Origin of the sequence: Bacillus sp. FSL E2-8868 (genome assembly GCF_038005505.1) — a bacterium.
Classification (GTDB): Bacteria; Bacillota; Bacilli; order Bacillales; family Bacillaceae_G; genus Bacillus_A; species Bacillus_A mycoides.
This window is the reverse complement of sequence record NZ_JBBOTI010000001.1, coordinates 692,058-748,501: the sequence shown is the minus strand read 5'-3', so window position 1 is coordinate 748,501 and position 56,444 is coordinate 692,058. Positions and strand designations below refer to the sequence as shown.

General features: G+C 36.2%; 67 protein-coding genes, 2 pseudogenes, 1 riboswitch and 1 other annotated feature (2 of these 71 cut by a window edge). Of the genes and pseudogenes, 23 read left to right on the top strand and 46 right to left on the bottom strand.

What is annotated here, in order from left to right:
• Positions 1-107: the 5' end (the start) of a segregation/condensation protein A gene (locus tag NSS74_RS04125; protein WP_002143025.1), read on the bottom strand. Its footprint begins 637 nt before the window's first position; the window shows 107 of its 744 coding nt (coding positions 1-107); it begins with the start codon at positions 105-107; its stop codon lies off the left edge, out of view.
• Positions 108-276: 169 nt separating this feature from the next.
• Here NSS74_RS04125 and NSS74_RS04120 point away from each other — a divergent pair, with 169 nt between their 5' ends.
• Both NSS74_RS04120 and NSS74_RS04115 read left to right on the top strand, forming a co-directional pair.
• Positions 277-372, top strand: a complete 96-nt coding sequence (locus NSS74_RS04120) for a YjcZ family sporulation protein (protein WP_000510194.1) — start codon at positions 277-279, stop codon at positions 370-372.
• 99 nt (positions 373-471) lie between these two features.
• Positions 472-990, top strand: a complete 519-nt coding sequence (locus tag NSS74_RS04115) for a DUF309 domain-containing protein (RefSeq protein ID WP_002143026.1) — start codon at positions 472-474, stop codon at positions 988-990.
• A gap of 20 nt (positions 991-1,010) precedes the next feature.
• Here the strand turns inward: NSS74_RS04115 and ribT are convergent, their stop codons facing one another.
• Together ribT and NSS74_RS04105 are read right to left on the bottom strand one after the other, a co-directional pair.
• Positions 1,011-1,379: a GNAT family N-acetyltransferase RibT gene (gene ribT / locus NSS74_RS04110; RefSeq protein WP_000908403.1), complete on the bottom strand. Its 369-nt coding sequence runs from the start codon at positions 1,377-1,379 to the stop codon at positions 1,011-1,013.
• A gap of 485 nt (positions 1,380-1,864) precedes the next feature.
• Entirely contained in the window at positions 1,865-2,302 is a 438-nt protein-coding gene (locus NSS74_RS04105; protein ID WP_000853785.1) for a peptidylprolyl isomerase, read from the bottom strand.
• A 187-nt stretch (positions 2,303-2,489) separates the two neighbouring features.
• Between NSS74_RS04105 and NSS74_RS04100 the strand changes: the two genes are divergently transcribed.
• Entirely contained in the window at positions 2,490-3,356 is an 867-nt protein-coding gene (locus NSS74_RS04100; RefSeq protein WP_002143030.1) for a DUF1002 domain-containing protein, read from the top strand.
• A gap of 31 nt (positions 3,357-3,387) precedes the next feature.
• Here the strand turns inward: NSS74_RS04100 and NSS74_RS04095 are convergent, their stop codons facing one another.
• The 14 genes from NSS74_RS04095 to dacF all read right to left on the bottom strand — a co-directional run bounded on the left by NSS74_RS04095 (position 3,388) and on the right by dacF (position 14,003).
• Positions 3,388-4,191 (bottom strand): Cof-type HAD-IIB family hydrolase, encoded by an 804-nt coding sequence (locus NSS74_RS04095; RefSeq protein ID WP_002067045.1) that lies wholly within the window; start codon positions 4,189-4,191, stop codon positions 3,388-3,390.
• A gap of 95 nt (positions 4,192-4,286) precedes the next feature.
• Entirely contained in the window at positions 4,287-5,759 is a 1,473-nt protein-coding gene (gene spoVAF / locus NSS74_RS04090; protein WP_002143032.1) for a spore germination protein SpoVAF, read from the bottom strand.
• The gene (locus NSS74_RS04085) at positions 5,746-6,315 is read right to left on the bottom strand and encodes a stage V sporulation protein AE (protein WP_002088445.1); all 570 of its coding nucleotides are present in this window, start codon (positions 6,313-6,315) and stop codon (positions 5,746-5,748) included. Before NSS74_RS04085 ends, spoVAF begins: the two co-directional genes overlap by 14 nt.
• A gap of 5 nt (positions 6,316-6,320) precedes the next feature.
• Complete coding sequence (spoVAE, locus tag NSS74_RS04080) at positions 6,321-6,671, bottom strand: stage V sporulation protein AE (RefSeq protein ID WP_002143033.1); 351 nt, start codon at positions 6,669-6,671, stop codon at positions 6,321-6,323.
• A gap of 3 nt (positions 6,672-6,674) precedes the next feature.
• Entirely contained in the window at positions 6,675-7,691 is a 1,017-nt protein-coding gene (gene spoVAD, locus NSS74_RS04075) for a stage V sporulation protein AD (RefSeq protein ID WP_002143034.1), read from the bottom strand.
• Positions 7,692-7,704: 13 nt separating this feature from the next.
• A complete protein-coding gene (spoVAC, locus tag NSS74_RS04070) occupies positions 7,705-8,163 on the bottom strand; it encodes a stage V sporulation protein AC (RefSeq protein ID WP_002128953.1) in 459 nt (152 codons plus the stop codon).
• Positions 8,164-8,175: 12 nt separating this feature from the next.
• Positions 8,176-8,592 (bottom strand): stage V sporulation protein SpoVAB, encoded by a 417-nt coding sequence (gene spoVAB, locus NSS74_RS04065; protein WP_000568664.1) that lies wholly within the window; start codon positions 8,590-8,592, stop codon positions 8,176-8,178.
• Positions 8,585-9,205 carry a stage V sporulation protein AA gene (locus NSS74_RS04060; protein ID WP_033716398.1) on the bottom strand — a complete coding sequence of 207 codons (621 nt, stop codon included), beginning with the start codon at positions 9,203-9,205 and terminating at the stop codon, positions 8,585-8,587. The genes spoVAB and NSS74_RS04060 overlap by 8 nt, the downstream gene beginning before the upstream one ends.
• Before the next feature lie 116 nt (positions 9,206-9,321).
• A complete protein-coding gene (locus NSS74_RS04055; protein ID WP_000016829.1) occupies positions 9,322-9,420 on the bottom strand; it encodes a methionine/alanine import family NSS transporter small subunit in 99 nt (32 codons plus the stop codon).
• On the bottom strand, positions 9,420-10,946 hold the full coding sequence (locus tag NSS74_RS04050) for a sodium-dependent transporter (RefSeq protein WP_002143036.1): 1,527 nt from the start codon (positions 10,944-10,946) through the stop codon (positions 9,420-9,422). Before NSS74_RS04050 ends, NSS74_RS04055 begins: the two co-directional genes overlap by 1 nt.
• 138 nt (positions 10,947-11,084) lie before the next feature.
• Positions 11,085-11,843 (bottom strand): RNA polymerase sporulation sigma factor SigF, encoded by a 759-nt coding sequence (gene sigF, locus NSS74_RS04045; RefSeq protein ID WP_002014922.1) that lies wholly within the window; start codon positions 11,841-11,843, stop codon positions 11,085-11,087.
• A gap of 12 nt (positions 11,844-11,855) precedes the next feature.
• Positions 11,856-12,296 (bottom strand): anti-sigma F factor, encoded by a 441-nt coding sequence (gene spoIIAB, locus NSS74_RS04040; RefSeq protein ID WP_001243400.1) that lies wholly within the window; start codon positions 12,294-12,296, stop codon positions 11,856-11,858.
• Positions 12,297-12,647, bottom strand: a complete 351-nt coding sequence (gene spoIIAA / locus NSS74_RS04035; protein WP_002088460.1) for an anti-sigma F factor antagonist — start codon at positions 12,645-12,647, stop codon at positions 12,297-12,299.
• 165 nt (positions 12,648-12,812) lie between these two features.
• Positions 12,813-14,003: a serine-type D-Ala-D-Ala carboxypeptidase DacF gene (gene dacF, locus NSS74_RS04030; protein ID WP_002088461.1), complete on the bottom strand. Its 1,191-nt coding sequence runs from the start codon at positions 14,001-14,003 to the stop codon at positions 12,813-12,815.
• A 166-nt stretch (positions 14,004-14,169) separates the two neighbouring features.
• Here dacF and NSS74_RS04025 point away from each other — a divergent pair, with 166 nt between their 5' ends.
• The 4 genes and pseudogenes from NSS74_RS04025 to NSS74_RS04010 all read left to right on the top strand — a co-directional run bounded on the left by NSS74_RS04025 (position 14,170) and on the right by NSS74_RS04010 (position 18,121).
• Positions 14,170-14,589, top strand: a complete 420-nt coding sequence (locus NSS74_RS04025; RefSeq protein WP_002033900.1) for a GntR family transcriptional regulator — start codon at positions 14,170-14,172, stop codon at positions 14,587-14,589.
• Complete coding sequence (locus NSS74_RS04020) at positions 14,555-15,436, top strand: ABC transporter ATP-binding protein (protein ID WP_002088465.1); 882 nt, start codon at positions 14,555-14,557, stop codon at positions 15,434-15,436. The genes NSS74_RS04025 and NSS74_RS04020 overlap by 35 nt, the downstream gene beginning before the upstream one ends.
• Positions 15,426-16,514 carry an ABC transporter permease subunit gene (locus NSS74_RS04015; protein WP_002088467.1) on the top strand — a complete coding sequence of 363 codons (1,089 nt, stop codon included), beginning with the start codon at positions 15,426-15,428 and terminating at the stop codon, positions 16,512-16,514. The genes NSS74_RS04020 and NSS74_RS04015 overlap by 11 nt, the downstream gene beginning before the upstream one ends.
• Before the next feature lie 268 nt (positions 16,515-16,782).
• Positions 16,783-18,121: pseudogene (locus tag NSS74_RS04010) on the top strand (IS3 family transposase).
• A gap of 85 nt (positions 18,122-18,206) precedes the next feature.
• On the opposite strand, the gene NSS74_RS04005 reads toward NSS74_RS04010, so the two are convergent.
• Together NSS74_RS04005 and NSS74_RS04000 are read right to left on the bottom strand one after the other, a co-directional pair.
• Positions 18,207-18,752, bottom strand: a complete 546-nt coding sequence (locus tag NSS74_RS04005; protein WP_000821091.1) for a hypothetical protein — start codon at positions 18,750-18,752, stop codon at positions 18,207-18,209.
• 101 nt (positions 18,753-18,853) lie between these two features.
• Positions 18,854-19,273: a MarR family winged helix-turn-helix transcriptional regulator gene (locus NSS74_RS04000; RefSeq protein ID WP_002088468.1), complete on the bottom strand. Its 420-nt coding sequence runs from the start codon at positions 19,271-19,273 to the stop codon at positions 18,854-18,856.
• Positions 19,274-19,433: 160 nt separating this feature from the next.
• On the opposite strand from NSS74_RS04000, the gene NSS74_RS03995 reads away from it, so the two are divergent.
• Together NSS74_RS03995 and NSS74_RS03990 are read left to right on the top strand one after the other, a co-directional pair.
• Positions 19,434-20,105, top strand: a complete 672-nt coding sequence (locus NSS74_RS03995; protein WP_002033894.1) for an SIMPL domain-containing protein — start codon at positions 19,434-19,436, stop codon at positions 20,103-20,105.
• 134 nt (positions 20,106-20,239) lie between these two features.
• Positions 20,240-21,529 (top strand): NCS2 family permease, encoded by a 1,290-nt coding sequence (locus tag NSS74_RS03990; RefSeq protein ID WP_002143039.1) that lies wholly within the window; start codon positions 20,240-20,242, stop codon positions 21,527-21,529.
• 33 nt (positions 21,530-21,562) lie between these two features.
• On the opposite strand, the gene corA is transcribed toward NSS74_RS03990, so the two are convergent.
• The 9 genes from corA to spoIIM form a co-directional block, all read right to left on the bottom strand.
• Positions 21,563-22,525: a magnesium/cobalt transporter CorA gene (gene corA, locus NSS74_RS03985; protein WP_002067031.1), complete on the bottom strand. Its 963-nt coding sequence runs from the start codon at positions 22,523-22,525 to the stop codon at positions 21,563-21,565.
• A 210-nt stretch (positions 22,526-22,735) separates the two neighbouring features.
• Complete coding sequence (locus tag NSS74_RS03980; RefSeq protein ID WP_002143040.1) at positions 22,736-24,040, bottom strand: pyrimidine-nucleoside phosphorylase; 1,305 nt, start codon at positions 24,038-24,040, stop codon at positions 22,736-22,738.
• A gap of 7 nt (positions 24,041-24,047) precedes the next feature.
• Positions 24,048-24,869 (bottom strand): purine-nucleoside phosphorylase, encoded by an 822-nt coding sequence (locus tag NSS74_RS03975; protein WP_001078443.1) that lies wholly within the window; start codon positions 24,867-24,869, stop codon positions 24,048-24,050.
• Between the two features lie 12 nt (positions 24,870-24,881).
• A complete protein-coding gene (gene deoB / locus NSS74_RS03970; RefSeq protein ID WP_002014935.1) occupies positions 24,882-26,066 on the bottom strand; it encodes a phosphopentomutase in 1,185 nt (394 codons plus the stop codon).
• Positions 26,067-26,430: 364 nt separating this feature from the next.
• Complete coding sequence (locus tag NSS74_RS03965) at positions 26,431-27,159, bottom strand: FixH family protein (RefSeq protein WP_002088470.1); 729 nt, start codon at positions 27,157-27,159, stop codon at positions 26,431-26,433.
• A gap of 144 nt (positions 27,160-27,303) precedes the next feature.
• Entirely contained in the window at positions 27,304-28,194 is an 891-nt protein-coding gene (xerD, locus tag NSS74_RS03960) for a site-specific tyrosine recombinase XerD (protein ID WP_002143042.1), read from the bottom strand.
• Between the two features lie 6 nt (positions 28,195-28,200).
• On the bottom strand, positions 28,201-28,431 hold the full coding sequence (locus NSS74_RS03955) for a YqzK family protein (RefSeq protein WP_002088473.1): 231 nt from the start codon (positions 28,429-28,431) through the stop codon (positions 28,201-28,203).
• A 103-nt stretch (positions 28,432-28,534) separates the two neighbouring features.
• Positions 28,535-28,990: a ferric iron uptake transcriptional regulator gene (gene fur / locus NSS74_RS03950; RefSeq protein ID WP_000392654.1), complete on the bottom strand. Its 456-nt coding sequence runs from the start codon at positions 28,988-28,990 to the stop codon at positions 28,535-28,537.
• A 106-nt stretch (positions 28,991-29,096) separates the two neighbouring features.
• A complete protein-coding gene (gene spoIIM, locus NSS74_RS03945; protein WP_002014939.1) occupies positions 29,097-29,744 on the bottom strand; it encodes a stage II sporulation protein M in 648 nt (215 codons plus the stop codon).
• 126 nt (positions 29,745-29,870) lie between these two features.
• Here spoIIM and NSS74_RS03940 point away from each other — a divergent pair, with 126 nt between their 5' ends.
• Complete coding sequence (locus NSS74_RS03940; RefSeq protein WP_002033881.1) at positions 29,871-30,422, top strand: GNAT family N-acetyltransferase; 552 nt, start codon at positions 29,871-29,873, stop codon at positions 30,420-30,422.
• 23 nt (positions 30,423-30,445) lie between these two features.
• Here the strand turns inward: NSS74_RS03940 and NSS74_RS03935 are convergent, their stop codons facing one another.
• The gene (locus tag NSS74_RS03935) at positions 30,446-30,985 is read right to left on the bottom strand and encodes an NUDIX domain-containing protein (RefSeq protein ID WP_002143044.1); all 540 of its coding nucleotides are present in this window, start codon (positions 30,983-30,985) and stop codon (positions 30,446-30,448) included.
• Between the two features lie 74 nt (positions 30,986-31,059).
• Here NSS74_RS03935 and mciZ point away from each other — a divergent pair, with 74 nt between their 5' ends.
• A complete protein-coding gene (gene mciZ, locus NSS74_RS03930; protein WP_000870295.1) occupies positions 31,060-31,188 on the top strand; it encodes a Z-ring formation inhibitor MciZ in 129 nt (42 codons plus the stop codon).
• Between the two features lie 53 nt (positions 31,189-31,241).
• Positions 31,242-32,156, top strand: coding sequence for an aldo/keto reductase (locus tag NSS74_RS03925; protein ID WP_002143046.1), 915 nt, complete (start codon positions 31,242-31,244; stop codon positions 32,154-32,156).
• Between the two features lie 58 nt (positions 32,157-32,214).
• Here the strand turns inward: NSS74_RS03925 and NSS74_RS03920 are convergent, their stop codons facing one another.
• From NSS74_RS03920 to NSS74_RS03910, 3 genes are all read right to left on the bottom strand, one after another.
• Complete coding sequence (locus tag NSS74_RS03920; protein ID WP_002143047.1) at positions 32,215-33,042, bottom strand: aldo/keto reductase; 828 nt, start codon at positions 33,040-33,042, stop codon at positions 32,215-32,217.
• A gap of 130 nt (positions 33,043-33,172) precedes the next feature.
• Positions 33,173-33,697, bottom strand: a complete 525-nt coding sequence (locus NSS74_RS03915; RefSeq protein ID WP_002143048.1) for a GrpB family protein — start codon at positions 33,695-33,697, stop codon at positions 33,173-33,175.
• 68 nt (positions 33,698-33,765) lie between these two features.
• Entirely contained in the window at positions 33,766-34,029 is a 264-nt protein-coding gene (locus NSS74_RS03910) for a YqkE family protein (protein ID WP_002014945.1), read from the bottom strand.
• Between the two features lie 201 nt (positions 34,030-34,230).
• Here NSS74_RS03910 and NSS74_RS03905 point away from each other — a divergent pair, with 201 nt between their 5' ends.
• Both NSS74_RS03905 and NSS74_RS03900 read left to right on the top strand, forming a co-directional pair.
• A complete protein-coding gene (locus tag NSS74_RS03905) occupies positions 34,231-35,820 on the top strand; it encodes a bifunctional metallophosphatase/5'-nucleotidase (RefSeq protein WP_002143049.1) in 1,590 nt (529 codons plus the stop codon).
• A 174-nt stretch (positions 35,821-35,994) separates the two neighbouring features.
• Positions 35,995-36,141, top strand: a complete 147-nt coding sequence (locus tag NSS74_RS03900) for a hypothetical protein (RefSeq protein ID WP_002143050.1) — start codon at positions 35,995-35,997, stop codon at positions 36,139-36,141.
• A 49-nt stretch (positions 36,142-36,190) separates the two neighbouring features.
• Here the strand turns inward: NSS74_RS03900 and NSS74_RS03895 are convergent, their stop codons facing one another.
• Entirely contained in the window at positions 36,191-36,667 is a 477-nt protein-coding gene (locus NSS74_RS03895) for a ribbon-helix-helix domain-containing protein (protein WP_002014948.1), read from the bottom strand.
• 131 nt (positions 36,668-36,798) lie between these two features.
• Here NSS74_RS03895 and NSS74_RS03890 point away from each other — a divergent pair, with 131 nt between their 5' ends.
• Positions 36,799-37,797 carry an alpha/beta fold hydrolase gene (locus tag NSS74_RS03890; protein ID WP_002143051.1) on the top strand — a complete coding sequence of 333 codons (999 nt, stop codon included), beginning with the start codon at positions 36,799-36,801 and terminating at the stop codon, positions 37,795-37,797.
• 106 nt (positions 37,798-37,903) lie between these two features.
• On the top strand, positions 37,904-39,223 hold the full coding sequence (locus tag NSS74_RS03885) for a Na+/H+ antiporter family protein (RefSeq protein WP_002014950.1): 1,320 nt from the start codon (positions 37,904-37,906) through the stop codon (positions 39,221-39,223).
• A 25-nt stretch (positions 39,224-39,248) separates the two neighbouring features.
• On the opposite strand, the gene NSS74_RS03880 is transcribed toward NSS74_RS03885, so the two are convergent.
• Both NSS74_RS03880 and NSS74_RS03875 read right to left on the bottom strand, forming a co-directional pair.
• On the bottom strand, positions 39,249-40,175 hold the full coding sequence (locus NSS74_RS03880) for a LacI family DNA-binding transcriptional regulator (protein WP_002143052.1): 927 nt from the start codon (positions 40,173-40,175) through the stop codon (positions 39,249-39,251).
• Positions 40,176-40,289: 114 nt separating this feature from the next.
• A complete protein-coding gene (locus NSS74_RS03875) occupies positions 40,290-40,766 on the bottom strand; it encodes a GNAT family N-acetyltransferase (protein ID WP_002143053.1) in 477 nt (158 codons plus the stop codon).
• Positions 40,767-40,848: 82 nt separating this feature from the next.
• Between NSS74_RS03875 and NSS74_RS03870 the strand changes: the two genes are divergently transcribed.
• Complete coding sequence (locus NSS74_RS03870; protein WP_002033868.1) at positions 40,849-41,772, top strand: alpha/beta hydrolase; 924 nt, start codon at positions 40,849-40,851, stop codon at positions 41,770-41,772.
• A 10-nt stretch (positions 41,773-41,782) separates the two neighbouring features.
• Here NSS74_RS03870 and NSS74_RS03865 read toward each other — a convergent pair whose 3' ends face one another.
• Positions 41,783-42,028: a DUF2552 family protein gene (locus tag NSS74_RS03865; protein WP_002033867.1), complete on the bottom strand. Its 246-nt coding sequence runs from the start codon at positions 42,026-42,028 to the stop codon at positions 41,783-41,785.
• A gap of 139 nt (positions 42,029-42,167) precedes the next feature.
• On the opposite strand from NSS74_RS03865, the gene NSS74_RS03860 reads away from it, so the two are divergent.
• The 5 genes from NSS74_RS03860 (at position 42,168) to ribH (ending at position 46,442) form a co-directional block, all read left to right on the top strand.
• Positions 42,168-42,374 (top strand): CDGSH iron-sulfur domain-containing protein, encoded by a 207-nt coding sequence (locus NSS74_RS03860; RefSeq protein WP_001151582.1) that lies wholly within the window; start codon positions 42,168-42,170, stop codon positions 42,372-42,374.
• A 190-nt stretch (positions 42,375-42,564) separates the two neighbouring features.
• Positions 42,565-42,708: riboswitch (FMN riboswitch) on the top strand.
• A gap of 309 nt (positions 42,709-43,017) precedes the next feature.
• Positions 43,018-44,130 (top strand): bifunctional diaminohydroxyphosphoribosylaminopyrimidine deaminase/5-amino-6-(5-phosphoribosylamino)uracil reductase RibD, encoded by a 1,113-nt coding sequence (gene ribD / locus NSS74_RS03855; RefSeq protein WP_002143054.1) that lies wholly within the window; start codon positions 43,018-43,020, stop codon positions 44,128-44,130.
• Positions 44,112-44,756, top strand: a complete 645-nt coding sequence (gene ribE / locus NSS74_RS03850) for a riboflavin synthase (protein ID WP_016100654.1) — start codon at positions 44,112-44,114, stop codon at positions 44,754-44,756. The genes ribD and ribE overlap by 19 nt, the downstream gene beginning before the upstream one ends.
• A 12-nt stretch (positions 44,757-44,768) precedes the next feature.
• The gene (ribBA, locus tag NSS74_RS03845) at positions 44,769-45,962 is read left to right on the top strand and encodes a bifunctional 3,4-dihydroxy-2-butanone 4-phosphate synthase/GTP cyclohydrolase II (RefSeq protein WP_002143056.1); all 1,194 of its coding nucleotides are present in this window, start codon (positions 44,769-44,771) and stop codon (positions 45,960-45,962) included.
• A gap of 18 nt (positions 45,963-45,980) precedes the next feature.
• Positions 45,981-46,442 (top strand): 6,7-dimethyl-8-ribityllumazine synthase, encoded by a 462-nt coding sequence (ribH, locus tag NSS74_RS03840; RefSeq protein WP_000230892.1) that lies wholly within the window; start codon positions 45,981-45,983, stop codon positions 46,440-46,442.
• A 23-nt stretch (positions 46,443-46,465) separates the two neighbouring features.
• Here ribH and NSS74_RS03835 read toward each other — a convergent pair whose 3' ends face one another.
• The 8 genes from NSS74_RS03835 to NSS74_RS03800 form a co-directional block, all read right to left on the bottom strand.
• Positions 46,466-46,786, bottom strand: a complete 321-nt coding sequence (locus NSS74_RS03835) for a hypothetical protein (RefSeq protein WP_002088493.1) — start codon at positions 46,784-46,786, stop codon at positions 46,466-46,468.
• 181 nt (positions 46,787-46,967) lie between these two features.
• Positions 46,968-47,966: a biotin synthase gene (bioB, locus tag NSS74_RS03830; RefSeq protein WP_002014986.1), complete on the bottom strand. Its 999-nt coding sequence runs from the start codon at positions 47,964-47,966 to the stop codon at positions 46,968-46,970.
• Between the two features lies 1 nt (position 47,967).
• A complete protein-coding gene (bioC, locus tag NSS74_RS03825) occupies positions 47,968-48,777 on the bottom strand; it encodes a malonyl-ACP O-methyltransferase BioC (RefSeq protein ID WP_002143058.1) in 810 nt (269 codons plus the stop codon).
• Positions 48,743-49,483: an alpha/beta fold hydrolase gene (locus tag NSS74_RS03820; protein ID WP_002143059.1), complete on the bottom strand. Its 741-nt coding sequence runs from the start codon at positions 49,481-49,483 to the stop codon at positions 48,743-48,745. The genes bioC and NSS74_RS03820 overlap by 35 nt, the downstream gene beginning before the upstream one ends.
• On the bottom strand, positions 49,480-50,667 hold the full coding sequence (gene bioF, locus NSS74_RS03815; protein WP_002143062.1) for an 8-amino-7-oxononanoate synthase: 1,188 nt from the start codon (positions 50,665-50,667) through the stop codon (positions 49,480-49,482). Before bioF ends, NSS74_RS03820 begins: the two co-directional genes overlap by 4 nt.
• The gene (gene bioD / locus NSS74_RS03810) at positions 50,633-51,361 is read right to left on the bottom strand and encodes a dethiobiotin synthase (RefSeq protein ID WP_002143064.1); all 729 of its coding nucleotides are present in this window, start codon (positions 51,359-51,361) and stop codon (positions 50,633-50,635) included. Before bioD ends, bioF begins: the two co-directional genes overlap by 35 nt.
• The gene (gene bioA, locus NSS74_RS03805) at positions 51,361-52,794 is read right to left on the bottom strand and encodes an adenosylmethionine--8-amino-7-oxononanoate transaminase (protein WP_002033857.1); all 1,434 of its coding nucleotides are present in this window, start codon (positions 52,792-52,794) and stop codon (positions 51,361-51,363) included. The genes bioD and bioA overlap by 1 nt, the downstream gene beginning before the upstream one ends.
• A gap of 77 nt (positions 52,795-52,871) precedes the next feature.
• On the bottom strand, positions 52,872-53,228 hold the full coding sequence (locus NSS74_RS03800) for a hypothetical protein (protein ID WP_002143066.1): 357 nt from the start codon (positions 53,226-53,228) through the stop codon (positions 52,872-52,874).
• 142 nt (positions 53,229-53,370) lie between these two features.
• Positions 53,371-53,590, top strand: a binding site (T-box leader).
• A gap of 277 nt (positions 53,591-53,867) precedes the next feature.
• Between NSS74_RS03800 and nhaC the strand changes: the two genes are divergently transcribed.
• Positions 53,868-55,241: a Na+/H+ antiporter NhaC gene (gene nhaC / locus NSS74_RS03795; protein WP_002143067.1), complete on the top strand. Its 1,374-nt coding sequence runs from the start codon at positions 53,868-53,870 to the stop codon at positions 55,239-55,241.
• 9 nt (positions 55,242-55,250) lie between these two features.
• On the opposite strand, the pseudogene NSS74_RS03790 reads toward nhaC, so the two are convergent.
• Together NSS74_RS03790 and cpdB are read right to left on the bottom strand one after the other, a co-directional pair.
• A pseudogene (locus tag NSS74_RS03790) lies at positions 55,251-56,277 on the bottom strand (IS3 family transposase); the annotation flags it as partial.
• Between the two features lie 125 nt (positions 56,278-56,402).
• Positions 56,403-56,444: the 3' portion of a bifunctional 2',3'-cyclic-nucleotide 2'-phosphodiesterase/3'-nucleotidase gene (cpdB, locus tag NSS74_RS03785; protein ID WP_340813214.1), read on the bottom strand. 2,328 nt of this gene lie beyond the right edge of the window; only the last 42 of its 2,370 coding nucleotides appear in the window; the start codon falls outside the window, past its right edge; the stop codon is at positions 56,403-56,405.

Here is a 56,444-nt window from a genome sequence, read left to right as displayed (position 1 = left end):
ATTTTCGCTACAGGAATATTATATATATCAATTTCGTAACGATTTATTAAGTGTAACAATAGATCTAAAGGCCCTTCAAAAGCCTCTACTTTAAAATTATACTGCACAAAGCATCCCACCACATTTTTTCTATAACACCATAAGTATAGAGCATACTCATGTTCTATCCAACCTTTTTAAGAAATTTAATTAAAAATAGACCTATGCCCATGTCATAATGCCCACCGCTTCATATGATAACAATGTAGTAAGAACAATGTAGGAGGTCAAAAAACTATGGGTCACGTTGATTGCGGTTTTAGCGGTGGATTCGCATTACTAGTTGTACTGTTCATTTTACTAATCATTGTAGGAGCAGCTTGCTTCTGCTAATATGAAGCAATAAAGCGACTAGGGATATTTCCCTAGTCGCTTATTGTTAATATTTCTATGATACACTGTACATATAACCGTTAGACAGGAGCGAAAAAAATGTATCCTACCGAGTACATACAATTTTTAATTCATTTTCACGGAGACTATGATTATTTTGAATGTCATGAAATATTAGAAGAATATTGGAAATTAAAGCCTAGAGGAGAACGTGACAATTACTTAGTCGGCCTCATTCAAATTGCTGTTTCCTCATACCATCATAGACGATCCAATTGGAATGGTGCAGAGAAGATGATAAAAAGCGCAATAACAATTTTAGAAAAGAGCAGCGCGCAATTACATCAATTCGGAATAGATCATAAACAACTTACATTCTTATTAAATGAAAGATTACAATCTATCCACAAAAAGGAAAATTTCGCCCCGTTATTTTTACCATTATTAGACGTATCGTTAGAAAAACAATGCATACAGTTATGTAAGAAACAAAACCTCTCTTGGAAAGATGCGAACGTCATTCCTGGTGAATACATCATAAATAAGCACACATTGCGTGATCGAACAGACGTCATTTCTGAACGACACGAACAACTACAAAAAAGAAAGCAGAGATAATAAACTACTTATCCCTGCTTTCATGAATGTATATTTTGTTCAAGCTCTTTACACTTTTTGCAAAAACTTGCTGTTTGCTCATTTCCGCAAATTGTAAACTCAAGAAATTTACTCTTAAGCTCTTGAACCATCTTCGTCCCAATCCCCATATGACGGTGAGACGGATTCACGCTCAAATGCTGAATTTCCAATACCTGATCTTCTTTTTTTATAATCCCCATTATCCCAACAAAATCTTCATTTTGTTTCCACAAATACAATTGCCAATCCTCTTTCGCCTCATACTCTTTCATTGTCAATTGTAATGTTTTCACATCTTTTTCAGTTGGCATAAATGAAAGAAGCCCCATTGCAATTTTTTCATAACTTTTTTTAAAACGAATTAACATAACCCTTATCCCTTCTTACAAAAGTTACAAACTATTTATCCCCTCAATCACTCTTTTCATATCACATTCATTCTACAATATTTTTACCAGAGTGAGAAGGGGCTGAAACAACTTGATAATCATACAAAGCGTTAAGAAGAAAGTCAAATATATGTTTCCACGCTATTTCTTTCTATTACACCGCTCAAAAAAGAGACAATACTATATAGGAACTAAAAGAAAAATCCCTTTCTCATCACATTTCACTTATTAACTACTTTTGAACAAAGTAGTTCTACTAAAAGCAATATGTTAAGAGAAATACATTTATTGAAGCATATAATTCGTACTCCATCCTATGTATTTTGTTAAAAGTGTGTTCTCATGAACAATATAATTTAACGTTAGTAGCCTTCCTATTTGTGTCATATACTTTAAAATATATACCAATCCCTGTTTATAGGAAATAAAAAAAGAGAGCAAAATCGCTCTCCTTTTCTCGTAACTTATTCTTCCCAAACTTTAACTTCTTTCATTACATCGCCTTGACGCATGTTTAATACTGTTTCAATACCGCTTGTTGCTTTACCGAATACAGTATGTACGCCATCTAAATGCGGTTGTGGCTCATGAACAACAAAGAATTGGCTACCACCTGTATTACGGCCAGCATGTGCCATAGAAAGTGATCCAACAAGATGTCTATGAGGATTTCCATCAGTTTCACATGGGATAGAGTAACCTGGGCCACCTGCACCTGTGCCTGTTGGGTCTCCACCTTGGCTTACGAAGCCAGGAATAACGCGGTGGAATGTCACACCATCATAAAATCCTTGCTCTGCTAATTTTTTAAAGTTTTCTACTGTTTTTGGTGCCTCTTCTGGGAAAAATTCTAAATCGATTTTTTCGCCATTTTCCATTAATATGTATCCTAAAGTTTTCATATGTATATGTCTCCTTTCAACTATCTCAGCACTATATTACCATATTCATGACGAGAAACAAAAAGAATCCGACAATCTGTATACTTCTTTTTTGAAATGTGGAAGAAGCTAGGTGACAAATAAGAAAAATATACTATAATAACTGTGTTGCCCGAAAATTTAAGAAAGAGAAAGGGAGCGATTTTTCGTGAAAACGAAATTACTAGCTCTGCTATTAGCTGTAGCCGTATTTATTATGCCAACAGCTTCATTTGCAGACATCATTGAGGGAGAATCAATTGTTACACTAGGAGAAAACTTATCTGAACAACAGAAACAAGATCTTTTGAAAGAAATGAAAGCACCAAAAGATGCACAAATTATTACTGTATCTAATGCGGAAGAACATAAATTTCTAGAGGGCATCGTTCCAAAAGCGCAAATTGGTACGAGAGCAATTTCCTCTTCTATGATTACATACACAAAACCAGGGTCAGGTCTCATTGTACGCTCAAAAAACATTAATTCGATAACAGATGCAATGTACACAAATGCACTTATTACAGCAGGTGTGAAAGATGCAGAGATTCAAATTACTGCACCATTTAAAGTTTCAGGAACTGCTGCTTTAACAGGTTTAATGAAGGCCTATGAAACAACATCAAACAAAGCCATTCCTGAAGAAGTAAAAAAAGTAGCCAATGAAGAAATGGTACAAACAGCACAACTTGGTGATAAAATCGGCGAAGAAAAAGCAGTTCAACTTGTTGCAAAAATTAAAGAAGAAATTGCAAAAGAACAGCCAAAAACCACTGAAGATTTACGTTCATTAATTAAAAAAATTGCTGATCAACTTGGCATTACATTAACAGATGAACAGTTGGATAACTTAGTATCGTTATTTGATAAAATGAAAAATCTTAATATCGATTGGAACCAAGTTGGTAGCCAATTAGAGAAAGCAAAAGACCATGTGTCTGCCTTCTTAGGATCTGATGAAGGGCAAAGTTTCCTAGATAAAGTAAAAGATTTCTTCTCTAGTATCATTGATTTCGTTAAATCTTTATTCAAGTAAAAAAGAAGCTCGCCAGTGACGAGCTTCTTTTTTATACAAGTAACGGTAATTTCATAATAGCTTCTTCAACCGAACGGACAACATGATTTGCTTTCTCCTTCACATACGGATGAGCATGATGGAGGGTGAAGGAGTGCGGGGTTACTTCAAACATAGAAATATCATTGAAAGAATCTCCAATACATGCAACTTCATTTGCTTCAATTTGTAAATGTTCCATTAATCGCTTCAGAGCGCTTCCTTTACTTACACCTCTTGGCATAATGTCAACATATCGCTTACCCGATATAAAGACTTCCGCTTCGCTATGAAATGTATCTCTCAACTCTTGATCTAATGCTACAATTTTTTCTTCTTCGCCAAAAACAAATAATTTCGCAGGATGTACAGTCTTCCCAAATTCCTCTTCTAACTCTTCGATTTCAGCAATATGCACTCCCATATACTCTTCAAAAGTATGGTGATGTTCATTCTTCCTTTTTGTATATCGCTGCTCATTTGCACAAACAATATCTGCTAGTCCCTTTTTATGTATATATCGATATATTTCCTGGGCAACCCCATCTTCAAAACTCGATTCATGAAATACTTTTCCATCCGGTAGTATCATTGTCGCTCCATTTAAACTAGTTGTGTAATACGGGAACGAAAACCTTTTTACCGCCTCATCAATTCGGTGAGTAAAACGGCCAGAGGCAAAACAAATATTTGTCCCGTTTTCAGCTAGCCAACAAAGCGCTCGTTCATCTTCTTTTTGCATATCATTCATATTGTAAACGAGTGTATCATCTAAATCACTTACAAACAGTTTAATCATGTCCTCTTCCCCTTCCATACACAATATCTACTCTAATTGTACAAAAAAAATGTTTGATTTTTGTTAAAAAAACAATAAATTTTCAATAAAAAATAAGCGGAGCATAATCCCGCTTATTTTTGTCTTCGCACATTTTGAGGTCTTACAATACTTGGACGAACCTTTAAACTAGACATAGTTGGACGAAGTAAAATTTTCGTTAACGCGCCCCAATCAAACGGTAAAAACGGCCATAAATACGGTGTTTGCAAGCTTTTTATAGATGTTAAAAATAGAATCAATATCGTCATTCCAATGACAAATCCCATTTCATGAAATATGCCTGTTAAAATAATGACAAACAATTTTCCAATCTTATTCCCAAGCCCTAACTCATAACTTGGCGTAGCGTATGCTCCAATCATAGAAACTGCTACGTACAAAATAACTTCTGGTACAAACAAACCTACATCAATTGCAATTTGACCAATTAATATGGCAGAAATTAATCCTGCTGCCGACGACAATGATGTCGGTGTATGAATGGCAGCCATTCTTAAAAATTCGAGTCCGACTTCAGCCATCAAAATTTGTAATAAAATCGGTAAATGCGTCATCTTATTTGGTCCAATGAAAGCAAGACTTTCCGGTAAAAGAGTCGGATCAAAAACAAAAACTAGCCAAAATGGCAGTAAGAATAGCGAAAATATAACACCTAAAAAACGTACCCAACGTAAAAATGTACCTACAGCTGGATTTTGTCTAAACTCTTCTGCATGCTGTAAATGGTGAAAATATGTTGTTGGAGTGATCATAGCACTTGGTGATGTATCAACGAGTACTAACACATGTCCTTCTAACAGATGATTTGCTGCTACATCTGGTCTCTCTGTGTATCGGATAAGTGGGAATGGATTATAACCTTGTTTCACTACAAATTCTTCTACCGTTTTATCCGCCATCGTAATCCCATCTACTTCAATATTATTTAATTCTTGTTTTATAATCTTCACTAAATCCGGATTTGCAACATCTTGTACATATGTAATACAAATATCCGTTTGCGATCTATCCCCTACTCGAATCATTTCATTTCGAAGACGTGGATCGCGTATTCTTCTACGAATTAACGCTGTATTTACAACGATATTTTCAACAAATCCATCCCTTGCACCACGCACTACCTTTTCTGTATCTGGTTCTGTCGGTGTCCGGCCCGGATAACTACGAACATCTATTGCGAACGCTTCAGTTTCACCTTCCACAAATATAACAATGAGTCCTGATAATACTTGGAGCATTACATCATCCATCGTTTTTACTTTACTTACTTGTTGATGAATTAAACGATTCTCTAAAAGCTTTACTGTATCTTCTTCTACATCCCTTATTTCATTTGTATCCACCGCTTCTTCTAAAATAGGGATAATATAATTCGTATCACAAAGTCCATTTACAAATAACACACCAATTTCTTTATTTAAAATTTTAAATTTACGAATACCAACATCGTATGTAACACCAAGTCCAACTGTTTGCTTTAAATAATTTTCATTATCACTTAAAAAAGATGAAATCGGGATATTCACTTTTTTAGGCTTCGTCATAAAAGCCACTCCTTTCCAAAATTAATTGAATCGCTTTTCTAGTAATAGGTGATCCTCTCTCCCATTCATCATTTCCGCACATCTTGCCAATATCACCGACCCCCACTATGACAGGAACATTCAGACCATCTAAACAATAAATCGTATCCCCACTAATCCTGCCAATTTCACCATCTGGGAGTCCAAATTTATCAACGCCATATTCTGTCAAATTCCCATTCCGATCTACACTTACATCTACACGCGCCCATTCCCAATGATGTGTATTAGATGCTACTGCTAAAATACCGAGTACATCAACTTGTTTATGTGTTGCGACATACTTTAACGCCTTTTCACCAGATCCTTCTCCTATAAATCCGCTGTCATCAAACATGACAAATACAGGGTCATATGGCGTTTGCATAATAAGCTCAACAACTTTCTTCCCTGTCAATTTGGTCGGATTACTTTGCGATGCTGAAATACACCTCCCCCCAAATTCCTTTGTTAACAGCTCAATTGTCCGCTTTGCATATTCATCTCCATCTGTGACCAAAACAACCCTTCGTCTCATTTGATTTATCCTTTCGGTTTACATATAAGTGCAACAAAAAATGAAAATAATATCGCTGCTGAAATCCCCGCAGACGTTAAGCTAAACATACCGATTCCAATTCCTAAATATCCATGTTTTTCTGCCGCATGCATTGCCCCGTGCAATAGTGAGTGTCCAAAACTTGTAATAGGGACTGTTGCCCCAGCACCTGCAAATTTTATAAGCTTATCGTACAATCCGAATCCGTCTAAAATAGCTCCGGCGACTACAAAAGTTGCCATTAAATGTGTCGGTGTTAACTTTGCGAAATCTAGCAACACTTGTCCAATTACACAAATAGCTCCTCCTACAAGAAATGCATATATAAAATCCACAATTCACTCTCCTTTAACTCTTTCAAACACAACACCATGCGCAATCGTTGGAATCGTTTCCTTCTGTTGTATCATCATGGGGCTTAATAGAGCTCCAGTTGCAACGACAAAAATTCTTTGTAAATTCCCTTTTTGCATTTCACGCAATAAATGGCCATATGTTACAACAGCTGAACAAGCACAACCACTGCCCCCTGCAAACACTTCTTCTTGATTTGAATTGTAAATCATTAATCCACAATCATTGTATACATTCCCCAAATCATACCCTTCCTCAAGTAAAAGTTGTTTCGCAATTGGTGTCCCCACAGCCGATAAATCACCAGTAACAATAAGATCATAATCAGCTGCACTTCTTCTCAAATCTTCAAAATGTTGTTGAATTGTATGAGCAGCAGCTGGTGCCATCGCTGATCCCATATCTAAAGGATTAGCAATTCCTAAATCTTGCACTTTACCAATTGTTGCTGCTGTTATTTTAATTGCACTCGCCTCATTGCTAATTAATATTGACCCTGCTCCGGTAACAGTTGAGTTTGCTGTCCCTGGCTTTTGTCCTCCGTATTCTGTTGGGGAACGAAATTGTCTTTCAGCCGTCGCATTATGACTACTTACTGTAGCTAAAATACGATTCGCAAATCCACCATCTATAAAAGCTGATCCAATCGCCAAAGTTTCCATTGACGTCGCACAAGCGCTGAACATCCCTAAAAAAGGAATACCATACTCACGAGCAACATAATTTGCTGTCACTGTTTGGTTTAATAAATCTCCCGCTAAAAAGAAATCAATTTGCGATTTTTTTATATTCCCTTTTTGCATCGCTTGTTGAATTGAGTCTGACATTAACCTTCGTTCAGCAAGTTCCCAGTTTTCCTCTCCGCAATGTAAGTCAGAATATGAAATATCAAAATCCTTTCCAAGAGGGCCTTCAGCTTCTTTCGGACCGACAGCAGTACCAGTTGCATTCACGAAGATATCATTTTGAAATACCCACGTTTGTTTTCCTGTCAATCTCATACCCACCCCTCCTTTAAGACATTAAAATTTGAAATGTATATCTTATTAACCCGATAATGTATGCACCGACGACTCCAAATACAATGACACTTCCTGCAAGCTTAAACATGTTAGTAGCGATTCCTAGAACAATCCCTTCACTCCTATGTTCTAGTGCGGCACTCGCCATAGAATTCGCAAATCCAGTAACTGGTACTGCTGATCCCGCTCCAGAAAACTGCCCGATTTTATCATATACACCACACCCTGTTAAAATCGCTGATAGTAAAACAAGAGTTGCAACTGTAGGGTTTCCTGCCTCTTTCTCACTAAAGTGAAAGTAATGTATATAAAATTTCATCAACACTTCTCCAACCGTACAAATGAGTCCACCAACAAGAAATGCCTTCACACAATTTATGAAATAGTTCGGTTTTGGATGGTACTCCTTCACTTTATTTATGTAATCGTCCTTCAATTTTCGCCCTGCCATATATATTGCCTCCTACTTTACGAAATAAATCCAGTGAAACAATGAGCCTATTACTTTTCCAAGTACAAGAGCAACGAGTAAAACAACAATTTTCCCCTCTACCCCGACTCGTTTCGCTAAAATAGGTAAAACATTTAATACTTCTGTTAATGCCGCAGCAAGCATTCCAATGAATGTGCCACAAAATAACCCTAATATTACAAGCCAATATTGCGATGTTTGAAATGTAATGTTTTTCAAACTACACCAAGCCCCAGTTAAAGTACCCGCAATGACAGCCCACTCAAAATATTGAATATGCTTTCCACTTCTCGTTAATTGAGCTAAGCGCGGGATAATACCGAGAACAGCTAAAAAGGCAACATATCCGCTACCTACTGCAATCCCGCCAGCTAAACCAATTAATATAACAAACCCACATTCAATCATCGGCAAGTTGTTTCGTGTTATCCTTGTTTTCATTAACAATCACATATTGATCAAGCGACTGCTGATATTGAAACATCTCAACTTCTAACGGACTAGGCTCTTCATTAATTCGCTTTTGAAATACATGATTAAAAAATAAAACCATACCTAATCCAAGACCTACTGAATATGGAACTTGAAATAATAGTGGTTGCTCCTTAAACTCTCCAGTAATCATGTAATATAACCGTTGATGTACTTGTTGCATACTTACATCCTCATGGAAATAAATTATTGCAAGGGCCGCTCCAATGAAAAGTAACAACCATACAAGTCCGAAGAAAACCGGATGCACTTTCTTTTTTTCATATATAATTTCAACAAGAGTTTGTCCAGAACCCAGTAAATTAATTTGTACATGAGATGCTTTTTGTTGAATAATCTCAATTACTTTCATGACATCAATTACAACATGCGTCTTATCATGTGCTGTTATTTTGTAGACTATCTCATTTTGTAACGACTCAACTATAAAAGAATCTCCGGCAAGTTGGGCAACATCGCTCAGCTTTACTTCATACGTAGGAGACACTTTTAAGCGATTGCGCATTTTAATATAAATTGTTCCTTCCAATTTCCATTCACCCCTTCACTCTTCCTCGTAGTTGTAGTATGGTTATTGAATTTTTTTCTAATACAATTTTTTCATAAAAAAACATCTGTACCATTTCGGTACAGATGTTTTTTAGTTTATGCCTTTTTCTTAAATAAATTTGCAATACTTAATGCAAGTCCTCCCCAAATGACTACCATACCTATAACCATCATCATAATCGCTGATCCACTCATCATGAAACACCTCGGTCCTTCCATTCTTTTTCAAGCTGGACAGAGTCTGAATGTATTTGTGCATTCCATTTTTTCAGACCAATAACTAACGCGACTAGAAGGAATGCTGCCGCTATCGACCAACCATACGTTACAACAAACTCTGTTGGATAACCTCCGTAGTTCTTTTTAATGTTTTGGATTGTACCATCAATTAACATATACCCTAACATAAGTGGAGTAATAACGAGTAAACTCACTCTCCAAAACGTTCCTAACTTTATATCAGATACAAAGTTTGCATGATTTTGATAAACTGGTAAACGGCGCAAGATTAGTCCTATTGTAACTACTTCAACGAGTGCAATTGTAATCAATCCAAAATTGTTAGCGAAGTAATCAACAACATCTAGGAACATAAGTCCACCACGTGTTGCAAAAACAAGAGAAACTAATACTAATAGCGTTCCCATAATTCCAATCGTCTTTTGACGACTCAAGCTGAATTTTTCAGATACAGCGGCAAAGCATACTTCTGCAAGTGAAATGAGTGATGTAATTCCAGCAACAGTTAGAGATAAGAAGAATAATACACCAAATAACGGCGACATCGGTAACTCATTAATAATTTGCGGGAATACTACAAATGCAAGTCCTACACCAGCACTAGCTACTTTATCAACCGGTACCCCCATGTTATTCGCCATAAATCCAAGAGCTGCAAAGACACCAATACCTGCCAATAATTCAAATCCTGAATTTGCAAATCCTGTAATAAAAGCATTATTTGTTGTATCTGAGTTTTTCGGTAAATAACTAGAATACGTAATCATAATTCCGAATGCTAAAGATAAACTAAAGAAAATTTGACCGTAAGCAGCAAGCCATACTTTCCCATCAAAAATACGACTCCAATCTGGTTTAAAAAATGCATCTAGCCCCTGCATCGCACCTTCCATCGTCACTGCACGAACAACGATAATAAGGAACATAACAACTAGTAAAGGAATAAAAATACGGTTAACAACTTCGATTCCTTTTTTAACTCCTTTAAACGCAACACCAAGCACAATAATCCAAACGAGAGCTAACGGAATTAATACTTCTGGTACGAGCCCCCCGAATTGTCCTGGCTTATCTGCAACATGTAAATATTCTTTAAATAAAAATGATTGCGTGTCTTTCCCCCATGCTCCAGTAATTGCAAAGTACGTATACGAAATAGACCAAGCAATGATTACAGCGTAATATGTTGAAACAATAAATGTCACACACATTTGCCACCATCCAATAAATTCAGCACGTCGATGAATACGGAAGAATGTAAGTGGCGCCGAACCACGATGGCGATGCCCAAGAGCAAACTCGAAAGCTAACAATGAAATACCAGTCGTTAATAATGCAAATAAGTACGGTAAAAAGAATGCGCCTCCCCCATTTTCATACGCTGTATAAGGAAAACGCCATATATTCCCTAGTCCAACAGCGGAACCGATTGCTGCAAAAATAAATCCAGCCCTCGTTCCCCATTGTTGCCTCGTTTCCATGTTTCCTTCCCCCTTTGTGACAAGTTCATACTTGGATTATAGTTTAAATTAACTAAATTATCAATAAATTCTGTAAATTTTTTAGCGATAGTTGGAATCTTCTACTTTTCGTGACAATAAAAAAAATCGAATAGATAGCTATTCATCTATTCGATCTTTCATCTGTTTTAATATTTTCTTTTCAAGTCTTGAAACTTGTACTTGCGAAATGCCTATGCGCTCCGCTACTTCTGATTGGGTTTGGTCTTTATAATAGCGCAAATACACAATTAGCCTTTCTCGTTCATCCAATTCTCTAATTGCTTCTTTTAAAGCAATTTTATCAAACCATTTCGTTTCTGATTGATCTGCAATTTGATCTAAAATAGTAATTGGATCTCCGTCGTTTTCATACACGGTTTCATGTATCGACGAAGGAGCACGACTCGCTTCTTGCGCCAGAACAACTTCTTCCGGCGTTAGTTCAAGAGCCTGTGCTACCTCATTAATCGTTGGAGCCCTTCCAAATTCTTTCGAAAGCTCGTCTCTCATCTTTCGGACTTTGTTTCCTGTTTCTTTTAAAGATCTACTTACTTTCACTGATCCATCGTCACGTAAAAATCGTTGTATTTCACCGATAATCATTGGAACTGCATATGTTGAAAATTTCACGTCGAAAGATAAATCAAATTTATCTACCGATTTTAAGAGTCCAATACATCCAATTTGAAATAAATCGTCTGGTTCGTATCCTCGATTAAGAAATCGCTGTACAACCGACCATACGAGACGCATATTACTTTGAACGATTGTATCTCTCGCTTGTTGATCTCCATCTTGACTTTTTTGAATTAACGCTTTTAGCTCGTGGTCCTTTAACTGAGGTTTCTTCTTCTCATTTCTGACCTCTATGTCCATTGGCTATTCTCCTTAATTGCATAGAGCGTTACTATTTGATAAGTATTTTGTCAAATGGATTGTTGTCCCGAAAGATTCGTTTGAAATAACTTCTACTTCATCCATAAAATTTTCCATGATAGTAAATCCCATTCCGGAACGCTCTAATTCAGGTTTAGTTGTAAAAAGGGGTTGTCTTGCTTCATCTAAGTTAAAGATACCAATCCCTTCATCTCGAATCGTGAGTTTCACCATCGCTTCTTCCAAAATCACTGAAATATAAACAACACCTTCTGCATTTCCTTCATACCCATGAATAATTGCATTTGTAACCGCTTCTGACACAACTGTTTTAATCTCTGTTAGTTCTTCCATCGTCGGGTCTAATTGCGCAATAAAAGCAGCTACCGTAACACGAGCGAATGATTCATTCTGACTTAACGCTGAAAATTGAAGGTTCATTTCATTTCTCATCTACGCCACCCCCAACGTCGCGAGCGCATGCGCTTCACTTTCTTCTAAACGAACAATTTTGAATAGACCTGACATTTCAAATAAACGTTTAACGGGCGGTGAAATTGCACAGACAACCATCTCTCCACCTAATCCCTTTACATGTTTATATCGGCCTAATATAACGCCTAAACCAGAACTATCCATAAATGTTAAGTTCTCTAGGCTCAAAACAATATGATGAACACCATGTGTCTCAATCATATCTGTGACTTTCGTTCGCAACTCTTCAGCAGTATGATGATCTAACTCGCCCTCTAGCCTCACACATAAGACGTCACGTTTTACTTCTAAATGCATGGAAAGACTCACACGATTTCCTCCTTATGCTCAAACTTTACTCATTAACATAAGATTTTCGTGATATAAAATCAGAATCCTTCCTACTGACAAAAGAAGAACTATTTCGTCATAAAGTGAAACCTTTCAGCAATTATTTCAGTAAATATGAACAGAAAAACATCAAAATTCCCGCCGCTATTTTGATGTTGAAAACATCCCAAAACTTCTTTTAAATAACTCCCACCAGCTCGCTGCCTCAACATCTTCTTTCGCTACAATTGTTTGTTTTAATAAAACATCTTTATCTCTTTTAATAACAAGTGTGCCAAGTGCATCACCTTTTTTAATCGGTGCCTTCACTTTCTTTTCAGCAATCACTTCTTGTTTAACTTTGTCCATATTTTCGCCCTTCTTCATAAGAAGAGACACATTGTCTGACGCAACTAAATCTACTTTTTCTTCCTTACCTTTTCCTACTTGTACAGTCTTAATTTTCTCACCACGTGTATACAATTTCTTTGTCATGTATTGTCCAAATGCATAATCAAGAAGCTTCGTTACTTGATTGTTCCGCTCTTTTGATGTAGGCGCTCCCATTACAACTGAAATAACACGCATACCATTTTTCTCAGCCGATGCCGTTAAACAATATTTCGCTTCTGTCGTAAAGCCTGTTTTCACTCCATCTACTCCAGGATAAAAACGTACTAGCTTATTCGTATTAACAAGCCAAAACTTCTTATCCGTATTTTCACGTAAATAGTCTTCATATTTACCTGTGTATTTTCGAATAAGTGGATACTTCATCAACTCTTTCGCCATAATAGCCATATCATTCGCTGTGGAATAATGATCTTTCGCTGGAAGACCTGTCGGATTTTGAAAATGTGTATTTTTCAGTCCTAAATCTTTCGCTTTTTTGTTCATCATATTTACGAATCCTTCTTCTGAACCAGCGATATGCTCAGCTACTGCAACAGATGCATCATTTCCAGATGCAATGGCAATGCCCTTTAACATTTCATTTACAGTCATCTCTTCCCCAGGTTCTAGAAAAATTTGTGATCCGCCCATTGAAGCTGCGTGTTCACTCGCTCTAACTTTATCGTTTAGTTTTAGTTTTCCTTTTTCAACTTGTTCCATAATTAATAGCATTGTCATAATCTTTGTCATACTAGCAGGTGGTAACTTTTCATTCGGATTTTTATCAAACAAAACTTTACCTGTATCTTGCTCAATTACGATCGCTGACGACGCTTGTTCCGCTAACTTCGGCGTGGTTTCTTCTGTTTTTTCCTGCTTCGTTTTCTCAGATTGTGCGAAACTAACTGAAGTACCAGAAAGCAATAACATGAAACAAACAAGTATTCCAAAAACTCGCTTCATGACTAACCCTCCATTCTATATCAAACTTATTTTTTCCAATTTATACGTTTTTAATACCATATTTTTCTATTATTTTCAGTTGACAAATAAATTCATTGCCTATATTGTATTAAGTGTATTACACGTAGTAGTACACTTAATACTCATCAGGAAGGAGACATTGCTCTTGCATATTCAACTTGATCCAAGAAGCAACACTCCGATATGGGAACAAATTGTTCAAAATATAAAAGAGCTCGTACTAAAAAATATGTTAGCTCCAAGTGATAAACTTCCTTCTGTACGCGAGCTTGCTTCTTTGCTCGTTATAAATCCAAATACAGTAAGTAAAGCTTATCAAGAATTAGAGCGACAAGGGATTATTGAAACATTACGAGGAAAAGGAACATTTGTAGCCCAATCGATTACCCCAACATTAGACGAAAGGAAAATCGCTATGGTTGAAAAGCAATTTCATCAATTATTACTAGAAGCCTCTTATCTTGGGATTACGAAAGATAAAATTCACGATTGGATAGATTCATACTATAAAGAGATTGGAGGAAATACAGATGTTGAAAGTGACAAACTTGAAGAAAACAATTGATAACCAAACGATTTTAGACGATGTTTCTTTCACATTACAAAAAGGTAGTATCGTCGGATTACTCGGAAGAAATGGCGCAGGGAAAACAACTTTATTACGAACGATGATCGGCATTTTAGACCCAGATGAAGGCACGGTTACATATGAAGATACAGATATCCATATGCACCCTGAAATGAAACAAAAGGTCGTATATGTTCCAGATTCTACTAACATACTGAACGGATATACAGTAAAAGAAATCGTGAAATTTTATAAAGCAGTTTATACAGCATTTGATGAATCATATTTCTACGAACTGCTTGAACGTTTTAACTTACCAAACAAGCGGATTCGTAGTTATTCAAAAGGAATGAAAGCGTTGCTTGCGATCATTTTAGCCGTTGCTACAAAAGCAGAGTATATCATTTTAGATGAACCGACAAATGGGCTCGATCCTATCGTTAAAAGACAGATTTTGCAGTTTCTCGTTGGAGAAGTTGCAGAAAAAGAGATTACCATTTTCATCTCAACTCATCATTTAGATGAAGTGGAACAAATTGCAGATACAATTATTATTCTAAAAGGACATACAGTAGCTTCTATTACATCACTTGACGATGCAAAATCGCGATTTGCTAAAATCCAAGTAGCTTATGAACGGTCATTACCTCAAAAACTAGAAAACTTAAGCAATATTAAAATATTAAATCAAACAGGAAAAGTATATACCATCTTAATTGAGGGAAAGGTGGCAGCTACATTAGAAAAGTTTCATAAAGAACAGCCACTGCTCATTGAGGAATTAACCATGTCGCTCGAAGATATTTTTATCACAACGTTTGAGGAGGATTCGCATGTTTCATAAAGCTTTATGGATGAGGCAATGGAAGCAAGGAAAATATATAATTCTATTATTTTGGTTAATTAGTTTATATCAACTACCTTATAAATATTATCAAGAAGCGCAAATGCAGCTAAAACTATCAAAAATGAAGTTTGGTGACTATGCATATTACTACTCCTACTATTTTCAGACATCTGATGGTGCCGTCTTCTTTCAAGGAGCTACTCTTATTGCACTTGCTTGTCTTTTAATTGGATGGGAACGTAACAATCAATCAACTGATTTTCTATTCTCGATGCCTTTTAAACGAAAAGATATTTTTTTAACAAAATGGTGGCTTGGTGTTTTGAATATTATTACAGTGCAAATTGTTTGCTGGATTAGCATGTACGGAATAAAGAACATGTCGTTTCACAATGAGCATCAAATCTTTACTCCGTTCTATAGTTACTTTCTATATGCTACGGTTGTACTTATCGCTATTTATACATTCACCTTATTTATCGGAACCATTACTGGACATATATTCTCTCAAAGTAGTTTAACTATCATTCTATTATTTTTACCATACGGTTTTGGATTGTTAATTTCCGGATTCATTTATTCCCATACACAATGGTCTTTAGATGCAATGGGAGAAATAGAGCACCATACTCATGAGTACTTACAACATACAGGTATCATTTCACCATTAGAATCTTTTTCTATTACTTATGATTACCGCCCGATAGAAACATTTGATGACTATGGCAATAAACTTCCTAGTGTACCACCGGACAATCCAATGGAGCATACTTCTGTACCTTCTCCTTGGACACTATTAACACCATTTGCTTACATCATTATCTTTTTATCAATGGCAACCTTTCTATACACACGTACACCGAACGAACAAAACGGAAAAATACTATTGTTTCCTAACTTGCAAAAATGGTTCATGATTTGCACTGTTCTATGCTTCGGACTGCTTGGCGGTAGAATATTAGGCGGACGAGATGCACTTCTGTCTTATTATGTTGGATTTTTCCTATTCGCTATCATAAGTTACTTCATTTTTACACGTCTATTAAAATTGAAGTTTGCTTTTGTAGGGAAATAAATATGCATTAAGGTGGTGGATACATGTTTCAAAAAGCATTATAGATGTGAAACTATAAACACGGAACAATGGCATTAATAGAAGCTGACGGAAAAAGTCATACAATGACAAAAGAAAGATGTTATGAATTATTTAACTCTTATATGAACTAAATAAAAAAGGCATTGCACAATAAAATGTACCCTATAGAATAGACACTGAAAAAAAGTCTATTCTATAGGGTATTTCTTGTATAATGAGAGAAAATTGGAATCGGAGAAGGTTTAAAATGACAAAAAAGCTATTTACAGAAAGAGACATTCAAATTCTATCAAATAACCCATATATAAAATCTGTAAGTCAGAAAGGTATCACTTATACAGATGAATTTAAGCGTATTTTTATTGAGGAGAATGCGAAAGGAAAACTACCCCGAAATATTTTTGAAGAATGTGGTTTTGATATAGATATGATTGGAATGAAACGAATTATGTCATCAGGAAGTAGATGGCGTGCTGCTTACAGAAAAAATGGTGTATTTGGTTTACGAGATACACGCACCGAAAACGCGGGAAGAACTCTTGAGAGAGAGCTTACGTTAGAAGAGAAGTATGCTCGTTTAGAAGCCGAACGGAACTTACTAAAGGCAGAAAATGAATTGTTAAAAAAGATCAAACTTATGGAAGGGAGGATGAGAAGGAAATAACGTTATCACCTAGTCAGAAATATATCCTGATTTGTTCTGTCATCATAAAATATAACTTAAGAAATATGGTGAGTTACTTGTGTAAAGTAGCTGGTGTATCCCGTTCGGGATACTATAATTATTTTTCCATTTCATCTCAAGAACAACGGAAACAAAAGAACGATCAAGATGAAATCGTGAAAGAAATCATATTAAAAGCACTTCGATTTAGAAATCGAAAGAAAGGGGCTCGTCAAATAAAAATGACATTGGCGGGTCATTTTCAAGTTGTCTACAATTTAAAGCGTATCCGTAGAATCATGAAGAAATATGAGATTGTCTGTCCGATTCGGAAAGCAAACCCTTATAAAAGAATGCTGAAAGCTTCAAAAGAACATCGAGTAGTGCCGAATCAATTAAATCGAGAATTTAAACAAAACACCCCAGGAAAAACACTTCTTACAGATATCACTTATTTAGTTTACGTTACGGTAAGAATAAAAGAGCTTATTTATCTACAATTTTAGATAGCTCAACCAATGAAATTTTAGCTTACCATGTTTCAGAACAGATGACATTAGACCTCGTAACAACAACTCTTCATAAACTAAAACGGAATAAGAGGATTCGATTGACTAACGGTGCATATATTCATTCAGATCAAGGAGCCCACTACACAAGCCCTACCTACCAAAAATTAGTCAAAAAGCTAAAGCTCGGACAATCTATGTCAAGAAGAGGAAACTGTTGGGATAACGCTCCACAGGAATCATTTTTTGGTCATCTGAAAGATGAAGCACATATAAAACCTTGCGAGTCTTTTACTGAGTTGAAACAAGAGATTAAGAAATATATGACGTACTATAATCACTATAGATATCAATGGAATTTAAAAAAGATGACTCCTGTTGGATACAGAAATCATCTCCTTGATGTTGCCTAACTTTTTTCAAAATGTCCTTTACAAAGGGTACAGATTACAAGAGCAATGCTTTTTTATTATATATATCCTGATCTAAATAAAGAGGTTATTTCACATTCTCTCTTCTTTTCCCATACTCTTTTTCTTGCTTCGTTCCAAACCCGTCACCATTTGCTACGATTTGATCTGTTGGAGCAACTATACTTTCAGCAATTCTCCATTCTCCCCCTTGTTGAATAAACACTTGCATAAAATAATTCATTCCATTTAACTGATACGGATTTTCTTTTTTCACTTCATAACGAGCTGCAACATAATACACTTGAACATTTTCAGCCTCAAACTTAGCAATATATTGTGATAATCTCGGGATGTACTGTGATGCTTTCTGAAGTGGAAGTTGTTTTACTTTTACAAGAGAAGACTTTGTCACATTGCTTATCGTATCTTCATGCCGCATGTTATCACTATGATGAAATAAAATGGCATTCTGCATAGAGCGAATCCATAGTTTTGAATATAACACAGGTTGCTTATTTGAAATATGTTGTAATTCTTTTTGAACGACATGAATTGGCGTTGCAGCATCCACGAACTTATTAAAGCAGAACATACTTCCAATCATAATGAAAAGCGTAAAAATACGTTTCATAATTTTTCACTCCGATCTGTTTAATTAAAGTATCGGAGTTTCAAAATATTTTTATTCAAAAGAAAAAGGATAGGAAAGCTCTCGCTTCCTATCCTCATTTATTATAATACGCGGCCAAATAGTTCTAAAACCATTTCTATCTCTTGGTCGCTCCAACCTTTAAATTTCTCTTTATAATATTCTTTACGCACAGCTTCAAGCTTTTCAGTTACTTCTCGTCCGTTTTCAGTAATTTCTAAGTATACGATACGACGGTCCGAATTTGAACGTTTTCTTTCAACAAACCCTTTTCGCACGAGACGATCTGTTACAGCTGTAATATGACTGGAGGTTACGTTTACTTCACTCGCAATTTGCGAAGCCATCTGTGGACTTTTTAAAAATAACGCACGTAATACAGAGAATTCATTATATGGCATATGCTCTGAAAAACGTGTATTAATATCATTTTGTAATAAACGTATCATCTTTCGAAATGATGCAGATAAATCTAAAATCAGTGTTTCTCTATTTTCGTTCACTAGCCTCGTCCCTTTTTTATCATATTTACACATATTATAATCTATAAATACCTATATTGTATATGCTTTCTTCCCTCAACATTCTCATTTATGTAACTTTTTTCATAAGATTTTCTTTTTTGTTCACACATATACATATAAAAAAGGATGGTGAGCATAAATGCAAAGTGGAATGAATCCGTATTTACATAATATCCGTACGACGAATACTGGTAAAGAAGCTACTATTACTGTACAAGGAGAAGGCATTATAAAGGCAAAACCAAATGTTGTCATATTAACACTGGGCATTCGAACAGATAGTAAAAATGTAAAACAGGCGCAAGAAGAAAATGCAGTGCAATCGAAACAATTGCTTGATGCACTCAAACAGCTAGGTATTGCCGATAAAGATATAGAAACCATTTCTTATACAATTACTCCTCAATACGAATATGTAAATGATAAAGCATTACTACAAGGCTACCGTGTAGAGCATTTGTATGAAATTACCGTTTTAAATGTACAAAAAGCAGGGGAAGTATATGATATAGCCGTTACAAATGGTGCAAACGTAGCAAAAGGATTACGTTTTCGAATATCTCATCCAAATAAATATTATGAGCAAGCTCTCATTCAAGCTCTGCAACAAGCAGTAGACAAAGCTCGTACAATTGCGAGTACTTACAATTTAAATATTAATCCTGTTCCCCTCTCACTCGTTGAAGAATCTGCCCAATTACCACGGGAGATCTCATCATATGCTACTTTGCATGCGCAAGCAGCTCCGCCCATTCAATCAGGAGAACTAGAAATCATTTCATCTATCCGGGCAATTTTTACGTATTTATAAATAAACTCATTTATAAGTAACCGTTATCATTTTCGTTGTTGTAAAAACATGATGTTCTGATATAATAAAGGACGGTGAGCTCTTACATAAGAGATATCACGGGTGGGAGAGGGATATGAAAAAGAAGGTTTAACATGAAAGGAATACTTGAAAGAACATTTAAATTAGACTTACACCAAACATCACCAAAACAAGAAGTTTTAGCTGGAGTCACGTCATTTTTCACAATTGTTTATATTATGATTGTAAATGCGTCAATCTTATCAGATGCCGGCATTCCTCTTGAGGCAGGAATTTTGGCAACTGTTTTTAGTTCATTTGTCGGATGTCTACTCATGGCATTTTGGGCAAATGCACCTGCTATTCTTGTCCCTGGTATGGGTGTAAATGCATTCTTCACGTACACTGCTGTGCATACGCTCGGTTTAACTTGGCAAGAAGCATTGGCAGCTGTTTTTATCGCCGGTATTATTTTTACAATTGCTGCTTTTACACCGATTGCTCGCGTGCTTTCGGTATCGATTCCAAAGTCATTAAAGGAAGCGATCACTGTCGGTATCGGGTTGTTTTTAGCTTTCATCGGCTTGCAAAAAGGTGGTTTAGTCGTTTCGCATCCTAATACTGCTGTTGCAATGGGAAAATTAAGTAGTCCTGTCGTTCTTGCCACACTACTTACTCTTATTGTCGCACTTGTACTATTTGCGCGTAACGTACGTGGAAGCTTTTTATGGACGATTGCAATTGGAACTGGTATTGCATGGCTGTTTGGTCTTGTTGATACGAGTCAAATGGGAAATAGTTCGTTTTCATTCGCTAATTATGGCGATGTGTTTGGAGCTATGTCATTTGGGAAACTTTCTTCCTTGCCATTTTGGATTGCAACATTCTCCTTAAGCATGGTGCTTATTTTTGAGAACATGGGACTTTTACATGGTTTATTAGAAGATGATCGTAAATTCCCACGTGCTTACCAAGCAAATGCAATTTCAGCAATGACATGTGGTTTATTTGGCACAAGCCCTACCGTTTCAACAGTAGAGAGTGCCGCAGGTATTACTGCAGGCGGGAAGACAGGTCTGACGTCTATCGTTACAGGGTTGTTATTCTTCGCATCACTGTTTGCGCTTCCGTTTGTCAAAATAATTCCTGACAGTGCCATTGCACCAATCTTAATTATTATTGGCGGGCTGATGATTACAAGCATTCAACAAATTCCTCTGAACGACTTTTCAGAAGGATTTCCAGCGTTTTTAATTATCGTTATGATCCCGCTCACATATAGTATCGCTGATGGCATTGCGTTCGGATTTATCGCTTATCCTATCTTGAAAGTTGCACTTGGAAAGCGTAAAGAAGTCGCACCGTCCATGTATATTATTACATGCTTATTCTTAGCCATGTTCGTATTACACGCTATTGGCTAAGAAAAAAACACCGAGGAAGTCCTCGGTGTTTTTTTACTTAAACCAACCTTTTTTATAAAACCAAGCCATCATTCCGCCGCCAATTAATGCCATTAAAATTAAGCAAATAAAATAACTATACTTCCCGCCAAGCTCTGGCATATGTGCGAAGTTCATGCCGTATACCCCTGCAATAAATGTTAACGGCATGAAAATAGTTGAGAAAACAGTTAATGTTTTCATAATATTGTTCATATGGTGGGAATTCAACGAAAAGTAACTATCTCGAATATCTGCTGTTAATTCACGGCTCGCTTCAATCATCTCTGTCAGTTTAAGCAAATGATCATGTATATCTTTAAAATAAATTTCATGATCGCTTATACCGTAAAAACGTGTTGAATTTAATATACGATACAATAAATCACGCATCGGAATAATCGTACGCCTTAGCTTAGATAAATCTGCACGAATATCAAATACTTCTTCTAGCACACTTCCTGCTGTCTCACCCGTTAAATTATCATCAATTGCATTTAAATGGTCTTCGATGTAATAAACAGGTGCGAAATAATCATCTACAATTTGGTCAATAATTGTATGTGCTACATGCAAAGGACTCTTCTTAATACGTTTCTTTTCACCGAGCGTTTTCCATACTCTTTCAATCGCATTGTTATGAGAGAAATGGAAAGAGACTATATATCGATCACTAATAAATAAATCGATTTCATGCGGTTCTAATCCGTCTTCTCCGAATGCATGAAGAACTAAAAAGTTATATCCATCATAAAAATCTACCTTTGGTCTCTGTACATACTCTACACAATCTTCAATTGCAAGGGGATGGAACTTGAAGTGATCTTGTAAAATATATGTATACTCCTCTTTCGTTGGCTTATATAAATCAAGCCAATACCATATGATGTTCTCTTTTTTCGTTTCTTCTAGCGAAACATCATATAAAACTTCATTTTTTTTCGTTATTGCACAAATTCTAATCATAATTTCACCCATTACTATTATAAACAAAAAATAGTAAAAAAAGCCAAGGAGAAATCTCCTCAGCTTTTTTTTATCCCGCTATTTGCGGGCAGTAAGACCCCTACCTCAAAATTCAGCGAAAGCAAAGAAGTTAGGTCTGGGTCGGGCTGCCCGTAAATGCCCGATTGGTGAAGGCTAATAATCAGTGGGGATAAAGCCCCCACTGATTAAAGTTTCACTTTATTACTTCGTTACAATACCGTGTACTAAAGTTGGTGCATCTACGTGATTTTTAGCGATTTTCATGTTCTCATAAATTTTCGCTTTTACGTCTTCAACATTTTCGCGGTTTGCGTAAATTGTAACAAGAGAGTCACCTTTTTTCACGCTATCGCCTACTTTTTTGCGAAGCATTAGACCAACTGCTAAATCAATTTCAGACTCTTTCGTTGCACGCCCTGCTCCTAAAAGCATTGCTGCTGTTCCGATTTCATCTGCAACGATTTCCGATACGTAACCGTCTTCTTTCGCTTCCACTTCAATTTTAAATTGTGCTTGTGGCAATTTAGAAGGATCATCAACAACAGATGCATCGCCGCCTTGCGCGGATAAGAACGTTTTAAATGATTCTAGCGCTTTACCATTGTTCATTACTTCAATTAACTTTTCACGTGCATCTTCTAAAGATGAAGCTTGTCCAGCAAGGTACACCATCTGACTTCCAAGTGTTAAACATAACTCTTCTAAATCTTTCGGTCCCTTACCTTGTAATGTATCAATTGCTTCTTGTACTTCTAATGCATTACCAATTGCTTCACCAAGCGGCTGACTCATATCAGAAATAACCGCCATCGTATTACGACCAACGTTATTACCGATGCGTACCATTGCTTCTGCTAAACGCTTTGCATCTTCATCCGTTTTCATAAACGCGCCTGCTCCAGTTTTTACATCAAGAACAATTGCATCTGCACCAGCAGCAATTTTCTTACTCATAATTGAGCTAGCGATAAGAGGAATTGAATTTACTGTTGCAGTTACATCACGAAGCGCATATAACTTTTTATCAGCAGGTGTTAAGTTTCCACTTTGACCAATAACAGCGATTTTATTTTCATTTACAAGACGCATGAATTCATCATTTTCAATTTCCACATGGAATCCTGGTACTGCTTCTAATTTATCAATTGTACCACCCGTATGTCCTAGACCTCGTCCAGACATTTTCGCAACTGGTACACCTAAAGCAGCTACTAATGGACCTAATACAAGTGTCGTTGTATCACCAACTCCACCCGTTGAATGCTTATCTACTTTTACCCCTTCAATGGCTGATAAGTCAATTGTATCACCGCTATTTACCATTGCCATCGTTAAATCTGCACGTTCTTGATCATTCATATCTTGGAAGAAAATTGCCATTGCAAGTGAACTCATTTGATAATCTGGAATACTACCATTTGTGTATCCTTCAACGATAAAGTTAATTTCTTCTGTCGTTAATGCATGTCCATCACGTTTTTTTGCAATTAGATCCACCATTCTCATTGTGAAGTCACCCCTTCATTTGTTTTACAATTGCTTTTACTAATGCTAAGAAATTAGCTTTAACACGTTCTGTCGTTTCAATTACTTCATCGTGATGAAGTGGTTGATCTAAAATACCAGCTGCCATATTTGAAATACAAGAAATACCTAGTACTTTCATACCTGCATGACGAGCTACAATTACTTCCGGTACTGTTGACATACCAACTGCATCTCCGCCAAGTGTACGAAGCATACGAATTTCAGCAGGTGTTTCATATACAGGACCTGTCATTCCAACATATACACCTTCTTGTACTTTAATATTTAAATCTGCTGCAACTTGTTTCGCCATTTCGCGAAGTTCTGGCGTATATGATGTAGACATATCAGGGAAACGTACACCCATTTCAGAATCATTTGGTCCGATTAATGGGTTCGTACCCATGAAGTTAATATGATCTGAAATTAACATAAGATCGCCTGGTTCAAATGATGTATTTACACCACCAGCTGCGTTCGTTACAACAACTGTTTCTACACCTAGTTCTTTCATAACACGAACTGGGAATGTTACTTTTTGCATATCGTATCCTTCGTAGAAATGGAAACGTCCTTGCATTGCTACTACTGTTACACCTTGAAGTGTACCGAACACAAGTTGACCTGCATGTCCTTCTACAGTTGAAACTGGGAATTCAGGGATTTCACTGTATGGTACTGTTACTGCGTTCTCGATTTCATCTGCTAATACACCTAGTCCAGATCCAAGGATTAGTCCTACTTGTGGTGTCTCTTGAAATTTCTCTTTTAAGTATGAAGCTGATTTTGTAATTAGTTCACGATTCATCTGTTTATCCCCCTATTTCTTTAGCTCGTTTAAGAAGCTTGTTCCATGTTCTGGCATTTTAACATTAAAGTTTTCTGCTACAGTTGCACCAATATCAGCAAATGTTTGACGAAGTGATAACTCTTGTCCGCCTTCTTTCATGCTTGGGCTATATGCTAATAACGGTACATATTCACGTGTATGATCAGTACCAGGATGTACTGGATCATTACCATGGTCTGCTGTAATTAATAATAGATCATCTTCTTTTAGTTTTTCGAATACTTCTGGAAGACGTGCGTCATATTCTTGTAGAGCTTCTCCATACCCTTGTGGGTCACGACGATGACCAAATAAGGCATCAAAGTCAACTAAGTTTAAGAAGCTAATACCTGTAAAGTCCATATTTAATGTATCTACAAGCTTGTCCATTCCATCCATATTTGATTTCGTACGAAGTGATTCAGTTACACCTTCTCCATCATAAATGTCAGCAATTTTACCAATAGCAATTACATCATAATCGCTATCTTTAAGTTCATTCATTACTGTGCGACCAAATGGTTTTAACGCATAGTCATGACGATTTGGTGTACGTGTGAAGTTTCCTGGCTCTCCAACGAACGGACGAGCAATAACACGCCCTACCATGTACTTCTCATCTAATGTTAATTCACGTGCGATTTTACAAATTTTATATAGCTCTTCAAGTGGTACTACTTCTTCATGAGCTGCGATCTGTAATACACTATCAGCAGAAGTGTAAACAATTAAAGAACCTGTTTCCATTTGTTCTTGACCAAGCTCAACAAGTACCTCTGTTCCAGAAGCTGGTTTATTACCGATAATTTTACGACCTGTCTTTTCTTCTAATTCATCAAGTAATTCTTTCGGGAATCCTTCAGGAAACACTTGGAATGGTGTATCAATGTAAAGGCCCATGATTTCCCAGTGACCTGTCATTGTATCTTTACCTGTAGATTTCTCTTGCATTTTTGTATAATATCCAAGCGGTTTCTCTACTTTAGAGATTCCTTTCATTTCACGAATATTACCAAGGCCTAATTTCACCATGTTTGGCATGTGTAATCCATTCATATGTTCAGCGATATGACCAATTGTATCAGAACCTAAATCACCAAACTGCTCAGCATCTGGTGCTTCACCGATTCCCACAGAGTCCATTACGACTAGGAAAATACGTTTATATTTATTCATAACTGCAACCTCCTATATGTTCAGTTCTACTTCTTGTAGTATGTTCAAAACGCTATAAAGTGAAACTGTTATCAATGGGAATTATCTTTCGTCCTCATTATTAAACAGTACTGCTTTAAATCATTCTCTAACTTTTTCGTTTTACTTTCAAACGAATAAAAAACATTTCTAGGTTTTTCCAAGTCAGATGTCAGACATCTGATATTGATATCATAACATGTTTACGCTTTCTTTTTAATACATTTTCGTAGAATTTCTCATTTTCTTTACCCTTCTATTGTAATCCATTCTGCAAAGAAGTGCTAATCATTTTATAACATATTTCCTAATATAAAAATAAAAAGCAGCTCTAAAGAGCTACTTTTTATTTTACTTCTACTGTTTCTTCTTTATGTTCATGTAGTTCACCTTTTTTAACATGAACTTTCACTTTGTAAGCACCGTTTTCTTTGAAAGTATGTTTCGTTTCATACTCTCCTTTATTTCCTTCTTTCGCTGGAATAAATTCGTGCTTTTCAACACCATCTTTCCAAATCTCAAGTTGTACTTCAGCACCAGTTAACGCTTCTTCTTTTTGCTTCAAATGAACTTTCATTGTTGATTCAGCATTTGCTTTAATATCACCAGCCATAAGATGTATCATCGTATCACTTTTATGATCCCCATGACCTTCTTCTTTTTTCGCATCTTCTACTTTTGCATTTCCTACAGCGACTTTTGTTTCTGGCATAACATGCATTTCACGTGCATTTGTATGAGGAATAATATGATATACTCCATCAGTTTCAAATGTTTTCTCTACTGCATAAACACCTTTTCCTTTATGCTTACCATCTAACATCTCGTGTTTCTCGTCGCCATCTTTCCAAATCTCAAACTTTACATCATCAGCATCCGTTACTCTTTCTTTTCCTTGTGTAACAAGTGCTTGTACTTCTGTTTTTTCACCAGGTTTAATTTCTTTCGGATTCGTTTGAACCGCTACTTTTATAGCTTCCAGTTTCTGTTCTTTTTTCGGTTCTTCTTTGTTTGTATTACAGCCAGCCAATGCTAGCATCGCGATAAATAAAGTCATAATAAGTTTTTTCATCATCATTTCCTCCTTCATACTTTATTTAGTATAGAGGAAATACATTGTAATATTCTAGTCTTCTGCTGAAAACAATGTACGAAATGTTTGTGAAGTTTTTGTGAAGTACTATAGCCTTTTGAATCTATGAAAAAAAGAGCATAGTAACTATGCTCTCGGATGAAACTGTTTATATACATCTTTTAATCTAGCTTTTGAAACATGCGTATAAATTTGCGTCGTTGAAATATCTGCATGTCCAAGCATTTCTTGCACAGCACGTAAGTCTGCCCCATTTTCTAATAGATGCGTAGCAAAAGAGTGACGCAACGTATGCGGTGTAAGCTCTTTTGCAATATTCGCTTCTTTCGCTAGCCGTTTTAAAATTTTCCAAAATCCCTGTCTCGATAATCGATTACCATGATGGTTTAAAAAGAGCGCATCTACTGCTTTTTTACCCATCAATTCTCTTCTTCCTTTTTCAATATACTTTTGAATCGCTTCTGTCGCTAAGCTTCCTAGTGGAATAATTCTTTCTTTGTTCCCTTTCCCGATACAGCGAACAAATCCCATCGTTAAGTGCACATCTTCTAAATTTAATGCAATTAATTCTGAAACACGAAGTCCTGTTGCATACAACAACTCTAACATTGCCTTATCACGAATCCCAAAAGCACTTGCCGTTTTCGGTGTTTGAAGCAATGCTTCCACTTCGTCGATTGATAATACTTTTGGTAATTTCCGTTCCCCTTGTGGCGTTTCAATATGTACCGATGGGTCATGCTCCACTGCTCGTTCACGAAGTAAAAATTGATGAAACGAACGAATCGATGCAATATGACGCGCCAATGTTTTTGAAGATTTCCCGTTTTCTTTTAAATACTGCAAAAAGTTAACAATATGCAAGCGTGTCACTTCATGAAACGTCTTCGTTTGTTCTACATTTTGCAAATACTTCACATAGCTTTTTAAATCGCGTTCATAAGATACAACTGTATTTTTCGCTAAACCTTTTTCAACAATCATATAATGAATAAAATCTTTTAATTGATCTTCCAATCTACACTACTCCCCATTTTCATAGAAAAACATCATTCTATTTACGAAAGCATCCTTTTCCGGCTCCTCATTCCCTGATACTTTTTCTACAGTCTCTTCTTTTGGCTTTTCATAACGATGGTAACTTTCATATTCTTCATTTATCCATAGTATAGCGAAATAAAACAAAATCGTACAACTTGTAAATAATAAAAATACTTTCATCCCATCAAAAGTTAATTTTAAAGCTCGGCGCATTGTAAATTCCTCCAAAATATAAGTTATTACAACATATGCCAAGCTTTCACCAATTTATACCTTATTCAAATAAAAAACCTCTTCCTAGTTAAATAGGAAAAGGTTATTTTTCATCCGTTTCATTTTCTTGACAATTTTTACAAATCCCATGGAATGTTAAACGATGATCTTTCACCTTAAAGCTCCAGTCTCGTTCCACTTTATTCTCCACTTCACCAAGTAAATCTTCTTGTATTTCTTGTACAGCACCGCATTGTGTACAGATTAAATGATGATGGAAACGCTGTGCACCTTCTTGGCGTAAGTCATAACGCGAAACACCGTCTCCAAAGTTAATTTTATCGACAACTTTCAACTCAGACAATAACTCTAAAGTTCGATAAACGGTTGCTAATCCGATCTCTGGCGACTTTTCTTTTACAAGGAGGTATACATCTTCTGCGCTTAAATGATCTTCTTCATTTTCTAGCAGCACACGAACTGTTGCTTCACGTTGTGGTGTCAATTTATAGCTCGCTGCATGTAATTGCTTCTTAATTCGTTCAATTCTTTCTTCCATTCGGTACTACTCCCTCCTCGCCACTCTTACACCATTATATCAGAAGAAGGGCTCCTGTCAAAAGAAAAACAATAAAAACAAATTGATAATTATTCTCAAAAAACATTTATTGTTTGTTAATAGCCTCCACAACTTCTTTCATTAAAACTGGTGATGCATACACTTCGACACTGGAAGCAATAGCTAATACCGCTCCAATCACGAGAAAAAAGCATGTATAGCGAATTAATAACGGTAATAGTGGCTCAGTTATTTTCCGAATAAATTGATGCCTAATCATGCGTAAGGAAAAGCTTGCAGCAATTGTTGTCATTACGAGAAATACAGGAATTATAATTAAATTTTGTGGCAATACAGATACAAATGCTAATAATAGTCCATTCCATCCGTGCTGACTTACTAAAAAACCTACTGTAAATCCAACAACTACCCCTTTTAAAAATAGTAAGATAAAAATGAGCGGCAACCCAATAATTGAAATCCCCAAAATCCAAATAAAGCCGATATATTTTAATTGCGAAAAGTAACTTTCTCGAAACATTTCGCCTGCGACAGCAAATTCTCCTTTAGAAACTTGTCCAAAAAAACGCTGTAAATAAAATGATAAATCTTGCTTTTGGTTTATTTGTAAACTATTCACAAGAATCGCTCCAAATATTACTCCCATCAGTAATAAAACCGCATTAAATATATATAGTGAAGAATTTTCCTGTATGTGAGACATTACACGGTCTTGCCACGTTTTTCGCCACATTTTCCTTCCCTCCGTTCACACTCTTACTAAAAATGTATGAAAGAAAGAAAAAAAGTATGACGAATTAGCATTGAAATTCCGCTCTACTTTGCTAAACTAAAAAGTAGAGAATAGGAGGGATTTCTCTTGAAACCATTATTATTAGATTTTCCAACATTATTTCAAACTGAGCGCTTGCAAGTACGTAAGCCGTTTCCAGGTGATGGAACAGAGGTATATGAAGCAATCCAAGCTTCGCTAGAAGACTTATTACCATGGATGCCAATTACAGCTGAAACAGAAGAACGTGCTGAAGAAATTGTTCGCGAAGCTCACGGACAGTTTTTACTTCGTGAAACACTTGATTTCCACTTATACGATAAAGTATCTGGTACATTCATCGGAGCTATTACGCTCAAGCCTGAAAACTGGGATATTCCAAAGTTTTCACTTCACTTTTGGCTACATAGCGCTTATACAAAGCATGGCTATATGACAGAAGCCATTAAAGGTGCGATTCAATTTGCATTTGATAAACTAGGTGCTAGAAGAATTGAAATTCGTACTGATGCAACAAATATAAACGCATGTAACTTAGCAGAACGTCTAGAATTTATTTTAGAAGGTACAATGGAAAATGATTTCCTAGCACCCGATGGCAGCTTACGCGATGCACGTGTATATGCAAAAATCAACTAAAAACACTCGCCTTAGGCGAGTGTTTATTTTTGTAATTGTAAATATTGTACTGCAAACATCGTCTTAGCATCATGTATACGAAGGTCTTTCATAAGATCAATCGCTTCTTCTAATGACACTTCCATTAATTCCACAAATTCATCTTCATCTAAAGCTGCTTTATTTTCTTTTTGTTTTAATCCTGTCGCTTTATATACATATAAAATCTCATCTGCAAAACCAGGTGATGTATAGAAAGATGTAATAAGCTCCATATTTTCACATACATATCCTGTTTCTTCTTCTAATTCACGAACTGCTGTTACCTCTGGCTTTTCCCCAGGTTCTAACTTCCCAGCAGGAATTTCCACAATTGCCTTTTCGAGAGCTTTACGATACTGCTCAACGAGTACAATTTTCCCCTCATCAGTAATAGCAATAACAGCAACTGCCCCAGGGTGATTTACGATTTCACGTTTACTCATTTCTCCATTTGGTAATACTACATCATCAACACGAACTTTTATAACCCTACCATCAAAAATCGGTTCAGTTTTTACTGTTCTTTCTGCAAGATTACTCATACTACTTCATCTCCCTGTTCTATTTCCTAATCGTTCTTCATACATTTTACCACATTGAAAGGAGCGTGATAGAAATGAAAGTTTACATTTTACCAAATCGCGTCACTTTAGTCGGCAAAGCATGGCAAATTCGTCATAAGCTAAAACAATATGGAAAAGAGTATACAACTGTACAAGAGTGGATTACAGCAAATAAAAAGTAAACGTTTGTCAACCTCCTTCCCCTTTCGTACAATAAAGGTAAGGAGGTTGACCTATGAAAAAACGTCAATTAGGAAACTCAGATTTATATGTTACGGAAATTGGATTTGGCTGTATGTCTCTCGGTGCATCTGAGGCTGAAGCTATGCGTATTATCGATGAGGCAATCGATTTAGGAATTAATTTTTTTGATACAGCGGACTTATACGATTATGGATTAAATGAAGAATTTGTTGGAAAAGCTCTGAAAGGAAAACGCGACCAAATTGTTCTTACAACAAAGGTTGGAAATCGATGGACAGAAGAAAAAAACGGTTGGTCTTGGGATCCTTCTAAAGCTTATATAAAGACCGAAGTAAAAGAGAGTTTACGTAGACTTCAAACAGATTATATTGATTTATATCAACTGCATGGCGGGACGATTGAAGATCCTATAGATGAAACAGTTGAAGCCTTTGAAGAATTAAAAAAAGAAGGGATTATTCGTCATTATGGTATCTCTTCTATACGTCCAAATGTCATTCGTGAGTATGCAAAACGATCAAATATCGTTAGCATATTAATGGAATACAGCCTTTTAAATCGTCGCCCTGAAGAATGGTTCCCGTTTCTTAATGAACAGCAAATTAGCGTTATTGCTCGCGGACCACTTGCAAAAGGGATTTTAACTAACAATAATGCAAGAAAGATAGAAAGAGTAAAAGAAAAAGATTACCTCTCTTATTCTTACGATGAGTTATATTCGACACTCGCGAGTGTAAAAGAAATAACCCAAGAAAGCTCTTTAACAGGAACAGCTATTCAATATTGCTTACATAACGAAACTGTTGCAGCTGTTATACCTGGTGCAAGCTCTATTCAACAATTGCAAGAAAATATACAAGCTAGCCAACAGTTATCTTTAACAAAAGAAGAATATGTACAACTTCAAAAGATTGTTAAGTATGATTCATATGCTTTGCATCGCTAAAATATTGATACCGATAAAAGCAAAAGACTGCCCCCCAACACTAGGCGGCAGTCTTTTTTTATAACGTATCATATTTATCAGGATTCGTTCCTACATGTAAATTACGATTTAACGTATTAATTTGATCCATCTCTTCTTCAGTTAATGAGAAATCAAAAATAGTAAGGTTCTCTTTAATACGAGATGGCGTAACAGATTTAGGAATAGTCACAATCCCACTTTGAATATCCCACCTTAATATAACTTGTGCAGGTGACTTTTCATATTTTTTAGAAATAGCCTGAATAATTGGATGCTGGAATACTTCGCCGCCTCTCATTAAAGGACTCCATGCTTCCATTTGAATTTGCTCACCTTGACAGAAATCACGCAATTCAAATTGCGCTAACATCGGATGAAGTTCTACTTGGTTGACCATCGGCTTCACTTTACAATTTGGTAATAACAGTTCTAAATGATGTTTATGAAAATTAGAAACACCAATCGCGCGCACTTTACCTTCTTCATATAGCTTTTCTAAAGCACGGTACGTATCAACATACTTCCCTCTTATCGGCCAATGGATTAAATATAAATCTACATACTCCATTTGTAATTTCTTTAAACTTTTTTCAAACGCCTCGAGCGTCTCCTCGTACCCTTGATCGTCGTTCCAAACTTTTGTTGTAATAAACAAGTCTTCTCGCGGGATTCCAGATTCACGAACCGCTTCTCCGACACCGCTTTCATTTTCATATACAGTTGCTGTATCAATCGAACGGTATCCAACTTCTAACGCTGTTTTTACTGCTTGTTTAACTTCGTCGCCTTCTTTCGCTTTATAAACGCCTAGACCAATCATCGGCATTTTCACACCATTATGAAGTGTAGTTGTTGGAATATGCACAGTCTTTCTCCCTTTCATTGTTACATTTTTATAAACCACAACTTTATTTCAACAAGATTCATCCAAAAAGTCAAAATATACGTACAGTTTACATAATACTTTTATACACATTTAAAAAAATAAAGTGAACTCAGTCATTCACTTTATTTCCTTTCCATTCTTTCGCTTTTTCATCAACATTACGTATAAATTCATTTTTTCCTTCTGTATACAACGTGCCATCATATGTATATTTTTCAGCTAGTTCTTTCTTTAAAGTCGCATACGCTTCTGCTTCTTCACAATGAGCCATCATATAATCACGAAATGCTAAATGCCTTACTATCTCAGGATTTCCTTTTTCAAATACGTGTAAGTGATACGAGCGTTTTTCCTCAGTCCCATGAATAAAATAACGACGTCTTGAAATACCATTTTCCCCTTTTACGATGTAACCAAGCTCTTTAAAACGTTCATTCCAATGATCTACTCTGTCGATACTCTCTACTTCCATAATCATATCTATAATTGGTTTAGCTGCCAGTCCTGGCACTGACGTACTTCCAATATGATGGACTTTCACCATTTCTGGCATCGCCGATTTTAATCTTTCGGCTTCCATTTGGAATTTCTCACTCCAATGATTTTCATACGGAACGACTACAATTTCCCTCATTCTAACTCCCCTTTTCTTACAAACTCGTCAAAAAAATGATCAGCGGCATTTCACTGACCATCTTTTTATTATTTAAAGTCTTTCCAAGTAAGGCTACTTTCACTTAACAGTTCTTCAAATGATTTATTCTTTTCACGTTCTTTTTGTTCCTTACGCTTTCTTTCTTGTTCTGCTGCCTCTTTTTTCTCTTCTCTCACTTGCAACTCTTTTTTCTTATTCTTTAATTGTTGCATTAACGAATCGTTCAATTGATCACCTAGTGTAAGTGATTCTTTCTCTGGTTGATTCATTTGAGAGTGTCTTTGTGTTTGTCTTTGCTTCTTTTTCTTCATACTATTCACCTTTTACTTTTTTCTCCATTATAGAGGATACACGGCGAAATCGACAATAAAAAAGGTTCCCTACTCTATTATTTATCTTTTGTAAATATGTTAATTTTTCGAAAAAACTAAATTTTTATATGGATATAATCCTAGTAATCTATTAAAATTATGTCGTATGATGTCAGATTATAAAAAAAGGAGAAATTAATTATGTGGAAAAAAATTATTCCTGCTGTTGCTGTTTTAAGTACTATTACTTTTTCAAGCGTATTCGCCGCTCCTCCATCTCAGACTCCTGCCGAACAAAACCGATACATAGACGTACAAATGCTTGGTATTAATGATTTACATGGTCAACTAGATACTGTAAAAAAAATTAACAATAAAGAAGCTGGTGGTGCTGATTACTTAGCTACTTATTTAAAAGAACGCAAAAAACAAAACCCTAATACACTTCTCGTACATGCTGGAGATATCGTCGGAGCTAGCCCACCAGTTTCTGCTTTATTACAAGACGAACCAACAATTGAATTTTTAAATGACTTAAAGTTTGATGTTGGTACAATCGGAAACCATGAATTTGATGAGGGTATCGATGAAATGAAACGCCTCATTTACGGTGGATATCATGAAAAAACAGGGAATTTCAAAGGAGCAAACTTCCCTTATGTCGCTGCAAACTTCTATAATAAATCAACTGGCCGCTTATTTTTACCACCATTTACTGTAAAAATGGTAGATGGAGTTCCTGTAGGATTCATCGGAGTTGTTACAACGGATACACCGAATGTCGTTATGCCAACTATGCTAAAGAATGTACAAATTACTGATGAAGTAGAAGCTATTAATAAATCTACTCAGCAATTAAAGCGTCTCGGCGTTAAATCTATCGTAGTCCTTGCACATGTCGGCGGAACAACTGATGAGTCTGGTGTAACAAATGGAGACCTCACTCGAATTGCAAATGAAACAGATCCCGAAGTTGATGTTATTTTCGGCGGACATAGTCATACGTACGTAAATGGTACTGTAAATAATAAACTTATCGTGCAAGCGAATTCTTACGGAATGGCTTTTTCGGACGTAGATGTAACAATTGATAGAAAAACAAAAGATATTGTGAAGAAAAAAGCTGAAGTTATTACAACGTACCATGAAGGTGTAGAGCCTGATAAACAAGTAAAACAAAAGTTAGATCAATATAAAGAAAAAATCGCACCTCTTGTAAATGAAGTAGTCGGAAAATCTACAGCACCTATCGACCGTAAACAAAACGATGCTGGTGAATCTACACTTGGAAATTTAGTTGCGGATGCCCAGCGCCAAACTATGCAAACACAAATCGCTCTTATGAATCCTGGTGGAATTCGTAATGATCTAGACGCTGGAGATATTACATGGGGCGAATTATACGGCATTCAACCTTTCGGAAACCAATTAATTAAAGTAGATCTAACAGGTCAAGATATTCGTGATATATTAAATCAACAATGGCAAAAAGGAGCAACGAGAATGCTTCAAATTTCAGGTATTCAATACACTTGGGATGCAAACAAACCAAATAACGAAAAGGTTACGAATATCCGTTTAACAAATGGTGAAGAATTAGTTCCCTCTAAAACGTATAGCGTAGTTGCAAATGCTTTCCTAGCTTCTGGCGGTGATGGATTCGTATCCTTTAAAAATGGAAAAAATGCTGAAACTGGTCCAAACGATTTTGAAGCATTAGTCGATTATGTAAAACAAGTGAAAGAACCAATTCAGCCGATTATTGATGGACGTATTCAAAAAAACAATTAAATACTATTCAAACTAGTGCGTGACACTCGAAAGAAGAAGCTCCTTTTATATTATATGCAAGGAGCTTCTTCTTTTAGAGTCATACGTATTGTCATTCTTCTAGTGCAGTAAAGGATACGCACATAGCCCCTTGTTTCTTCGTAGTATATAGAAAACTATAACGGGAAAATTTGTATGTATTTCTATCAAACAATGACGATACATTGTATCGACGAAACGACAAATCAACAAGTGAAAGAAACATTTCGGCGCGCAGCAGCTGATGAACAAAATCATGCCGTTTGGTTCCTATATTACTTTTCGAAACAAAACAAAAAATGAAATAAAAGAAAGGATACACGCTCTTATATGGAACATAGTATCCTTTCTTTTATTTCTCTGGATACGTTTCATGATTAACATCATACCGTTGCAAAAATTCCTGTAGTGCTTCTTCTACAATTTTAGACTTTTGAATCCCTTTTGATTCCGATATAACATCTAGTCTTGCTAATACTTCTATATTAATCGAAAAGGTTCGTTTCTTTTTCTCTGTGCTCTTACTTATAATTTGAACACTTACTTCTTCTCTTTTTCTTAGCAATTCATAAATGCTTTGTAACTGTTCATAAATTAGTAATTGATAGTCTGTTTTTGCATATTGAAGGGCAGTAGCTTCTTGGATTTGCAAATGACGTGGCTCTTCACCATCACCTATAAAGATACGTTTTTTCTGCTCTCCATCATATTCATATCCAATCACCCTTAATTTCTTTGATAATGTATATGGGCTCATTTCAAGCCGTTTCGCTATAATAGCGATTGATTCGCGTCTATTTAAAGAATCAATAATTTCTCCAATCGTCATATTCTCCCTCCTCTCTTAATCGCCTAAACTTGAAATCAAACCAGTATGTTATGATACAATGATTTTCTAGTAGTATATGCAAAAGAAAGAGCCTGTGCGATTCATACCATTTAAGAAAAGGAGGTTTACATATGCTTTTTCGTAGCCATACCCCTCAGTTTTACAACGAAAAGAAGCAACTAATCCCTAACAGTATCGCTACGATAGAAAGCGTTATGATTAATGACCGGAAACAATCTCTCCTTATACGCGGCCAAAACGTGGACCAGCCTATTTTATTATGCTGTCACGGCGGCCCTGGTATGGCACAAATCGGCTTTATTCGCCATTTTCAAAAAGAGTTAGAAAAGCACTTTATCGTTATTAATTGGGATCAGCGAGGGGCAGGTAAATCCTTTTTATGGCGGGACATCCAAACAAATCTTACGATTGATCAATTTTTTTCAGATGCAAAAAAGGTTATTCAATATCTTCTCAAACGCTTTAATAAGCAAAAACTATTTCTCGCTGGTCATTCTTGGGGAAGTATTATCGGACTACAAATCGCTAATCAATGTCCCGAATATATAGAAGCATACATCGGCATCGGTCAAATCGTACATATGAAGCAAAATGAAGAATTACTATATCAACATTTAATTAGCTCTGCCAAAAAACATGACCATAAAAAGGCATTAGCTTCTCTTTTAAAATTAGGGAAACCACCCTTTTTAGATACGAGACGCCTCATTATTCAAAGAAAGTGGCTTGGTACATTTGGAGGAGCAATCCAAAATGGATCTTCCTTTTCTTTCATACGAAAAGGCTTCTTTTCTCCTGAATATACGCTATTAGATTGGTTCAAATTTCTCGCAGGAAATTTAAAATCCGGAGTTTTATGGGAAGAGATGCTGACAATCGATTTCTTTTCATCTATTTCAAGTTTATCTATTCCTGTTTATTTTTGTTCTGGTCGCTATGATTATCAAACTCCTTATGCACTCGTTCAACAATATTGCGATATCATTCAAGCTCCTATTAAAAAGATGATTTGGTTTCCAAACTCGGCACATTCTCCAGATTTAGAAGAGCCTGAGTTATTCGCTAAATCTTTACAATCAATTAAACAAGAACTATCTTTTCAACATTAATAACAAAAGGCGCTTTTACATTTCATAGAAAACATTTTATAATGATATGTCACTACAAACACTTGCTTGCCTTAACAGAATAAAAATTAGGGAGATTACATTTATTATGAACGCTGTACTCATCGCAGTAGCAGTCATGCTACTGCTTAGTTTGTTACGTGTCCAAGTCATTGTCGCCATTATCGTTGGAGCTTTAACAGGCGGACTTATCGGCGGACTCGGTATTTCAGAAACAATCAGTACTTTTACAGCCGGTCTTGGGAACAGTGCTCCTATCGCATTAAGCTACGCAATGCTCGGTGGATTTGCTATTTCCCTTTCAAAAACAGGACTTCCTGATGCAATGATCCAATCAGCTTTAAAATGGATCGGCAACGAACAAGACACGAAAAAACAAGTCTATTCTAAAATACTTATATTATTTATCATTTTAACAATGGCTTGTTTCTCACAAAATATTATCCCTGTTCATATCGCCTTCATCCCAATCTTAATTCCAGCACTTTTAAAAGTATTAAATGAGCTGAGGGTGGATCGTAGGCTTGTAACATGTCTTATTACATTTGGGTTAATTACCCCTTACATGTGGGTTCCAGCAGGGTTCGGAAAAATTTATCATGACGTATTGCAAACAAATGCTGCGCAAAGCGGTCTTACATTTGATGTCGCACTTATTCCAAAAGCGATGACTATTCCAGCAATCGGTATGATTATCGGATTATGTGTAGCGGTTTTCATTACATACCGAAAACCACGTACATATGAAACAGAACAAATTCATTCTGCACAGAATGAAATCGTTCCCTATACGAAAAGAAGCATTACTTTGGGTTTATTATCAATACTCGCTACATTAACTGTGCAATTAGCAACAGAATCAATGATTTTTGGTGCTTTAGCAGGTATTATCGTCTTATCAGTTAGCGGTAGCCTCCCTCTTAAAGAAGCCGATGCTATTTTAACGAGTGGAATGCGTATGATGTCCTTTATCGGATTTGTTATGATTTCTGCCGCTGGATTTGGCGCTGTTCTTCGAAAAACTGGACATGTTGAATCTCTTGTGCAAACGAGTGCACATATAATCGGAAATAATAAACCGCTTGCTGCATTTCTTATGCTCATTATTGGACTTCTCGTTACGATGGGAATTGGCTCTTCCTTTTCAACCATCCCAATCTTAACAACAATTTTCGTACCATTATGCGTCCAGCTCGGATTTAGTCCCATGGCTACAATCGCAATTATCGGTACAGCTGGTGCACTTGGTGATGCAGGTTCTCCAGCATCTGATAGTACACTTGGACCAACGTCCGGTTTAAATGCTGATGGTCAGCACCATCATATATGGGATACATGTGTCCCAACATTTCTACACTATAATATACCGTTACTTATATTCGGCTTTATTGCCGCAATTACACTATAAAAGGTGCGTTTTAAAAACGCACCTTTTACTTTGTTGTTTCTCTCTCAATGCACCTAAATTCTGTTTCCACTTCTTCTTGTCGCACTTGTTTCTTCTTTATTTTTCCTATTAACTGTTGAAAAGCTATTTCCCCATTTTCTTCGATATAACTTCCAATCGTCGTTAATGATGGACTTATCCATTCACCCTCTACACTCCCGTTAAATCCAATGATTTGTAACTTACCTGGTATATGAATATTAAGAGTTTTCGCCGCCCTGATTAGCTCAATAGCGACCTTATCACTTGAAGCTACAACCCCATCTATGTATGGATGCTTTTGTAACAATTCAAGAAACTGTTGATTCGTATACCCTTGTACAATTTCCTCTCGATAAGAAAGTCCTTCTTTCCAAGCAGTATCTAGAAATCCTGCCACATGCTCTTCCATTTCTTCACTCTTTACTCCCTCACCGATATAAGCAAGAAACTGGCAGCCTTTCTCTTTTAATAAAGAAACAGCTTTCTGTCCACTTTCATAATAGCTCATAAGAGATTGTCGTTCTTCAAGCACAGCGAAAGGAAGTGAGATTTCTCCTATACTTCGAAAAACAGATTTCGTCATTATAACGCCTGCAATGTTATTTTGCTCCAACATATCTATGTATCTATTCTTATTTTCTATATTACAAACTATTACTTGATACCCTTCTTTGTATGCTATTTCCTCAACGAAACGGAGCAAAGTGATGTATGATGGATTATGCAAATTATCTACAAGTAATGCAATCACCGTTGAAGGCTGTTTAAATAAAGGCTTTGCTGTAGCATTCGGTCTATAATGTAATTCTTCAATTGCTTTTTTTACTTGTTTGACCGTATCTTCATGGACATATCCTTTTTCGTTAATGACTCTTGAAACGGTTGCGACTGAAACACCGGCCAATTTTGCAACATCACGTATAGTTGCCACATCGTCACCCCTTAATATGGTAATAGATTACAATTTTAAATTAAACCAAAATATAACATTCGTCAAGGTTATTGTTTTATATTTCTGAAAATTGTTACACAATTTCCACTCTACTCAGAAAATATACTCCAGCTGAATTTCATGTGAAATCGCGATATTATCATAACCAATAAACGGAATTTCTTTCTTTATTTTTCGTGCTTCCTTTACCGCATCAATATACAAGTCCGTCATCATGAAGTTACGTTTTTGATAAAAACGAAGTGCGTTCATATTATCATTCGTCGTAATAAGCCACACCTTTTTACATTCGTTCTCTTTTGCCACTCGCAATACACAATCCACCAGTTTTGTACCAATCCCCTTCCCTTCCTCAAAACTATTTAACGATACAATTTCACACATGTTTTCTATCACTTTATATGTTACAATTCCCACTATTCTGTTATTTCTAAGTGCAATAAAACCAGGTAATTCTTCTAATTGATGTACTCTGCCTCGCGAGACCATCATTGAGCTTCCCCAGTTTTCACACATAAAATCCTGAATTACTTCTTTCATTTCTGGTGTGATTTTTTGTATATGAACCATACACGATTTCTCCCCTTTTCACATCATTGTGATACAATGTTAGTGTATCACATGTAGAGGTATTTGGAGGATGAGGTAAAGTATGAAACGTTTTTTTACAGCATTGTTTACTATACTAGGTGCACTAACTGCGATTGGGATTTTCTTTACAAATAAAGTTATGTACTTGAAGAAAAAAACAGAGGAAGAAGTTTTAGAACGCGAAACGAAAAAGCATTTTCATTTGGACGATTTTAAGGCTATTCAAAAAGAAGAGGTTCACATCCCTTCTCAATTCGGATACGAACTTCACGGATATTACATGCCAGCTGGTCATTCCAATAAATTTATGATTTTTTGCCACGGTGTGACTGTAAATAAAATGAATTCCGTTAAATATGCAAACTTATTTTTAAATAGAGGATATAACGTATTTATTTATGATCATCGCCGTCATGGTAAAACCGGTGGTAAAACAACAAGTTATGGCTATTATGAAAAACATGATTTAAAGTCAGTAGTTGACTGGCTAAAGGATCGTTTCGGAACGAATATTACACTCGGAATTCATGGTGAATCTATGGGCGCTGCAACTCTTCTTCAATATGCAGGATTTGTAGAAGATGGTGCTGATTTTTATATTGCTGATTGTCCTTTCTCTGATTTTTATGGACAGTTACAACATCGTTTGAAAGTTGAGTTTCATTTGCCAAAATGGCCTTTATTACCTTTAGCAAATGCCTTTTTAAAAGTTCGTGATGGCTATACAATTCGTGAAGTTTCACCAATTGATTGTATAAAAAATATTAACAATCCGGTTCTCTTTATTCATAGTAAAGATGATGACTATATTTTATCTGATATGACGAAATCACTTTATGAAGCGAAAGAAAATAATAAACAGCTTTATATTGCAGAACATGGTGCACACGCTTGCTCTTATAATGAAAATAAAGAAGAGTACGAAGATGCCATCGATCAATTTTTAAACACATATGTAAAAGAAACAAAAAACAGGCTTGCATAAGCCTGTTTTTTTACTGCGCTAAAACGTCTGTAACTTGTTCCATATTTTCAGAAATCCACTTTACTGCCTCGTCTAGCGTTGGGAATTCCGTCGTTTGAAAAGTTACCTCATCTTGAAGTAACCAAACATCTTTCGGTTCTTGTCCTACACCTGCGATTGACCAATGAAGTAAACTATATGGATGATTATCATTCAAAAATGATGCCCATGTGCGCTCATTTGCAATATTTTGTAGTGCGTGTAATTTTTTATCCATCTTTCGTCACCTTACTCTAGTCAGTTATACAAACTATTATAACACTCTCTTCTCTCTCAAACAAAGTGCTCTTTTTATATTGTCAAGTACTCTCCCTAATTATATGATGAGAGTAAGCGTTTGGAAAGGAGGGATAACGTTGGCAAAAGTACAAATTAAAGTGAATGATAATGGCTCTTTTCGCGTTACAGGGGACGTGGAATTAGTTGACTCACAAGGGAATGTATTCCCAGCAAAACCAGCATTTTCTTTATGTCGTTGTGGTTTATCAAAAAACATGCCTTATTGCGATGCTTCGCATAAAGGCAAATTCGAGTCTGTTGTTAGAGCACCAGAGGCAGAATAAATATTTAAAGAACATGCACATTTATTTGTGTATGTTTTTTCTTTTGATCAAAGCCTATACAGCCCTTCCCCTTTCCACATTTCTATTACTTTCATCCCCATTCAAATCGTCATATATTTTCAAACAATTCTTCACATTCGAACATTTTTTACTATGCTTTTTTCTTTTTTGTGCTATAATGTGAGCAAACAACATCCTTCGGGGTCGGGTGAAATTCCCAACCGGCGGTGATGAAGCGATAGCTTCTAAGTCCGTGACCCGTTTTCAACACGAAAACGGTGGATCTAGTGAAACTCTAGGGCCGACAGTATAGTCTGGATGGGAGAAGGATATGTTTTCTAGTAATTTTATATAGCGAATACACTTTTATTTCAGTATGCATATTTTTAAAGTTTCATTTTGAATCTTTATATATGTTTTATTTTGTATAGTTATGTTTCTATACTGAAATAAAAAGATACGACTAGCGTTGAAAGAATTTGATATTTTGCTAGGTTTTTTCCTTATGCCAAAATATCAGTCATCGTTAGGTTTCTTTCCTATACTTTCGTATTCGAACTATATTTCTAGAAATCACGTCTCCCAAACCCCAAGGATATAAAATCCTTGGGGTTTTTTGATTTTTTCAGGAGAGGTGAAAAGAATGACAGATCAAGAATATATGAGGATTGCCTTGCAGTTAGCACAAGGAACATCGGGACAAACAAGCCCAAACCCTATGGTTGGTGCCGTTGTTGTTAAAGATGGAAAAATTGTTGGAATGGGTGCCCACATGCGTGCTGGTGAAGAACATGCTGAAGTTCATGCTCTTCACATGGCTGGTGAAAGAGCAAAAGACGCTACCGTTTATGTAACACTTGAACCGTGTAGCCATTTTGGAAAAACACCCCCTTGCTGTGAATTACTCATTGAAAAAGGAGTTCAGCGTGTTGTAATTGCTACTCTTGATTGCAATCCACTCGTTTCCGGAAATGGAAAAAGGAGATTAGAAGAAGTTGGAATCGAGGTAACTACTGGTGTTCTTGAGGCGGAAGCCACTTTATTAAATCGATACTTTTTTCACTATATGAAAACGAAACGTCCCTTTGTAACAATAAAAACAGCAATGAGCTTAGATGGGAAAACAGCAACTATAACCGGTGAAAGTAAGTGGATTACAGGCGAAGAAGCACGCGCTGACGTTCACCAATATCGTCATATACATGATGCTATCCTAATCGGTGTGAATACAGTTATAACTGATAATCCACACTTAACAACACGAATTCCAAACGGAGGTAAACATCCTATACGCGTTATTTTAGATACCCACTTACGAACGCCGCCATCTTCTCATGTCATAACAGATGGCTTAACTCAGACATGGATTATTGTCGGTAAGGATGTAAACAAAGAGAAAATAGCGTCTTATGAATCTAACAATATAGCTGTATTCCAAATGAAAACACAGCAAATTGAAATACAAGATGTCCTATCCCTGCTCGGTGAGAAACAAATTCTTTCTCTGTTCGTTGAAGGTGGTCAAACGGTGCATGCGAACTTCTTAAAAACAAATAGTTTTAATGAAATCGTGACCTATATAAGCCCGAAATTAATTGGTGGAAAAGATGCACCCACCTTATTTGGCGGAGCTGGTTTTTCGAAGTTACAAGATGCACTTTCCTTAACAATTCAAGAGATGAAACAAATCGGTAATGATATAAAAATTGTTGCAACCTTAAAAAGCGAGGTGACGGAATGTTTACAGGAATCGTAGAAGAGTTAGGAACGATATCAAGCATGACTCAAAGTGGTGAAGCAATGAAGCTAACTATTAGCGCAAAGCAAATTTTATCGGATGTCAAATTAGGTGATAGTATCGCAGTTAACGGCATTTGCTTAACAGTAACTACTTTTACGACTACTTCATTCACTGTCGACGCAATGCCTGAAACAATGAAAGCAACATCACTTCGTATGCTAAAGCCAAGTGCCAAAGTGAATTTAGAACGGGCGATGGCTGCAAACGGACGATTCGGTGGACATTTCGTCACCGGACATATCGATGGCATCGGTACGATTTTAACTAAAAAACAACATTACAATGCCATCTATTACAAAATAGCAATTTCTGATGAATTACTACGCTATTGTTTGCATAAAGGATCCGTTGCTGTTGATGGCACTAGCTTAACAATATTTGATATAGACGAATCTTCAATTACAATTTCACTCATCCCTCACACAGTAAGCGAGTCTATAATCGGAGAAAAAAAAGCCGGGGACATCGTAAACATTGAGTGTGACATGATTGGAAAATATATTGAACGCTTTATTTCAAAGCCAGTAAAAAGAACAGGGTCAATGACCGAAAACTTTTTACAAGAAAACGGATTTCTATAAGGGGGAAGCACAATGTTTCATCGTATTGAAGAAGCTCTAGAAGATTTAAAACAAGGAAAAGTCGTTATCGTATGTGATGATGAAAACCGAGAAAATGAAGGCGATTTTATTGCTTTAGCAGAGTACATTACACCAGAAACGATTAATTTTATGATTACACACGGTCGTGGTCTCGTTTGTGTACCGATTACGGAGGAGTACGCAGAACGTCTACAGTTAGAACCAATGGTATCTCATAATACAGATTCACATCACACTGCGTTTACAGTGAGCATTGATCATGTTTCTACAACAACAGGGATTAGTGCTCATGAACGTGCAACTACGATACAAGAATTGTTAAACCCTGTATCAAAAGGCTCTGATTTCAATCGCCCTGGACATATCTTTCCATTAATTGCGAAAGAAGGCGGTGTCCTGCGCCGTGCTGGTCATACAGAAGCCGCTGTCGATTTAGCCAAACTTTGCGGGGCAGAACCAGCTGGAGTCATTTGCGAAATTATAAATGAGGACGGTACGATGGCACGTGTACCTGATTTACTAGAGTGCGCAAAACAATTTGATATAAAAATGATTACAATAGAAGATTTAATTGCTTATCGCCGCCATCACGAAACACTTGTGACGAGAGAAGTGGAAATTACATTACCTACAGATTTCGGTACTTTCCATGCAATTGGCTATTCTAACTCATTAGATATGAAAGAACATATCGCGCTCGTAAAAGGTGATATTTCAACAGGCGAACCTGTACTTGTACGCGTTCATTCAGAATGCTTAACAGGAGATGTATTCGGTTCGTGCCGCTGTGATTGCGGACCACAGCTACATGCTGCACTTGCTCAAATTGAGCGTGAAGGAAAAGGTGTTCTTCTCTATATGAGACAAGAAGGACGAGGCATTGGCCTTCTGAATAAGCTTCGCGCTTATAAGTTACAAGAAGAAGGGTTAGATACTGTAGAAGCAAATGAAAAACTTGGGTTCCCAGCTGATCTTCGTGATTACGGTATTGGCGCTCAAATTTTAAAAGATTTAGGCTTACAAAGTTTACGATTATTAACGAATAATCCACGAAAAATTGCTGGCTTACAAGGTTACGATTTAGAAGTAACCGAGCGTGTACCGTTACAAATGCCAACAAAAGAAGAAAATAAAACGTATTTACAAACGAAAGTAAGCAAATTAGGACATTTACTAAACTTATAATTAAGGGAGAGATACATTATGGTATTCGAAGGTCATTTAGTTGGTACAGGATTAAAAGTTGGGGTTGTTGTTGGACGTTTTAATGAGTTTATTACAAGTAAGTTACTTGGCGGAGCTTTAGATGGATTAAAGCGTCACGGTGTAGAAGAGAATGATATTGATGTTGCATGGGTTCCTGGTGCATTTGAAATTCCTTTAATCGCTAAAAAGATGGCCAATAGCGGAAAATATGATGCTGTTATTACATTAGGTACAGTAATTCGCGGTGCTACAACACATTACGATTACGTTTGTAATGAAGTAGCAAAAGGTGTTGCGTCTTTATCACTACAAACGGACATTCCAGTTATTTTCGGTGTATTAACGACAGAAACAATTGAACAAGCGATTGAACGTGCAGGTACAAAAGCTGGTAATAAAGGATATGAATCGGCAGTTGCTGCGATCGAAATGGCTCATTTATCAAAACAATGGGCTTAAAAAAGAGGCTACGGCCTCTTTTTTTATTTTCTCACCTTTTTTCGTACATCTTCTATTAATTCATCCATCGTTTTTCCTTCTGTTTTTATACGAAGAGCTTGTGCTGTTCTCCACACATTTTCTCTCTTTTCCGCTTCTTCTATAATAGAAATTTCCTTCCTCACTTCTTTTAAATCTTTTCCTTCTGTTTCAAGCCCAAAATGTTCAGCTTTCGTTCGAAAATGCTGTTCAATTCTTTGTTGCATTTCTTTTTGTTCAGGATTTTCAGCCGCCTTAACTGGATCAGCACTTATCGCTTTTATTAAAATCAGACAGGTCATAATAGTTAATATGTATTTGTACATGTAAAATCCTCCAACCCGATATAAATTACATTTTTACTATGTACAATTAGGGCTTGGAAAATTCGTCCACAAAATTATTTTTCTCGTCCAAAAGTGACTACTATCAAGCGTTAATGGACTTTTATTACATTTTATTTACAAAAAAAAGCAACCCCTTTAAAGAGTTTGCTTTTCATCTATCTTATAGCGCGCATTCTTCAATCTCAAACCCTAAATCTTCAATCATACCCCAGTCCGCAGTCGGCTCTTGTCCAGCTGTTGTTAAATAGTCCCCGACAAAGATAGAGTTTGCTGCAAATAAACCAAGTGGCTGTACAGAACGTAAATTAAGTTCTCGACCACCTGAAATACGAATTTCTTTTGTTGGATTTACAAAACGCATCATCGCCAGCACTTTTAAACATTCTACAGGTGTTAATTCTTTTTGTCCTTCAAGCGGAGTACCCTTTACAGCAACAAGGAAATTACATGGAATAGAATCCGCATCTAAACGTTGTAATTCAAATGCAATTTCAGCGCGCTGTTCAATCGTTTCTCCCATTCCGAAAATTGCTCCAGAGCATGGAGAAATACCGGCTTGCTTCGCTTTTTGGACTGTATCAACACGATCGTCATACGTATGCGTTGAACAAATGCTATCATAATTGTTGGCATGCGTATTTAAATTGTGATTATAACGATGCACACCAGCTTCTGCTAACTGACCTGCTTGATCTTCATTTAAAAATCCTAAACAACAGCAAATTTTTAAATCTGTCGTTTCACGAATTTCCTTAACTGCTCCAATAACGTGATTTACTTCTTTATTCGTCGGACGACGACCAGATGCAACAATACAATATGTACCTGCTTTACGACGAATTGCTTCGTGCGCTCCTTCAACAATTTTCTCTTGTGTTAACCATGCATACTTATCAATCGGTGCTTCTGAAATAATAGACTGTGAACAATACCCGCAATCTTCAGGACATAATCCAGATTTCGTATTTATAATCATGTTCAACTTTACTTTCTTACCAAAATGATGATGGCGAATGATGTAAGCTGCATTCATAATTTCTAAAACCTCTGTATCATCAGCTTCTAATATTGCAATTGCATCTTCTTTCGTAATCATTTTCTCTTCTACTACGTCGTATGCAAGTTTTTTCCAATCCCTTTTTGTTTGTACTTGTTTCATTTCATCTCTTCCCCTCTTTTGTTATATACGTAAATAAAGCATGATATGTTGCCATTATCCCTTCTTTTCCCGTGAAGTCTCTTTCGTATATACGAAGCATCGTACGAAAGAGTGAAGGGCTTTGACAGTAAGACTCTTCATTACTATTGGTTGCCCCTACTTTTCGAATAGAATGTAGAAACTCCCTAACTTCTGTAAAGCTTTCTATGTAACACGTTTCAGAAACATGTACATTTCCTAATGGATTTTTGCATATATTCACTAACTGTTCTTTCGAAACGAATCGTTGTCCTATTGAAGTACAATTGTGTATCCCCTTTTCTTTCTTAGCACGCTGAAAAGACGTATGCAATTCTTGAAAAGTCGTATTACCAAACGTGGAAAATAATAATATTCCTTCTTCAGACAAATAGTTAAATAAATTTTTCACTGTCTCTTTTAAATCATTAAGCCATTGAAATGTAGCATTTGAAATAATGACATCATATGGATTTTCTAATTTTAATTGTTCAATATCTTCACAGCGAAACATCACATTTTCCAAACTTTTTCTAGTTTTCGCGACTGCAATCATCTCATCAGCAAAATCCACAGCTGTAATATGAGCTTTCGGAAATAAATTTGATAATTGCTCTGTTACATATCCTGTCCCGCATCCAAGTTCTAAAATACGTATCGATGATGTTTCACTATATCGTTCCTTCAATATAGAAAGTAACGAATGCGCCATCTTTTTTTGTACATTTGCATATTGATCGTAGGATACAGCCGCCCCGTTAAACCGTTTTTGCAGTAACGTTTTGTTGATCATGTCGTATCACCTCTACAAATTGAATAATTTCATTTGCGCAATATTCAAAATTCGTTACACATAATGCATGCCCAGCACCGCTTACTACTTTTAGATTAGCATTCGTATTATTCGCCATACTATGGGCTGCAGACAATGGACATATTACATCCTGCTCTCCATGAAGGAGTAACAGCGGGGCTTTCATATCTATTACTTCATTTCTCATATCTGTTTCTATTAAATAATCTAAGCCTAATTGTAAAGACTGAATCGAGTCTCCTTTAAACTTCTGCGCAATCTCTTCAAAACTCGTATTCTCCCTCAGCTCACTTTTTGTAAACATATTTTCATAGAAACGCTTCAAAGTATCTTCTTTTTTTCTCGTTAAATTCTTTTTCATACGTTCTACATGCAAGGAATTCCATCCACTTGTATAGTCACTTGTATTGGTAAATTTAGCGGTACCACCAATTAGTACCATACCTTGGGTCTTAATCTTTTTATAAGCTTGTACTGCCGCTAACGCTCCTAGTGACCATCCAACTAAAATTACATTTTCATCCTGCGCTACATCTATTATTCGCCCCGCAAATTCACTTTGTTCTTTCACGTTACGCCAATCTATACATTGAACAGAATATCCTTTAAAATACGGCAGAACCAAAGTCCAAACACCTTCTTCCATTCCCCATCCTGGAATAAAAATAAGCTTTAGCTCTTTCATACTAAAAACCCCTCTTCTTTGCCAATGCGTATAATATGCTGAATAGCCCATTTTAAATCGGCTATTGTATGTTGTGACGTAACTGCAAAACGGACTCGAGAACTACCAACTGGAACAGTCGGCGGACGAATTGCAATGGCTGCGATACCTACCTCTTGTAACCTTTCACTAAACCGTAAAGTATTTTCATTTGACCCAACTACAATCGGTACAATATGAGTTGAGCTATTCCCAATATCAAAACCAGCTTCTTGTAAATGCGTCCTGAAATATGCACCATTCTCTATAAGTCGCTCTCTTCTTTCGTTATCTTCTTTCACAATTTCAATTGCTTTTCGGATCGCCCCTAATGTTCCTGGTGGTAAAGCTGTAGTAAAAATCAAGCTTCTCATCATATTTTGTAAATACTCTATATAAATGGAATCACCCGTTAAATACGCACCATAACACCCTAAAGCCTTACTAAACGTCCCCATATGTATATCAATTTTTTGAGCAATATCTTTTTCTACATGAGATAATCCTGCTCCACCGATTCCATATATTCCACTTGCATGTGCTTCATCAACTATAATGATCGCCCCGTATTTCTCTTTCAGCTGAACTAAGCCTCTCAAATATGCAATATCTCCATCCATACTAAAAACCGTATCTGTTACGATTAATTTTCTCTTTTCTGGTGACGCTATTTGCAACATCTTTTCTAAATGATCCAAATCATTATGACGATATCTTTTATGCTCTGCTCCGCTTAATATAATTCCATCAACAATACTTGCGTGATTTAATTTATCACTAAAAACCATATCGTGACGACAGGCTAAAGTAGATATAGCACCTACATTTGCTGTATACCCGCTATTTACGATTAATGCTCTTTCAGTACCTTTCCAATCACATATACTTCTCTCAACCTCTTCATACAGTGGATAATTTCCTACAACGAGACGAGATGCTGTCGCTCCAGTTCCATATTTTCTCGTGCAGGCAATAGCAGCTTCTTTCAACCTTTCATCTCCAGCTAATCCTAAATAATTATTCGATGCTAAATTTAGCATCTTTTTCTTATTTCGAATAAGCCATGTCTCTTCCGCTTTCTCTGTTACATGTAAATTACGATACTGCCCTTGCCCCTTTAATTGTTCTACTTTAGATTGAAGATGCGTGCGCCACATTTGATTCATTTTGGATGAGCTCCTCTAATTTTGAAATCATAATATGCTCTTTTGCCGCCCCTAATAATTCTTCCTTTGTAAACTCTCCTTCAAGGAATGGTAATAACCCTAAAACCGGCACGCCACTTAACTCCTCAATCATTATTTTATTTTCTTGCACTCTTTCTTTTTCACATTCTTTACAACCAGACAAAATTACACCCGCTACTGTTAAACCGTGTGCCTTTGCATAAGAAATTGTTAAGACAGTATGATTAACTGTCCCTAGTGTCGGACGCGCTACTACAATAAGAGGAAGCTGTAATTCTTTTGCAAAATCAATCACTAAAGCATCTTCTGTATATGGAACTGCAAGCCCACCAGCCCCTTCTACAAATAGGCTATTAAACTTTTTTAGTAGTTCATTATAGTGATCAGTAATTTCTTTTAACGTTACTGTCCTTCCAGCTCTTTTCATTGCAAGTCTCGGAGCAAGTGGTTCTTCAATGGAATAAGGACAAATTTTATCTTCTTTTGTCGGTACACCCGATAATGCTTTTAATCTTGCTGCATCACCCTCAGGATTTAATGCAACATGTCCACTTTGCAACGGTTTATATACACCAACATTATGTCCACGCTCTCGAAATATACCTGCCAATGCTCCTGTCACTACCGTTTTGCCAACTTCTGTATCCGTTGCTGTTATAAAGAAACCACTCATTACTCTCCCTCCGTAACATCCGAGATTGCTTTATATAAAATGCGTAACATCTCATCAATCTCAGCCACCGTAGATGCAAGAGGAGGCATAAATACAATCGTATTACCGAGTGGTCGCAAAATCATGCCCAGCTCTCTTGAACGTTTACATACTTGAACGCCGACTCTTTCTGTCCATTCAAACGATTCTTTCATTTCCTTATTCTTCACAAGTTCAATACCAACCATTAGCCCACACTGACGAATATCTCCTACGTGCTTATATTCATTAAGAGCTTCTAATTGTGCCGCTACATATTCTGCTTTATGCGCAACATCTTCTATTAAATTAGTTTTTTCATATAGTTCTAAATTTGCAATTGCTACGGCACACCCTAACGGATTCCCTGTATAACTATGACCATGGAAAAACGTTTTTTGTTCTTCATAGCCTCCTAAAAAGGCATTATAAATTTCATCTGTCGTTACCGTAATTGCCACTGGTAAATAACCACCTGTTAAACCTTTTCCGGCTGTTAAAATGTCTGGCGTCACATCCTCGTGTTCACATGCAAACATTTTCCCGGTACGCCCAAATCCAGTCGCTACCTCGTCTGTAATAAATAATACATTGTATTTTGTACATAAATCGCGAAGCCCTTTTAAGTATCCTTTTGGCATTGTAATCATCCCACCAGCACCTTGCATTAATGGCTCCACAATAATAGCTGCTACTTCTTCATGTTTTTCTTGTAGCATTTCTTCCATTTCTTCTAAATGTTTCTTTACAATTTGTTCCTTATTATCTCCATAAGGAGAACGATATGTATATGGATACGGCATTTTAATTGCCTCAAATAATAGTGAACTATACACTTGGTGAAACAAGTCTATTGCTCCTACTGAAACAGCCCCTATCGTATCACCGTGATATGCTTCTTTTAATGTAACAAATCTTTGTTTTTTCGGTTTTCCTTTATGCTGCCAATATTGAAAGGCCATCTTAATTGCAATTTCAACGGCGCTAGAACCAGAGTCTGAATAGAATACTTTCTTCAAACCTTCTGGTACAACTTCAATTATTTTTTCTGCTAATAAAATAGATGGAACGTTAGCAAGTCCTAGCATAGTAGAATGAGCAATTTTATTTAATTGCTCACGAATTGCCTCATCTAGTTCCGGTACTTGATGCCCATGAACATTTAACCAAATAGACGAAACACCGTCCCAATATTCATTTCCATTTACATCGTATAGCTTTCTTCCCTCTCCACGTTCAATAATGACAGGATCTTCTTCTAAATAATCTTTCATTTGTGTAAATGGGTGCCATACGTAATCTTTATTCTTCTTCGATAATTCTTCATATGTATAAGACGATTTTTCACTCGTGTTACTATTAACAGCCACAATTGTCACCCCTAATGTTAACTTATTTATAAATATAGTTAACATTAAAAACAAATGACTGTCAATTATTTTTAAATCAAACAGTTCTCAAAAAAGAACAACTTATCATACGATAAGTTGTTCTACTTTCCATGTTGTATCTTTCCAATTTCTAAAATAATCTCTTCATCTTTTTTTCCTTCTGTATCAATTCCAAGTTGCTTAGCATGCTCAATTAACAAATCATGGCGCTGCTCAAATCTAGCGGTATCTACTTCTTTTGTAACCTCTTCTTTTGTTTTCCCCTCAGTAGAAACTCCTAGTTTAGTAGCTGCTTTTTCCATCGATTTCTTCTCTTCAGTTTCTTTCACTTTCTTCACTTCTGACTGCTGTATTTGCTTTTGTTTCGACTTCTCTGATTCAGCTGCAAAAGCTGTGTAAATTCCAGCACTTCCGCCAACGACTAGTAAGGTGGTAAAAAGAATTATTTTTTTCTTCACTCTTTCCTCCCCTTTCAAATTCATTATAACGCACATTTTTACAGTATGAAAAACATTTTTCCTTTATTTACCTAAAAAAATATCGAATGTTTTTATTGACATGTATGATGAATATATGATAAAAATTTAACTAACATCATATGAATCGGCGTTGATAGGATTTAGTAGTATTTCGTTTTCTGATTTCAGAGAGCTGGTGGTCGGTGCGAACCAGTACAGAGCGATTTATGAATTACCCCCTGGAGCTTCTTTTACGAAACGTGAGGAGTAGTGAAAGACGGTTTAGACCGTTATGTCTAAAGAGTGGTGAAATGAAACTGTTTCACAATTTAGGGTGGTACCGCGAATTTTTCGTCCCTGCATATATTGCAGGGGCGTTTTTATTTTATGAGCGCATATCATATGACCCTTTATTTTGTGATACACTCCTTTCACAAGCTAGGGTGGTACCGCGATTTCTTCGTCCCTGCATAATTATATGCAGGGGCGTTTTTTTATCCAATCATTTCCGTATCATATTGAGATGTTGACAATTACCGGTAATTTGTCACAAAATTCTAAATTTTAGAAGGAAATATACAATATTGGCGAATTTTATATAAAAAAGAGCTATTTTAAATTACTTAGGAGGGGAAAACAATGGTTTCAAAAATTGAATCTGTTCTTTTAACAATTTTTATTTTTTTCTGTATTGGCTTTAGTGTTATCAAATTAGAAGTTTCACCACACATCCCAATTTTATTTGGTATCGTTCTTTTATTAGCATTTGGATTTATGAAAAAAATCTCTTGGTCTACTATGGAAAAAGGAATGATAAGTAGTGTTTCAGCTGGTATTCCATCTATTTTTATTTTCTTACTTGTAGGCGTATTAATTAGTGTTTGGATCGCAGCTGGAACAATTCCAACTTTAATGGTATACGGATTCCAGCTTGTATCTCCTAAAATTTTCGTCCCAACTGTTTTTGTTGTTTGTGCAATTGTTGGAACGAGTATCGGTAGTGCATTTACAACTGCCGCAACTGTAGGACTTGCCTTTATGGGAATGGGTAGTGCTCTCGGATACGATCCAGCTCTGATCGCTGGTGCAATTATTTCTGGTGCATTCTTTGGAGATAAAATGTCTCCTTTATCTGATACAACAAACTTAGCTCCTGCTGTAACAGGTGTAGATTTATTTGAGCATATTCGCAACATGCTTTGGACAACAGTTCCTGCTTTCATTATTGCTTTTATCGCATTTTTCATTTTAGGAAGCGGTACTAGTGGAGACGTTGACTTCACAAACTTTATTAGCACGTTAGAAAAAAACACAACGATTTCTATCGTTACACTTATTCCAATTTTATTACTGTTCCTATTCGCATTTAAAAAGGTTCCAGCAGTTCCAACATTGCTTGCAGGAATTGTGGTAGGAATTATTATTCTCTTTATTTTTAAACCTAGCACTTCTTTAGCTGATTTAATGAAAATTATGCAAGATGGCTACGTTTCTAAAACTGGTATTAAAGACATTGATAGCTTACTATCTCGCGGTGGTCTACAAAGTATGATGATGTCGATTGCTCTTATTTTCCTAGCTCTTTGTATGGGAGGATTATTACAAGGAATGGGTATTATAGCGCAGCTGATGAATATTATCTCTAGCTTCGTAAAAAATAGCACACGCTTAATTATTTCTACTGCTTCAACTGCAATTGGTGTAAACTTCTTACTTGGTGAGCAGTACTTATCCATCGTTTTAACAGGACAAGCATTCGCTAATAAATACGATGAAGTCGGTTTAGAACGTCGTAATTTATCACGCGTATTAGAAGATGCAGGTACAGTCATTAACCCGCTCGTACCATGGGGTGTAAGTGGCGTATTCTTAACAAACGTCCTTGGCGTTCCAACATTCGATTACCTTCCATACGCAATCTTCTGTTTAGCTTGCCCAGTCTTAACGATTATCGTCGGCTTTACTGGATTTGGCCTTTCATGGAAGAAAGAAAAAGCAGTACCAGTTTCATAATATAATAAAAAGGATTACCTTATTCCGTTTTAGTTTATGAAGAGTTGTTGTTACGAGGTCTAATGTCATCTGTTCTGAAACATGGTAAGCTAAAATTTCATTGGTTGAGCTATCTAAAATTGTAGATAAATAAGCTCTTTTATTCTTACCGTAACGTAAACTAAATAAGTGATATCTGTAAGAAGTGTTTTTCCTGGGGTGTTTTGTTTAAATTCTCGATTTAATTGATTCGGCACTACTCGATGTTCTTTTGAAGCTTTCAGCATTCTTTTATAAGGGTTTGCTTTCCGAATCGGACAGACAATCTCATATTTCTTCATGATTCTACGGATACGCTTTAAATTGTAGACAACTTGAAAATGACCCGCCAATGTCATTTTTATTTGACGAGCCCCTTTCTTTCGATTTCTAAATCGAAGTGCTTTTAATATGATTTCTTTCACGATTTCATCTTGATCGTTCTTTTGTTTCCGTTGTTCTTGAGATGAAATGGAAAAATAATTATAGTATCCCGAACGGGATACACCAGCTACTTTACACAAGTAACTCACCATATTTCTTAAGTTATATTTTATGATGACAGAACAAATCAGGATATATTTCTGACTAGGTGATAACGTTATTTCCTTCTCATCCTCCCTTCCATAAGTTTGATCTTTTTTAACAATTCATTTTCTGCCTTTAGTAAGTTCCGTTCGGCTTCTAAACGAGCATACTTCTCTTCTAACGTAAGCTCTCTCTCAAGAGTTCTTCCCGCGTTTTCGGTGCGTGTATCTCGTAAACCAAATACACCATTTTTTCTGTAAGCAGCACGCCATCTACTTCCTGATGACATAATTCGTTTCATTCCAATCATATCTATATCAAAACCACATTCTTCAAAAATATTTCGGGGTAGTTTTCCTTTCGCATTCTCCTCAATAAAAATACGCTTAAATTCATCTGTATAAGTGATACCTTTCTGACTTACAGATTTTATATATGGGTTATTTGATAGAATTTGAATGTCTCTTTCTGTAAATAGCTTTTTTGTCATTTTAAACCTTCTCCGATTCCAATTTTCTCTCATTATACAAGAAATACCCTATAGAATAGACTTTTTTTCAGTGTCTATTCTATAGGGTACATTTTATAATCGGTAATCCTTTTTATATTTCTCCGCTATCTATTCGCTTTCTTTCTTCTAAATAACATAAGTAATCC

Coding starts and splice junctions, on each gene's coding strand:
- NSS74_RS04120 (WP_000510194.1), top strand. CDS start 277: ATGGGTCACGTTGATTGCGGTTTTAGCGGTGGATTCGCATTACTAGTT.
- NSS74_RS04115 (WP_002143026.1), top strand. CDS start 472: ATGTATCCTACCGAGTACATACAATTTTTAATTCATTTTCACGGAGAC.
- ribT (WP_000908403.1), bottom strand. CDS start 1,379: ATGTTAATTCGTTTTAAAAAAAGTTATGAAAAAATTGCAATGGGGCTT.
- NSS74_RS04105 (WP_000853785.1), bottom strand. CDS start 2,302: ATGAAAACTTTAGGATACATATTAATGGAAAATGGCGAAAAAATCGAT.
- NSS74_RS04095 (WP_002067045.1), bottom strand. CDS start 4,191: ATGGAAGGGGAAGAGGACATGATTAAACTGTTTGTAAGTGATTTAGAT.
- spoVAF (WP_002143032.1), bottom strand. CDS start 5,759: ATGACGAAGCCTAAAAAAGTGAATATCCCGATTTCATCTTTTTTAAGT.
- NSS74_RS04085 (WP_002088445.1), bottom strand. CDS start 6,315: ATGAGACGAAGGGTTGTTTTGGTCACAGATGGAGATGAATATGCAAAG.
- spoVAD (WP_002143034.1), bottom strand. CDS start 7,691: ATGAGATTGACAGGAAAACAAACGTGGGTATTTCAAAATGATATCTTC.
- spoVAC (WP_002128953.1), bottom strand. CDS start 8,163: ATGGCAGGGCGAAAATTGAAGGACGATTACATAAATAAAGTGAAGGAG.
- spoVAB (WP_000568664.1), bottom strand. CDS start 8,592: ATGATTGAATGTGGGTTTGTTATATTAATTGGTTTAGCTGGCGGGATT.
- NSS74_RS04055 (WP_000016829.1), bottom strand. CDS start 9,420: ATGAGTGGATCAGCGATTATGATGATGGTTATAGGTATGGTAGTCATT.
- NSS74_RS04050 (WP_002143036.1), bottom strand. CDS start 10,946: ATGGAAACGAGGCAACAATGGGGAACGAGGGCTGGATTTATTTTTGCA.
- sigF (WP_002014922.1), bottom strand. CDS start 11,843: ATGGACATAGAGGTCAGAAATGAGAAGAAGAAACCTCAGTTAAAGGAC.
- spoIIAB (WP_001243400.1), bottom strand. CDS start 12,296: ATGAGAAATGAAATGAACCTTCAATTTTCAGCGTTAAGTCAGAATGAA.
- dacF (WP_002088461.1), bottom strand. CDS start 14,003: ATGAAGCGAGTTTTTGGAATACTTGTTTGTTTCATGTTATTGCTTTCT.
- NSS74_RS04020 (WP_002088465.1), top strand. CDS start 14,555: ATGTTGAAAGTGACAAACTTGAAGAAAACAATTGATAACCAAACGATT.
- NSS74_RS04015 (WP_002088467.1), top strand. CDS start 15,426: ATGTTTCATAAAGCTTTATGGATGAGGCAATGGAAGCAAGGAAAATAT.
- NSS74_RS04005 (WP_000821091.1), bottom strand. CDS start 18,752: ATGAAACGTATTTTTACGCTTTTCATTATGATTGGAAGTATGTTCTGC.
- NSS74_RS03995 (WP_002033894.1), top strand. CDS start 19,434: ATGCAAAGTGGAATGAATCCGTATTTACATAATATCCGTACGACGAAT.
- NSS74_RS03990 (WP_002143039.1), top strand. CDS start 20,240: ATGAAAGGAATACTTGAAAGAACATTTAAATTAGACTTACACCAAACA.
- corA (WP_002067031.1), bottom strand. CDS start 22,525: ATGGGTGAAATTATGATTAGAATTTGTGCAATAACGAAAAAAAATGAA.
- NSS74_RS03980 (WP_002143040.1), bottom strand. CDS start 24,040: ATGAGAATGGTGGATCTAATTGCAAAAAAACGTGATGGACATGCATTA.
- NSS74_RS03975 (WP_001078443.1), bottom strand. CDS start 24,869: ATGAATCGTGAACTAATTACAAAATCAGCTTCATACTTAAAAGAGAAA.
- deoB (WP_002014935.1), bottom strand. CDS start 26,066: ATGAATAAATATAAACGTATTTTCCTAGTCGTAATGGACTCTGTGGGA.
- NSS74_RS03965 (WP_002088470.1), bottom strand. CDS start 27,159: ATGATGAAAAAACTTATTATGACTTTATTTATCGCGATGCTAGCATTG.
- NSS74_RS03955 (WP_002088473.1), bottom strand. CDS start 28,431: ATGCGCCGAGCTTTAAAATTAACTTTTGATGGGATGAAAGTATTTTTA.
- fur (WP_000392654.1), bottom strand. CDS start 28,990: ATGGAAGAAAGAATTGAACGAATTAAGAAGCAATTACATGCAGCGAGC.
- spoIIM (WP_002014939.1), bottom strand. CDS start 29,744: ATGTGGCGAAAAACGTGGCAAGACCGTGTAATGTCTCACATACAGGAA.
- NSS74_RS03935 (WP_002143044.1), bottom strand. CDS start 30,985: ATGAGTAATCTTGCAGAAAGAACAGTAAAAACTGAACCGATTTTTGAT.
- mciZ (WP_000870295.1), top strand. CDS start 31,060: ATGAAAGTTTACATTTTACCAAATCGCGTCACTTTAGTCGGCAAAGCA.
- NSS74_RS03925 (WP_002143046.1), top strand. CDS start 31,242: ATGAAAAAACGTCAATTAGGAAACTCAGATTTATATGTTACGGAAATT.
- NSS74_RS03915 (WP_002143048.1), bottom strand. CDS start 33,697: ATGAGGGAAATTGTAGTCGTTCCGTATGAAAATCATTGGAGTGAGAAA.
- NSS74_RS03910 (WP_002014945.1), bottom strand. CDS start 34,029: ATGAAGAAAAAGAAGCAAAGACAAACACAAAGACACTCTCAAATGAAT.
- NSS74_RS03905 (WP_002143049.1), top strand. CDS start 34,231: ATGTGGAAAAAAATTATTCCTGCTGTTGCTGTTTTAAGTACTATTACT.
- NSS74_RS03900 (WP_002143050.1), top strand. CDS start 35,995: ATGTATTTCTATCAAACAATGACGATACATTGTATCGACGAAACGACA.
- NSS74_RS03895 (WP_002014948.1), bottom strand. CDS start 36,667: ATGACGATTGGAGAAATTATTGATTCTTTAAATAGACGCGAATCAATC.
- NSS74_RS03890 (WP_002143051.1), top strand. CDS start 36,799: ATGCTTTTTCGTAGCCATACCCCTCAGTTTTACAACGAAAAGAAGCAA.
- NSS74_RS03885 (WP_002014950.1), top strand. CDS start 37,904: ATGAACGCTGTACTCATCGCAGTAGCAGTCATGCTACTGCTTAGTTTG.
- NSS74_RS03875 (WP_002143053.1), bottom strand. CDS start 40,766: ATGGTTCATATACAAAAAATCACACCAGAAATGAAAGAAGTAATTCAG.
- NSS74_RS03870 (WP_002033868.1), top strand. CDS start 40,849: ATGAAACGTTTTTTTACAGCATTGTTTACTATACTAGGTGCACTAACT.
- NSS74_RS03865 (WP_002033867.1), bottom strand. CDS start 42,028: ATGGATAAAAAATTACACGCACTACAAAATATTGCAAATGAGCGCACA.
- ribD (WP_002143054.1), top strand. CDS start 43,018: ATGACAGATCAAGAATATATGAGGATTGCCTTGCAGTTAGCACAAGGA.
- ribE (WP_016100654.1), top strand. CDS start 44,112: ATGTTTACAGGAATCGTAGAAGAGTTAGGAACGATATCAAGCATGACT.
- ribBA (WP_002143056.1), top strand. CDS start 44,769: ATGTTTCATCGTATTGAAGAAGCTCTAGAAGATTTAAAACAAGGAAAA.
- ribH (WP_000230892.1), top strand. CDS start 45,981: ATGGTATTCGAAGGTCATTTAGTTGGTACAGGATTAAAAGTTGGGGTT.
- NSS74_RS03835 (WP_002088493.1), bottom strand. CDS start 46,786: ATGTACAAATACATATTAACTATTATGACCTGTCTGATTTTAATAAAA.
- bioB (WP_002014986.1), bottom strand. CDS start 47,966: ATGAAACAAGTACAAACAAAAAGGGATTGGAAAAAACTTGCATACGAC.
- bioC (WP_002143058.1), bottom strand. CDS start 48,777: ATGATCAACAAAACGTTACTGCAAAAACGGTTTAACGGGGCGGCTGTA.
- NSS74_RS03820 (WP_002143059.1), bottom strand. CDS start 49,483: ATGAAAGAGCTAAAGCTTATTTTTATTCCAGGATGGGGAATGGAAGAA.
- bioF (WP_002143062.1), bottom strand. CDS start 50,667: ATGAATCAAATGTGGCGCACGCATCTTCAATCTAAAGTAGAACAATTA.
- bioD (WP_002143064.1), bottom strand. CDS start 51,361: ATGAGTGGTTTCTTTATAACAGCAACGGATACAGAAGTTGGCAAAACG.
- bioA (WP_002033857.1), bottom strand. CDS start 52,794: ATGTTAACTATATTTATAAATAAGTTAACATTAGGGGTGACAATTGTG.
- nhaC (WP_002143067.1), top strand. CDS start 53,868: ATGGTTTCAAAAATTGAATCTGTTCTTTTAACAATTTTTATTTTTTTC.